The 57671-nt window shown below is 59.8% G+C and carries 53 protein-coding genes, 1 tRNA gene and 1 pseudogene (2 of these 55 cut by a window edge); 15 read left to right on the top strand and 40 right to left on the bottom strand.

The annotated features are described in order from the left end of the window. The 6 genes from J5M57_RS07900 to tpx all read right to left on the bottom strand — a co-directional run. On the bottom strand, positions 1-332 hold the 5' portion of the coding sequence (locus tag J5M57_RS07900; RefSeq protein ID WP_207849489.1) for an EAL domain-containing protein. 1750 nt of this gene lie to the left of the window's left edge; only the first 332 of its 2082 coding nucleotides appear in the window; it begins with the start codon at positions 330-332; its stop codon lies off the left edge, out of view. A gap of 301 nt (positions 333-633) precedes the next feature. Then, positions 634-2103, bottom strand: a complete 1470-nt coding sequence (locus J5M57_RS07895) for an efflux transporter outer membrane subunit (protein WP_207849490.1) — start codon at positions 2101-2103, stop codon at positions 634-636. Next, positions 2100-5207, bottom strand: a complete 3108-nt coding sequence (locus J5M57_RS07890) for an efflux RND transporter permease subunit (protein WP_207849491.1) — start codon at positions 5205-5207, stop codon at positions 2100-2102. The genes J5M57_RS07895 and J5M57_RS07890 overlap by 4 nt, the downstream gene beginning before the upstream one ends. 142 nt (positions 5208-5349) lie before the next feature. Beyond that, entirely contained in the window at positions 5350-8451 is a 3102-nt protein-coding gene (locus J5M57_RS07885; protein WP_207849492.1) for an MdtB/MuxB family multidrug efflux RND transporter permease subunit, read from the bottom strand. Next, positions 8448-9755, bottom strand: a complete 1308-nt coding sequence (locus J5M57_RS07880) for an MdtA/MuxA family multidrug efflux RND transporter periplasmic adaptor subunit (RefSeq protein WP_207849493.1) — start codon at positions 9753-9755, stop codon at positions 8448-8450. Before J5M57_RS07880 ends, J5M57_RS07885 begins: the two co-directional genes overlap by 4 nt. Positions 9756-9930: 175 nt before the next feature. Beyond that, on the bottom strand, positions 9931-10431 hold the full coding sequence (gene tpx / locus J5M57_RS07875; protein WP_064587381.1) for a thiol peroxidase: 501 nt from the start codon (positions 10429-10431) through the stop codon (positions 9931-9933). A gap of 367 nt (positions 10432-10798) precedes the next feature. Here tpx and J5M57_RS07870 point away from each other — a divergent pair, with 367 nt between their 5' ends. Further along, the gene (locus J5M57_RS07870; RefSeq protein ID WP_064587380.1) at positions 10799-11224 is read left to right on the top strand and encodes a YciI family protein; all 426 of its coding nucleotides are present in this window, start codon (positions 10799-10801) and stop codon (positions 11222-11224) included. A gap of 64 nt (positions 11225-11288) precedes the next feature. On the opposite strand, the gene J5M57_RS07865 is transcribed toward J5M57_RS07870, so the two are convergent. From J5M57_RS07865 to J5M57_RS07850, 4 genes are all read right to left on the bottom strand, one after another. Then, positions 11289-11960, bottom strand: a complete 672-nt coding sequence (locus tag J5M57_RS07865) for a DUF3313 domain-containing protein (RefSeq protein WP_169841828.1) — start codon at positions 11958-11960, stop codon at positions 11289-11291. A gap of 181 nt (positions 11961-12141) precedes the next feature. After that, positions 12142-13116 (bottom strand): hypothetical protein, encoded by a 975-nt coding sequence (locus J5M57_RS07860; protein ID WP_207849494.1) that lies wholly within the window; start codon positions 13114-13116, stop codon positions 12142-12144. Positions 13117-13401: 285 nt separating this feature from the next. Beyond that, the gene (locus J5M57_RS07855) at positions 13402-13881 is read right to left on the bottom strand and encodes a DUF934 domain-containing protein (protein ID WP_207849495.1); all 480 of its coding nucleotides are present in this window, start codon (positions 13879-13881) and stop codon (positions 13402-13404) included. Continuing rightward, positions 13878-15551: a nitrite/sulfite reductase gene (locus tag J5M57_RS07850; protein WP_207849496.1), complete on the bottom strand. Its 1674-nt coding sequence runs from the start codon at positions 15549-15551 to the stop codon at positions 13878-13880. The genes J5M57_RS07855 and J5M57_RS07850 overlap by 4 nt, the downstream gene beginning before the upstream one ends. Positions 15552-15901: 350 nt before the next feature. Between J5M57_RS07850 and ccoN the strand changes: the two genes are divergently transcribed. Beyond that, entirely contained in the window at positions 15902-17329 is a 1428-nt protein-coding gene (gene ccoN / locus J5M57_RS07845; protein WP_064589990.1) for a cytochrome-c oxidase, cbb3-type subunit I, read from the top strand. Between the two features lie 15 nt (positions 17330-17344). After that, positions 17345-17566 carry a hypothetical protein gene (locus J5M57_RS07840; protein WP_083369236.1) on the top strand — a complete coding sequence of 74 codons (222 nt, stop codon included), beginning with the start codon at positions 17345-17347 and terminating at the stop codon, positions 17564-17566. Positions 17567-17757: 191 nt separating this feature from the next. Here the strand turns inward: J5M57_RS07840 and J5M57_RS07835 are convergent, their stop codons facing one another. Continuing rightward, the gene (locus J5M57_RS07835; RefSeq protein WP_207849497.1) at positions 17758-18249 is read right to left on the bottom strand and encodes a hypothetical protein; all 492 of its coding nucleotides are present in this window, start codon (positions 18247-18249) and stop codon (positions 17758-17760) included. 204 nt (positions 18250-18453) lie between these two features. Here J5M57_RS07835 and J5M57_RS07830 point away from each other — a divergent pair, with 204 nt between their 5' ends. Next, complete coding sequence (locus J5M57_RS07830) at positions 18454-19146, top strand: aspartate/glutamate racemase family protein (protein WP_064587371.1); 693 nt, start codon at positions 18454-18456, stop codon at positions 19144-19146. A 1-nt stretch (position 19147) separates the two neighbouring features. Here J5M57_RS07830 and J5M57_RS07825 read toward each other — a convergent pair whose 3' ends face one another. From J5M57_RS07825 to J5M57_RS07760, 14 genes and pseudogenes are all read right to left on the bottom strand, one after another. Continuing rightward, positions 19148-19666, bottom strand: a complete 519-nt coding sequence (locus J5M57_RS07825; RefSeq protein WP_207849498.1) for a GNAT family N-acetyltransferase — start codon at positions 19664-19666, stop codon at positions 19148-19150. A 155-nt stretch (positions 19667-19821) separates the two neighbouring features. After that, positions 19822-20802: a LysR family transcriptional regulator gene (locus J5M57_RS07820; RefSeq protein ID WP_207849499.1), complete on the bottom strand. Its 981-nt coding sequence runs from the start codon at positions 20800-20802 to the stop codon at positions 19822-19824. 158 nt (positions 20803-20960) lie between these two features. Continuing rightward, positions 20961-21908, bottom strand: coding sequence for a peptidylprolyl isomerase (locus tag J5M57_RS07815; RefSeq protein ID WP_207849500.1), 948 nt, complete (start codon positions 21906-21908; stop codon positions 20961-20963). Further along, positions 21905-22375 (bottom strand): YbjN domain-containing protein, encoded by a 471-nt coding sequence (locus J5M57_RS07810; protein WP_083369242.1) that lies wholly within the window; start codon positions 22373-22375, stop codon positions 21905-21907. Before J5M57_RS07810 ends, J5M57_RS07815 begins: the two co-directional genes overlap by 4 nt. Before the next feature lie 17 nt (positions 22376-22392). Then, complete coding sequence (locus J5M57_RS07805) at positions 22393-23022, bottom strand: DNA repair protein (protein WP_083369243.1); 630 nt, start codon at positions 23020-23022, stop codon at positions 22393-22395. An 18-nt stretch (positions 23023-23040) separates the two neighbouring features. After that, the gene (locus tag J5M57_RS07800) at positions 23041-24738 is read right to left on the bottom strand and encodes a putative porin (protein ID WP_207849501.1); all 1698 of its coding nucleotides are present in this window, start codon (positions 24736-24738) and stop codon (positions 23041-23043) included. 54 nt (positions 24739-24792) lie between these two features. After that, on the bottom strand, positions 24793-25497 hold the full coding sequence (locus J5M57_RS07795) for an energy transducer TonB (protein WP_207849502.1): 705 nt from the start codon (positions 25495-25497) through the stop codon (positions 24793-24795). Positions 25498-25500: 3 nt separating this feature from the next. Beyond that, a complete protein-coding gene (locus tag J5M57_RS07790) occupies positions 25501-25926 on the bottom strand; it encodes a biopolymer transporter ExbD (RefSeq protein WP_064587363.1) in 426 nt (141 codons plus the stop codon). An 11-nt stretch (positions 25927-25937) separates the two neighbouring features. Next, positions 25938-27737: a MotA/TolQ/ExbB proton channel family protein gene (locus tag J5M57_RS07785; RefSeq protein WP_207849503.1), complete on the bottom strand. Its 1800-nt coding sequence runs from the start codon at positions 27735-27737 to the stop codon at positions 25938-25940. A 12-nt stretch (positions 27738-27749) separates the two neighbouring features. Continuing rightward, positions 27750-29348, bottom strand: coding sequence for a ShlB/FhaC/HecB family hemolysin secretion/activation protein (locus J5M57_RS07780; RefSeq protein WP_064587361.1), 1599 nt, complete (start codon positions 29346-29348; stop codon positions 27750-27752). 74 nt (positions 29349-29422) lie between these two features. Further along, entirely contained in the window at positions 29423-30034 is a 612-nt protein-coding gene (locus J5M57_RS07775; protein WP_083369248.1) for a transposase, read from the bottom strand. A 282-nt stretch (positions 30035-30316) separates the two neighbouring features. After that, positions 30317-30562 (bottom strand): annotated as a pseudogene (locus J5M57_RS07770) (DSD1 family PLP-dependent enzyme); the annotation flags it as partial. 69 nt (positions 30563-30631) lie between these two features. Then, positions 30632-31414 (bottom strand): hypothetical protein, encoded by a 783-nt coding sequence (locus J5M57_RS07765; RefSeq protein ID WP_207849504.1) that lies wholly within the window; start codon positions 31412-31414, stop codon positions 30632-30634. Between the two features lie 55 nt (positions 31415-31469). Then, positions 31470-32222, bottom strand: a complete 753-nt coding sequence (locus tag J5M57_RS07760) for a DUF4145 domain-containing protein (RefSeq protein WP_207849505.1) — start codon at positions 32220-32222, stop codon at positions 31470-31472. Between the two features lie 553 nt (positions 32223-32775). Here J5M57_RS07760 and J5M57_RS07755 point away from each other — a divergent pair. Beyond that, positions 32776-33153 (top strand): DUF6124 family protein, encoded by a 378-nt coding sequence (locus J5M57_RS07755; protein WP_207849506.1) that lies wholly within the window; start codon positions 32776-32778, stop codon positions 33151-33153. A 116-nt stretch (positions 33154-33269) separates the two neighbouring features. Here the strand turns inward: J5M57_RS07755 and J5M57_RS07750 are convergent, their stop codons facing one another. From J5M57_RS07750 to J5M57_RS07740, 3 genes are all read right to left on the bottom strand, one after another. Then, positions 33270-34478: a DSD1 family PLP-dependent enzyme gene (locus J5M57_RS07750; RefSeq protein ID WP_207849559.1), complete on the bottom strand. Its 1209-nt coding sequence runs from the start codon at positions 34476-34478 to the stop codon at positions 33270-33272. Between the two features lie 74 nt (positions 34479-34552). Beyond that, positions 34553-35881 carry a D-arabinono-1,4-lactone oxidase gene (locus J5M57_RS07745; protein WP_207849560.1) on the bottom strand — a complete coding sequence of 443 codons (1329 nt, stop codon included), beginning with the start codon at positions 35879-35881 and terminating at the stop codon, positions 34553-34555. A 76-nt stretch (positions 35882-35957) separates the two neighbouring features. Then, positions 35958-36311: a c-type cytochrome gene (locus J5M57_RS07740; protein ID WP_207849507.1), complete on the bottom strand. Its 354-nt coding sequence runs from the start codon at positions 36309-36311 to the stop codon at positions 35958-35960. Between the two features lie 349 nt (positions 36312-36660). On the opposite strand from J5M57_RS07740, the gene J5M57_RS07735 reads away from it, so the two are divergent. From J5M57_RS07735 to J5M57_RS07725, 3 genes are all read left to right on the top strand, one after another. Further along, on the top strand, positions 36661-38286 hold the full coding sequence (locus J5M57_RS07735) for an NADP-dependent glyceraldehyde-3-phosphate dehydrogenase (RefSeq protein WP_207849508.1): 1626 nt from the start codon (positions 36661-36663) through the stop codon (positions 38284-38286). A gap of 46 nt (positions 38287-38332) precedes the next feature. Beyond that, a complete protein-coding gene (locus J5M57_RS07730; RefSeq protein ID WP_207849561.1) occupies positions 38333-39373 on the top strand; it encodes an FUSC family protein in 1041 nt (346 codons plus the stop codon). A 79-nt stretch (positions 39374-39452) separates the two neighbouring features. Further along, positions 39453-41342 carry an acyltransferase family protein gene (locus tag J5M57_RS07725; protein WP_207849509.1) on the top strand — a complete coding sequence of 630 codons (1890 nt, stop codon included), beginning with the start codon at positions 39453-39455 and terminating at the stop codon, positions 41340-41342. Here the strand turns inward: J5M57_RS07725 and J5M57_RS07720 are convergent. Continuing rightward, positions 41329-42225 carry a DMT family transporter gene (locus J5M57_RS07720; protein ID WP_207849510.1) on the bottom strand — a complete coding sequence of 299 codons (897 nt, stop codon included), beginning with the start codon at positions 42223-42225 and terminating at the stop codon, positions 41329-41331. The two genes, J5M57_RS07725 and J5M57_RS07720, sit on opposite strands and share 14 nt — an antisense overlap. 150 nt (positions 42226-42375) lie before the next feature. Between J5M57_RS07720 and J5M57_RS07715 the strand changes: the two genes are divergently transcribed. Both J5M57_RS07715 and J5M57_RS07710 read left to right on the top strand, forming a co-directional pair. Continuing rightward, complete coding sequence (locus J5M57_RS07715; RefSeq protein ID WP_207849511.1) at positions 42376-42813, top strand: Lrp/AsnC family transcriptional regulator; 438 nt, start codon at positions 42376-42378, stop codon at positions 42811-42813. 58 nt (positions 42814-42871) lie between these two features. Next, positions 42872-43198, top strand: coding sequence for a YceK/YidQ family lipoprotein (locus J5M57_RS07710; RefSeq protein WP_207849512.1), 327 nt, complete (start codon positions 42872-42874; stop codon positions 43196-43198). A gap of 70 nt (positions 43199-43268) precedes the next feature. On the opposite strand, the gene J5M57_RS07705 is transcribed toward J5M57_RS07710, so the two are convergent. After that, the gene (locus tag J5M57_RS07705; RefSeq protein ID WP_027613775.1) at positions 43269-43940 is read right to left on the bottom strand and encodes a Bax inhibitor-1/YccA family protein; all 672 of its coding nucleotides are present in this window, start codon (positions 43938-43940) and stop codon (positions 43269-43271) included. 122 nt (positions 43941-44062) lie between these two features. Between J5M57_RS07705 and J5M57_RS07700 the strand changes: the two genes are divergently transcribed. The 3 genes from J5M57_RS07700 (at position 44063) to J5M57_RS07690 (ending at position 46227) form a co-directional block, all read left to right on the top strand. Continuing rightward, positions 44063-44150 (top strand) — tRNA-Ser (locus J5M57_RS07700). A 136-nt stretch (positions 44151-44286) separates the two neighbouring features. Then, positions 44287-44466 (top strand): hypothetical protein, encoded by a 180-nt coding sequence (locus J5M57_RS07695; RefSeq protein WP_207849562.1) that lies wholly within the window; start codon positions 44287-44289, stop codon positions 44464-44466. A gap of 1008 nt (positions 44467-45474) precedes the next feature. After that, positions 45475-46227, top strand: coding sequence for a hypothetical protein (locus tag J5M57_RS07690; RefSeq protein ID WP_207849513.1), 753 nt, complete (start codon positions 45475-45477; stop codon positions 46225-46227). A 225-nt stretch (positions 46228-46452) separates the two neighbouring features. On the opposite strand, the gene J5M57_RS07685 is transcribed toward J5M57_RS07690, so the two are convergent. From J5M57_RS07685 to J5M57_RS07650, 8 genes are all read right to left on the bottom strand, one after another. Further along, entirely contained in the window at positions 46453-47145 is a 693-nt protein-coding gene (locus tag J5M57_RS07685; protein ID WP_207849514.1) for a M24 family metallopeptidase, read from the bottom strand. Positions 47146-47335: 190 nt separating this feature from the next. Beyond that, positions 47336-47674: a hypothetical protein gene (locus J5M57_RS07680; RefSeq protein WP_083369258.1), complete on the bottom strand. Its 339-nt coding sequence runs from the start codon at positions 47672-47674 to the stop codon at positions 47336-47338. A gap of 134 nt (positions 47675-47808) precedes the next feature. Beyond that, positions 47809-48171 (bottom strand): hypothetical protein, encoded by a 363-nt coding sequence (locus tag J5M57_RS07675; protein WP_169841865.1) that lies wholly within the window; start codon positions 48169-48171, stop codon positions 47809-47811. A gap of 173 nt (positions 48172-48344) precedes the next feature. Further along, positions 48345-48584: a hypothetical protein gene (locus tag J5M57_RS07670; protein ID WP_083369260.1), complete on the bottom strand. Its 240-nt coding sequence runs from the start codon at positions 48582-48584 to the stop codon at positions 48345-48347. Between the two features lie 623 nt (positions 48585-49207). After that, complete coding sequence (locus J5M57_RS07665) at positions 49208-50308, bottom strand: fimbrial protein (RefSeq protein WP_083369261.1); 1101 nt, start codon at positions 50306-50308, stop codon at positions 49208-49210. After that, positions 50305-52902 (bottom strand): fimbria/pilus outer membrane usher protein, encoded by a 2598-nt coding sequence (locus J5M57_RS07660; protein WP_207849515.1) that lies wholly within the window; start codon positions 52900-52902, stop codon positions 50305-50307. Before J5M57_RS07660 ends, J5M57_RS07665 begins: the two co-directional genes overlap by 4 nt. A gap of 40 nt (positions 52903-52942) precedes the next feature. Then, complete coding sequence (locus tag J5M57_RS07655; protein ID WP_207849516.1) at positions 52943-53683, bottom strand: fimbria/pilus periplasmic chaperone; 741 nt, start codon at positions 53681-53683, stop codon at positions 52943-52945. 70 nt (positions 53684-53753) lie between these two features. Beyond that, positions 53754-54299 (bottom strand): fimbrial protein, encoded by a 546-nt coding sequence (locus J5M57_RS07650; RefSeq protein WP_207849517.1) that lies wholly within the window; start codon positions 54297-54299, stop codon positions 53754-53756. Between the two features lie 417 nt (positions 54300-54716). On the opposite strand from J5M57_RS07650, the gene J5M57_RS07645 reads away from it, so the two are divergent. Then, the gene (locus J5M57_RS07645; protein WP_207849518.1) at positions 54717-55256 is read left to right on the top strand and encodes a GAF domain-containing protein; all 540 of its coding nucleotides are present in this window, start codon (positions 54717-54719) and stop codon (positions 55254-55256) included. Positions 55257-55376: 120 nt separating this feature from the next. On the opposite strand, the gene J5M57_RS07640 is transcribed toward J5M57_RS07645, so the two are convergent. After that, the gene (locus J5M57_RS07640; protein ID WP_169841869.1) at positions 55377-55598 is read right to left on the bottom strand and encodes a hypothetical protein; all 222 of its coding nucleotides are present in this window, start codon (positions 55596-55598) and stop codon (positions 55377-55379) included. A 96-nt stretch (positions 55599-55694) separates the two neighbouring features. Then, entirely contained in the window at positions 55695-56891 is a 1197-nt protein-coding gene (locus J5M57_RS07635) for an MFS transporter (protein WP_169841870.1), read from the bottom strand. 308 nt (positions 56892-57199) lie between these two features. Between J5M57_RS07635 and J5M57_RS07630 the strand changes: the two genes are divergently transcribed. After that, on the top strand, positions 57200-57671 hold the 5' portion of the coding sequence (locus J5M57_RS07630; RefSeq protein WP_207849519.1) for an AraC family transcriptional regulator. The gene runs 461 nt beyond the window's last position; the window shows 472 of its 933 coding nt (coding positions 1-472); the start codon lies at positions 57200-57202; its stop codon lies off the right edge, out of view.

Below are 57671 nucleotides of genomic sequence, written 5' to 3'. Positions count from 1 at the left end.
GCGCCGAACGCCAGTTGCAGGACCGGCAATTTCGGCTGGCTGACCAGCCACAAGGCAAAACCGCAGGACAGCACCGCGATCAGCAGCGACAGCGCGGTGAGGGTGAAGTCATAACCGAGCTCGATCGGCAGTTTGAAGGCGAGCATGCCGATGAAGTGCATCGACCAGACGCCCACCCCCATGGCAAACGCGCCGCCGGCAGTCCAGAAATGCACGGCCCGGCCTTTGGCGGTGGCGATGCGCCCGGTGAGATCGAGAGCGGTGTAGGAAGCGAGGATCGCCACACACAACGAAATGAAAACCAGCGTGGAGGAATAACTACCGATGAGCATGAAAATTCTCGCGAACACCCGCGCCGTACTGCGTCCATTCTCGGTCGGGCAAATGCGGCGATTGTACTGATTGCGCAGAAGAACGCACTGACAAAGTAACCATTTTGCCATCAAGCCGATGAAACGCTTGTTCGACCGTCCTGCGAGGCTCTGGCCCGCGACTCACATACTGAAATACTTGCACGTGTGGCGAGGGAGCGTGCTCCCGCTGGAACACGCAGCGCTCCCCGACCTCTTGGGGTCGCTGCGCAACCCAGCGGGAGCAAGCGCCCTCGCCACAGTGGCAAATTTGTTGCCTGGATCAGTGGTTGTCGCTTACTTCCAGATCGCCATCCCAGCCACCGCCCAGCGCAGCAATCAGCTGCACACTGGCAATCAGGCGGCTCTGCAGAATGTTGAGAACGGTGCGCTCGTTGCTCAGTGCAGTGGCCTGCACCACGACCACGTCGATGTAGGCAATCAACCCGGCCTTGTACTGGTTTTGAGTCAGGCGCAACGAATCGCGCGCAGCATCCAGCGCTTCCTGGCGCACGGCGGCTTCGTCTTCATACACCTTCAATTGCACCAGATAGTTTTCCACCTCGCGGAAACCGTCGAGCACGGTCTGGCGGTATTTGGCAACGGTCTGGTCATACGCCGCTTCGGTGCGATCGACTTCGGCCGAACGAATGCCGCCATCGAAGATCGGCAAGTCCAGTTTCGGGCCGACCGACCAGAAGCGATTGGGCAGGGTCAGGAGATTTTTTGACGTACTGCTGCTGTAACCGCCACTCATGCTCAGGGTCAGGTCCGGGTAGTACGCCGCTTTCGCCACACCAATATTGGCGTTGGCGGCGATCACCGAACGCTCCGCCGAAGCGATGTCCGGACGACGCTCCAGCAACTGCGACGGCAGGCTCAACGGAATCTGCGGCAGGTTTGGAATGTTCTGGCTCTCGGCGATGCTGAACTCGGCCGGAGCCTGCCCGGTGAGCACCGCGATAGCGTTTTCGAACTGCGCGCGCTGCCAGATCAGATCCACCAGATCGCCCTGGGTGCTTTTCAGCTGAGTCTGCGCCTGGGCCACCGCATCGCGGCCGGAGATTCCGGCGCGGTACTGGTTCTGGGTCATTTGCAGCGACTTTTCGTAGGCCGCCACCGTCGATTCCAGCAAGCGCTTCTGTTGGTCGATCACGCGCAATTGCAGGTAGTTCTGCACCAGCTCCGACTGCTGGCTCAGGCGCATCGCCGCCAGATCGGCAAAACTGGCCTGGGCACTGGCTTCGTTCGCCTGCAGGCTGCGGCGCAACTTGCCCCAGATATCCGCTTCCCAACTCACGCCCAATTGCGCGTTGTAGGTGTCCCGAATACCACTGGCGGAACTGCTCAGGCTGGAACTGCTGCTGCCGGTGCCCTGGCTGGAGCGGGTCTTGCCCACGCTCAGGTCGACACTCGGGTAAAACGCCCCGCGGGCGCTGCGCACCAAGGCCTGGGCCTGACGGTACTGGGCTTCGGACTGGGCAACGGTCTGGTTGGCGCTGTTGAGTTTTTCGACCAGGGCGTTGAGTTGCTGATCGCCATACAGCTCCCACCAGGCGCCACGGGCCAGCGAGTCGCTGGGGTTGGCCTGACGCCAGCCCTTGGCCTCTTTGTATTGCGCGATTTCGGCGGTTTGCGGGCGCTGATAGTCCGGGCCGACGGCGCAGGCACTGAGCATCGCCACGCACAGCGACAGGCTCAACAGACGCGAGCCCCGAGCAGTGGCCAGATTGAGAAGCGAACGGTCGGTCATAGCGGAGTTTCCAGAGCAGCGTCAGTACGCACGCCACGCCACTTGTTGAAGCGGTGGCGCAGCTTGTCGAGATAGAGGTAAACCACCGGGGTGGTGTAAAGGGTCAGCACCTGACTGAAGATCAGCCCGCCGATGATGGTCAGGCCCAGCGGCTGGCGCATTTCCGCGCCCTCGGCACGGCCGAGCAACAACGGCAAGGCGCCGAGGATCGCCGCCAGGGTGGTCATCAGAATCGGCCGCAGACGTTGCAGGCAGGCGCTGCGGATCGACTCCAGCGGCGACAGGCCCTGATGGCGCTCCAGTTGCAGCGCCAGGTCGATCATCAGGATCGCGTTCTTCTTCACCACACCGATCAGCAGGAACAGCCCGAGCAACGAGATCAGGCTGAACTCGCCGCCCAGTGCATAGATCGACAGCAACGCGCCAACCCCGGCCGATGGCAACGTCGAAAGAATTGTCAGCGGGTGAATGTAGCTTTCATACAGCACACCGAGCACCAGATACACCGCCAGCAGCGCACCAAGGATCATGAACGGCTGGCTTTTCTGGGTCGCGGCAAAGGCATCGGCGGTGCCGGCCATTTTCGCGATCACGTCTTCGGGCAAACCGACTTTGGCAATCGCCCGCTCGATGGCGGCACTGCCCTGCTCCACCGTCACCCCTTCGGCCATGTCGAAGGCAATGCTTTCGGAAGCGAACTGGCCTTCGTGGCTGACCCGGTCGTCTTCCAGGCTGTTTTCGTAATGGGCGATGGTCGACAACGGAATCCGTGCGCCGTCAGCCGTGATCACCTGCACCTGCTGGAGCGTCACCGGGTCCTGTGCATACTTCGGATTGACCTCCATCACCACCTGATACTGGTTGAGGCTGTCGTAGATGGTCGAGATCTGCCGCTGGCTGTAGGCATTGTTCAACACCGCCGTGACCATGTTCATGTCGACCCCGAGGCGCTTGGCCTGATCGCGGTCGACAATCAGCGTCACCTGCTGCGCACCGCGGCCTTCGCGGGCGTCAATCGCGGTCAGCTCCGGCAGTGCGCGCAGCGCGGTGACCACTTTCGGATACCACTCGCGCAATGCGCCGAGATCTCCGCTTTGCAGGATGTAGCTGTATTGCGAGGTGGTCTGCTCGCGGCCACCGCCGAATTGCAGGTCCTGGTCGGCCATCAGCATCAACTGGGCACCGGGCACCTTAGGCATTTCCTTGCGCAGGCGTTCGATGACCTTCTGCGCCGACAGGTTGCGTTCCTTGATCGGTTTCAGGCGCACCAGCATGAAGGCGTTGTTGGTGCCGTTGGTGCCGCCGATGAACCCGGCCACACTTTCCACCGCTTCGTCCTTGAGCACGGCGCGGCGGAAGGTTTCCATTTTCGGCTGCATCACGCTGAACGACAGGCCGTCGTCACCGCGTACGAAACCGATCAACTGGCCGGTGTCCTGTTGCGGCATGAACGTTTTCGGCACCACCACGTAAAGAGCGACGTTGACCCCCACCGTGACGATCAGGCTGAGCAAGGTCAGGCGCCGATGGCGCAGCACCCAGTCGAGGCTGGTGGCGTACTTGCCGACCATCCAGTCGTTGGTTTTGCGGCTCCAGCGTTGCAGGCGGTTTTCCTGGCCAGGCGTGTGCGGCTTGAGCCAGCGTGCGCAGAGCATCGGCGTGAGGGTCAGCGAAACCACCAGCGACACCACGATCGCCGCCGCCAGGGTGATGGAAAATTCGCGGAACAGGCTCTCGACAATCCCGCCCATGAACAGGATCGACAGGAACACCGCCACCAGCGACACGTTCATCGAGAGCAAGGTGAAGCCGACTTCCTTGGCCCCGAGGTAGGCGGCCTTCATCGGTTTGACGCCTTCGTCGATGTGCCGGGAAATGTTCTCCAGCACCACGATGGCATCGTCCACCACCAACCCGGTCGCGAGAATCAGCGCCATCAGCGACAGGTTGTTCAGCGAGAATCCATACAGGTACATCACTGCGAAGGTGCCGACCAGCGACACCGGCACCGCCAGCGTCGGGATCAGCGAAGCGCGGAAGTTACCGAGAAACAGGAACACCACCAGAATCACCAGCGCCACGGCGATCAGCAGAGTCATTTCCGCTTCGTGCAGCGTGGCCTTGATCACTGGCGAACGGTCCATCGCCAGGTTCAGCTTGACGCTGGCCGGCAGCACCGCTTGCAACGCGGGCAGTTGCGCCTTGATTTCGTTGACCGTCTCGATGATGTTGGCGCCGGCCTGGCGGTTGATCACCAGCAGCACTGCCGCGTCATCGTTGAAGAAGCCGCTGTTGTAACGGTCTTCGACGCCGTCGCTGACCTTGGCCACGTCCTTCAGGCGCAGGGCTGCGCCGTTGTTGTAGTGGATGATCAGCGATTCGTAATCCTTGGCCTTCTCCAACTGGTCGTTGGCCTGGATCTGCCACAGGCGCTCACTGTCTTCGACCGAGCCCTTGGGCCGGCGCACATTGGCCCCGGCGATGGTCTTGCGCACATCGTCGAGCGCTACGCCGTACTGGTTCAGCGCCTGTGGTTCGAGTTCGATGCGCACCGCCGGCAACGAGCTGCCGCCGATCTGCACTTCACCCACGCCCTGCACCTGGGACAGGCTCTGCGACAGGATGGTCGAGGCCAGGTCGTAGAGCTGGCCTTTTTCCAGTACGTCCGAGGTCAGCGACAGCACCATGATCGGCGCCTGCGACGGGTTGACCTTCTTGTAGGTCGGCATGCTGCGCATCCCGCTCGGCAACAGGTTGCGCGACGCATTGATCGCCGCCTGCACCTCGCGCGCCGCGCCGTTGATGTCGCGGTCGAGGTCAAATTGCAGAATGACTCGGGTCGAACCCTGACTGGAGCGGCTGCTCATGGTGTTGACGCCGGCAATCGCGCCAAACGAGCGCTCCAGCGGCGTGGCGACGGTGGACGCCATCACCTCGGGACTGGCGCCGGGCAAACTGGCCTGGACCACGATCACCGGGAAATCCATTTGCGGCAGCGGCGACACCGGCAGCAGACCGAAGCTGACACCGCCCAGCAGCATGATCGCCAGGCTCAAGAGCATCGTCGCCACGGGGCGTTTGATGAAAGGACCGGAGAGGTTCATTGACCGCGAACCCCGTCTTCACCGCACGCCCCTGTAGGAGTGAGCCTGCTCGCGATAGCGGTGTGTCTGCCCACACTGATATTGAATGTGCCGGCCTCATCGCGAGCAGGCTCACTCCTACAGGGGTTATGTGTCAGGGCAGTCATACCACCACCTCATCGCGGTCGGCATTGGTCTTGCCAAAGCGCCGTCCCAGGCGATCGAAGTACAGGTAAATCACCGGCGTGGTGAACAGGGTCAACACCTGGCTCACCAGCAACCCGCCGACCATCACCAGACCCAGCGGCTGACGCAGTTCAGCCCCGGAACCGGTGGCGAGCATCAACGGCACCGCACCGAACAACGCCGCCAGCGTAGTCATCAGGATCGGTCGGAAACGCAGCAGCGCCGCCTGATAGATCGCCTGCTCCGGGGCCATGCCCTGGGTGCGTTCGGCGTCGAGGGCGAAGTCGATCATCATGATCGCGTTCTTCTTGACGATACCGATCAGCAGGATGATGCCGATGATCGCGATCATCCCCAGGTCGTTGCCGCTGAGCAGCAAGGCCAGCAACGCACCCACGGCCGCCGAGGGCAAGGTCGAGAGGATGGTGATCGGATGAATGTAGCTCTCGTAGAGCACGCCGAGCACGATGTACATGGTCACCACCGCCGCCAGAATCAGCAGCAAGGTGCTCGACAGCGAGGCCTGGAATGCTTCGGCCGCGCCCTGGAACTGGGTCTGCACGCCAATCGGCATGCCGATGTCCTTCTGCACCTGATCGATGATGTCCACCGCGTGCCCCAGCGCCACGCCGGGTGCGAGGTTGAACGACATCATCACCGCCGGGAACTGGCCGATGTGGGTGATCGCCAGTTGCGCCTGACGTTCTTCGACGTGGGCCAGACTCGACAGACGCACTTGCGCGCCATCCGTGGTCTTGACGTGAATCTGGTCCAGCGCCGCCGGCCCGATCTTCTCCCCGGCCTGCGCCTGCAGCACCACGCGGTACTGGCTGGCCTGGGTGTAGATGGTGGAAATCTGCCGCTGACCAAAGGCGTCATACAGCGCATCGGTGATGTTCTGCACCGAAACACCGAGGCGCGAAGCCGCATCGCGGTCGATCACCAGATAGACCTGCAAGCCCTTGTCCTGCAAATCGCTGGCAACGTCGGTCAGTTCCGGCCGCTGGGCCAGCGCCTCGACCAGCCGTCCGCTCCACTGGCTGAGCAGTTCGGCGTCCGGCGAGGACATGCTGAACTGGTACTGGGTACGGCTGACCCGATCTTCGATGGTCAAGTCCTGCACCGGTTGCATGAACAGGCGGATGCCGACCAGTTTGTCCAATTGCGGTTGCAGCCGCGCGATCACCTCGGTGGCGCTCAGGTCGCGCTGACCGTGCGGCTTGAGGTTGATCAGCAGGCGGCCGCTGTTGAGCGTGGCGTTGTCACCATCGACGCCGATGTAGGACGACAGGCTCTCCACCGCCGGATCCTGCAGAATCACTTTCGCCAGTGCTTGCTGACGCTCGCCCATGGCGGCAAAGGAAATCGACTGCGGCGCCTCGGAAATGCCCTGGATCACCCCGGTGTCCTGCACCGGGAAGAAACCCTTGGGCACCACCATGTACAGGAACACGGTCAGCGCCAATGTACCGATGGCGACCAGCAAGGTCAGGGGCTGGTGCTTGAGCACCCACTGCAACTTGCGCCCGTAGGCGGCGATCATCCAGTCGATGCAGGCACCGCTGGCCCGATAGAAACGGCCCTGTTCATGTTCTTCCGGCTCACGCTTGAGCAGGCGCGCGCACATCATCGGGGTCAACGTCAGCGAGACCACCAGGGAAATCAGGATCGCCACCGCCAGAGTGATGGCGAACTCACGGAACAGCCGCCCGACCACATCGGCCATGAACAGCAGCGGAATCAGTACGGCGATCAGCGACAGGGTCAGGGAAATCAGGGTGAAGCCGATCTGTTTGGCGCCCTTGAGCGCGGCCTGCATCGGGCTGTCGCCTTCCTCGATGAACCGCGCGATGTTCTCCAGCATCACGATCGCATCGTCGACCACGAAACCGGTGGCGATGGTCAGTGCCATCAGGGTCAGGTTGTTGACCGAGAATCCGGCCAGGTACATCACGCCAAACGTACCGATCAGCGACAACGGCACCGCAACCGACGGGATGATGGTCGCGCTGGCCCGGCGCAGAAAGAGGAACGTGACCATCACCACCAGGGCGATGGCGATCAGCAGTTCGTGCTGCACGTCGGTGACCGAGGCGCGGATGGTCTGGGTGCGGTCGGTGAGCACGGTGACGTCGAGGCCGGCCGGCAGGTTATCGGTGATGCTCGGCAGCAACGCCTTGATCCGGTCCACCACCTCAATCACGTTAGCCCCGGGCTGGCGCTGGATGTTCAGCAGCACGGCCTGATTCTGGTTGGCCCACGCGGCGAGACGTTCGTTCTCCGCGCCGTCGACGATTTCCGCCACATCCTTCAGGCGCAGCGGCGCGCCGTTCTTGTAGGCGAGGATCAGGTTGGCGTAGTCCTTGGGCGAGGTCAGCTGGTCGTTGGCATCGAGCATCGACACCCGGGTCGGGCCGTCGAAGTTACCCTTGGGCTGGTTGACGTTGGACGCGCCGATCAGGGTGCGCACGTCTTCCAGGTTCAGGCTGTTGGCCGCCAGTGCCTCCGGGTTGACCTTGATCCGCACCGCCTGACGCTGACCGCCGGCAATGCTGACCATGCCGACGCCGCTGATCTGGGCGATCTTCTGCGCCATGCGCGTGTCGACCAGGTCATTGAGCTTGGGCAGCAGCATGGTTTTCGAAGTGATCGCCAGGGTCAGCACCGGGGTGTCCGCCGGGTTGACCTTGTTGTACACCGGCGGCGCCGGCAGATCGGTCGGCAGCAGGTTGGTCGCGGCGTTGATCGCGGCCTGCACCTGCTGTTCGGCGACGTCCATGTTGATGTCGAGGCTGAAGCGCAGGGTCAGCACCGAAGCGCCGCCGGAGCTGGTCGACGCCATTTGGGTCAGGCCCGGCATCTGCCCGAACTGGCGTTCGAGCGGCGCGGTCACGGCGCTGGTCATTACGTCCGGGCTGGCGCCGGGATACAGGGTCATGACGCGAATGGTCGGGTAATCGACCTGCGGCAATGCCGAGACCGGCAGCAGGCGATAGGCGATCAGGCCGGCCAGGACAATGGCCAGCATGCTCAGGGTAGTGGCTACCGGACGGAGGATGAACAGCCGCGAAATGTTCATGCGCCCTTCTTGGCCTTGTCAGTCACAGCGGCGTCCGGCGCACTGGCGGCGGGTTTGCCCTGCAGGTGGCCGGTCGGCGTGGTCGGCACGTCATTGCTGTCGTTGACCACTTCCACCTCACTGCCCTCTTTCAGACGGTCGGTGCCTTCCAGCACCACGCGATCGCCTGCGGCGAGGCCTTCGGTGACCACGGTGTTGGTGCCGTCGCTGGCGCCGATCTTCAACTGGCGGATGGTGACTTTCTTGTCGCCGTCCAGCGCGTAGACGAAGGTGCCGTTGGTGCCGAACTGAATCGCCGCCGACGGTGCCAGCACCACGCCTTTGAGCGTGTCGGCCAGCAGGTGGACGTTGACGAACTGATTGGGAAACAGCGATTGATCGCGGTTGTCGTAACGGGCCTTGAATTTCAGGGTGCCGGTGGCGACGTCGATCTGGTTGTCGAGGCTTTGCAGCACGCCATTGGCCTGGATTCTGGTATCGCCGCGGTCCCATGCCTCGGCCGGCAGTTTGGCGCCGCTGTGGTAGCGGGCGAGCACGGTTTCAAGGCTGTTTTCCGGCAGCGTGAACACCACGCTGATGGGCTGGGTCTGGGTGATGACCGCAAGGAACGTGGTGTCGTTGGCCGCCACCAGGTTGCCGACATCGACCTGCCGCAGGCCGACGCGACCGGCAATCGGTGCGCGGATCTTGGTGAATTCGAGATTGAGCTTGGCGTCGTTGACCGCCGCCTGATTGGTCTTGACCGTGCCCAGATACTGGCCGACCAGCGCTTCGGCGGTGTCCAGGGTCTGCTTGGCGATGCTGTCTTCCTTGTACAGGCCGCGATAACGCTCGACATCGACCTGAGCATTTTTCAGCTGCGCCTGATTCTGCAGCAAGGTGCCCTCAGCCTGGAGCAAGGCGTTCTGGTACGGACGCGGATCGATCTCTGCCAGCAGGTCGCCAGCCTTGACCATCTGCCCTTCCTCGAAATTGATTTTCACCAGCTCGCCGCCCACCCGGCTGCGCACATTGATGGTGTTGAGCGCGGTCACCGTGCCCAGCGCCTTGTAATACAGCGGGAAATCACCGGTGACGGCCGGCGCCACGCGCACCGGAATCGGTCCGGCCGCGCCACCGAAGCCCGGTCGCATCATCCCCGAACGCCCGGTATGACCGGCGGCGGCCTTGTCACCGCCCTCCTTGTGGGCCGAACCGGCGGGCCAGAATTTCCAGCACAGTACGGCGATGACCAACAGGACGAGCAGGCTGATCAGCCAGCGACGGGAGTTGCGAGGGGACGATTGCATGGATTGATTAACCATTGGGCGCGTGGGCTTCTTTTACGGGAGGCTGAACGATAAGCACTGGCAGGATTTAAGCAAAGCAGCTTTACCGGCAATTTACCTTCAACTTACGTTTCAAGGTGTAAGGCAAAACACTGATACACAAATGAAAACGGCCTGGACAGGGCCAGGCCGTTAACAATTGTAAAAGCGCTTACTTCAGAACAGCGAGCGCTGCTTCGTAGTTCGGCTCTTCAGCGATTTCCTTGACCAGCTCGCTGTGCAGCACGTTGTCGTTCTCGTCCAGAACAACCACCGCACGGGCAGTCAGGCCTTTCAGCGGGCCGTCAGCGATGGCTACGCCGTAGTTCTCGATGAATTCGGCACCGCGCAGGGTCGACAGGTTCTGCACGTTTTCCAGGCCTTCGGCGCCGCAGAAACGGGCCTGGGCGAACGGCAGGTCAGCCGAGATGCACAGCACCACGGTGTTGGCGACTTCGTTGGCCTGGGCGTTGAACTTGCGCACGGAAGTCGCGCAGGTCGGGGTGTCGACGCTTGGGAAGATGTTCAGCACTTTGCGCTTGCCGGCGAAGCTCGCCAGGGTGACGTCGGACAGATTGCCGGCAACCAGGGAAAAGGCTGGCGCCTTGGAACCGGCTTGTGGCAACTGGCCGTTGACTTGAACCGGGTTGCCTTTGAGGGTGACTTGAGCCATGACTTTAGTCCTTCTGATGTTTTGATTGGAAAGCATGCAAGAGGCCGAAGTTAACCACGAAATTGTCCGACGACCTATGCCCTGACTGAAATTGTTAGGTGCCTGCGTGAAAAATTGTATACAACCGCGCAACCGATCCTCTGTAGAAGTGAGCCTGCTCGCGATGGCGGTGAATCAGGCAGCTGTTTGTTAACTGACACGACGCCATCGCGAGCAGGCTCACTCCTACAGGAGATCTGTGTGGTCAGCAGTGCTTTTGCTGCTTGTTAAAACGCCGGACTGCATCTTTATTCAGTGGACCTGTCGATTCATGCCCTGCCCGTTCGACCAAGCAGTGAATCCCCCCACACTCCACGGAGCAACCACCATGCGATTCATGATCCTTGTCAAAGCCAGCGCCGACTCCGAAGCCGGCATCATGCCCAGTGAAGAGCTGATCACCGCCATGGGCAACTTCAACGAAGAACTGGTCAAGGCCGGCATCCTCATCGACGCCGATGGCCTGCACCCAAGCAGTAAAGGCGCCCGCGTGCGCTTTTCCGGCGACAAGCGCACGGTCATCGACGGGCCGTTCATCGAGACCAAGGAGCTGGTCGCCGGCTACTGGATCTGGGAAGTGAAATCGAAAGAAGAAGCCATCGAATGGGTCAAGCGCTGCCCGAACCCGATGCCGGGCGAGTCTGAAATCGAGATTCGCCAGATATTCTCCGCCGAGGACTTCGGTGCCGAGTTCACCCCTGAAGCCCGTGCGCAAGAAGAGCGGATTCGCGAGCAAGCCAAAAAAAACCTGTAATGCTCCTGCCCCTGTAGGAGCTGCCGCAGACTCGAGCCTTCGGCAGCTCCTACACGGCGCCTGGTTATTGGGACTTGAGCTTGAGATACATCTGATGCATGTCATTGGCCCAGCCATCAATCACAGGCTTAACGTCGTTGGCGGTCATCGCCTGCTTATCGTTTTGCAGCGGTTTACCGGTGCCTTTGCGCACCGCTTGCGCCACGACCTTGTTGCTCGCGCCATCGAGGAACACCGCTTCGGTGGCCAAGGTGGTTTCCTGATCGCGAATACCGCTGGCGGTGCTGACGGCTGCCGCCACCAGGGCAACCGGGATCACTTCATACGCGTGCAGGCCTTCGGTCTTGCTGCTGACGGCGGTGATCGCTGCTCGCACCACAATCACGCCCGGGCCGGGGCCGTTGGCCAATGGCAGGTCTTTGCTGATTTCACGCTTGAGGGCTTGATCGTAGTAGGAGGTGATGCCGTTGAGGGTCTGTTGGGAAATCTTCGCGGTCGGTTGCGGCTTTGGATAGAGCTGGGTCGGCTCGATGTACACACTGGTGAACTTGCTCATGTCGAGCTTCGGATCAATCCAGCGCATCACTTCGGCGCCGGAAGGCGACTTGGCTTCCTTGAGCTGACTGTAATCCTTGAGAAAGCCGGAATACTCATCGGGAGCGACGGTTTTGCTGGAGCAACCCACCACGCCAAGGGTGGCGATGCAGAGGGTGCCCATCATCACTGCAAGCTTCATGCTGTAACTCCTGTCAGAACGCCGAGATATATTGCCTGGCGGGAAATACAGTTATAGCCAATGCCGGGGAAATTACCTTGTACACACGCAAGATTTCCACGCGGCTGCACAGACACTGATGCTTTGTGGGAGCAAGCAGGCTCGCTCCCACAGGGCCTGTGTCGAGATCAGGTTCCGGGCGTTACCAGGAAGACGTCGCCCCGCTCTTCAACGCCATCTCCCGCCGACTGTTGGCGCGCATCGCCTTGATCAGCGACACCGAACCCACCAGCAGGATCGCCGCGCCAAACAGGAAGTCGATGTTGTACAGCTGAAAGTCCTGCACCGGCCCCACCAGCACCACGCGCACCACGGCAATCGCCACCAGCGTAGCGAGGAAGTCGATCCCCGGCTCGTCGCGATAGAACACGTGCAGCAATGGCAGGCACAGCACCAGCAGCAACAACAGCACCACGACCTTGAACGAGCCTTTGCGCTCGACGCTGAATGCGCACTCGTGCGGACCGTAGGCCTTGTAGTCCTCATCGCGGATCATCGAGTTTTTCTCGTTGATGTATTCGACGCGGTTGTACTTCTGGATCGGCGTGAAGGTGTTGGACAGGTCCATCAGCGTGGTGATGTTCTTGAAGCGCAGATCGACGCGCTCGCTGCCCTTGAGGTAATACAGCACCGGTTTGTAGCCGTAGCGATAGGTGTCGAAGGGGAATTCGGTGACCTGGCCCTGCACGCCGATCGGCCGAGGCTCGAGTTCGGCGTAGGCGCTCTTGGTCGGCGAAGCGAGGTTGCGGCTCAGGGGCTGAACCTTGACCTGCTCCAGGAAGATCGGCGTGACGCCGTACGACCACTGCAACGGTTCCAGGCGCAGACGCAGTTCGTTGCGACCCAGGTCATAGCGGTTAAAGGTGCGTTCGGACACCACCAGCGAGCCACTGAGCATGAACTCGCCGCGCAGGTTGTTGGTCACGCGCAAGGTCAGTTGATCCTTGCCCAACAGCGCTGCTTCCGTGGACGGCGGCGTGCCGCACCACGCGGTGCTTTCACCGGCGCCGCCCAACTGGCCGTCGCGGTTTTCCTTGATCACATAAAAGTAACTGGCCCACAGCGTCAGCATCAACAGCATCGCCGTGAGGCCCAAAATCTTTTTGCCCGCACTCACTACCCAGACTCCCTTCTTCATTCCGTCGTCCAGCCGAAAACCCGCTGGCGACGGGGACTCTACCAAAAGGCCAGCATCGACCCAAGGGAAAATCCGGGAATGGTGCGGGATGTAGGGGTTTCCCCGGTACTGGCAACACCGAACACCGTGGCGAGGGAGCTTGCTCCCGCTGGAGTGCGCAGCACTCCCAAAGAGAGCCAACACCTATCCCCTGACGTATCGCATTGTTTAGCTTTGGGGCGGCTTCGCCACCCAGCGGGAGCAAGCTCCCTCGCCACAGAAGTATCAGCGGCGGCGAAACAGCGGGCGCGGCTCGATCACCGAGCGCCCGTACAGCACGCTCATGCCGGCCAGTCCTTTGAGGGCATCTGCAGCCGATTTGTCCTCACGCACCGCAAAGCTGTCGAACCCGCACTGGCGCATGTGACTGAGTTGATCACGCAACACATCGCCGATCGCGCGCAACTCGCCGGCCCAGCCAAATCGACTGCGCAGCAGATACGCCTGGCTGTAGGCGCGACCGTCGCGAAAGCTCGGGAAGTCCAGGGCAATCAGCGGCAGCGAGGCCAGCCACGGCACCACGCTTTCGACCTCATCGTCCGGCCCCAGCCACACCGCGTGGGTCGAAGGCGATTGCAGCCAGTGCGCCAGCGGCAGGATCTGCAATCCGGGCGGCCGGCCCTGCTCCGGCTCGCGTACCAGCGTCCACGGATCATCCTCGACCTGCCGCGCGACACCCTGCTCCAAGCGCAGCAGATTGTTCATGCCGATACCTCCAGCGCTTTCGGGTAGACCCGCTCCTTGAACGGCTCCAGGCCAATGCGCGCCAGGGTGTCGACGAACAATTCCTCACTTTCGCGGTAGCGCACGAAGGTGCCGATAATCCGCTCGATCACTTGCGGCACTTCAGCCGCGCTGAACGACGGGCCGATGACTTTGCCCAGCGTGCTGTTTTTGCCCTGCGCGCCACCAAGGGTGATCTGGTACCACTCGCTGCCGTTTTTATCGACGCCAAGGATGCCGATATTGCCGATGTGGTGATGGCCGCAGGCGTTGATGCAGCCGGAGATGTTCAGGCTGATGTCACCCAGGTCGTGCAAGTAGTCGAGGTTGTCGAAGCGCGCCTGAATCGCCTGGGCGATCGGGATCGACTTGGCGTTGGCCAGCGCACAGAAATCCCCGCCCGGGCAGGCGATGATGTCGGTCAGTAGGCCGACGTTGGCACTGCCCAGATTACGCTCGCAGGCCAATTGCCAGAGTTCGTACAGGTCAGACTTTTGCACATCGGGCAGGACGATGTTCTGCTCGTGGGCAATGCGAATTTCGCCAAAACCGAAGCGCTCCGACCAGTCGGCCACCGCCAGCATCTGCAACCCGGTGACATCCCCCGGCGGCGCGCTCAGACCCGGTTTGGTCGACAGCACCACGCTGGTGTAGCCCGGTTTCTTGTGCGGCTGCACGTTGCGCGCGACCCAACGGGCAAACGCCGGGCTCTCGGCCAGGCGTGTGCCGAAGTCCAGGTCGGTGTCGGCGAGGCTGTGATAGGTCGGCGGCACGAATGCGCTGGCAACCCGCTGGTATTCAGCGTCGGTCAACTGCGCCGGGCCGTCCTTGAGGTGTTGCCATTCCTCTTCGACTTCCCGGGCGAACACTTCGATGCCCAGCGCCTTGACCAGAATCTTGATCCGCGCCTTGTACTTGTTGTCACGCCGACCGTGCCGGTTGTAGACCCGCAGGATCGCCTCGACGTAGGACAACAGATGCTGCCACGGCAAGCCTTCGCGGATTTGCAGCCCGAGAATCGGCGTACGCCCCAACCCGCCGCCGACGATCACCCGCAGGAGCATTTGTCCGTCACGCCCCGGGTAAAGATACAGGCCGATGTCATGCATCATGATCGCCGCACGATCCTGCTTCGCCGAGCAGATGGCGATCTTGAACTTGCGTGGCAGAAACAGGAATTCCGGGTTGATTGTCGACCACTGCCGGAGGATTTCCGCCAACGGGCGCGGGTCGATCATCTCGTCCGCCGCGACCCCGGCGAACGCCTCGGTGGTGATGTTGCGCACGCAGTTGCCGGAGGTCTGGATCGCATGCATGTTGACCTGCGCCAAGCGCTCGAGGATGTCCGGCACCTGGGCCAGTTCGATCCAGTTGAATTGCAGGTTCTGCCGGGTGGTGAAGTGGCCGTAGCCGCGATCGTAGTCAGCGGCGATGCTCGCCAGGGTGCGCATCTGCGCGGCGCTCAAGGTGCCGTAGGGAATCGCCACCCGCAGCATGTAGGCGTGCTTCTGCAGGTAGAGACCGTTTTGCAAACGCAGCGGCAGGAATTCCTCTTCGCTCAACTCCCCGGCCATGAAGCGCTCGACCTGATCGCGAAATTGCGCAACGCGCTCGAACACCAGTGCGCGGTCGTAATCATCGTATTGATACATGCAGCGGCTACCTCATCAGATTTGTGCGCAATTCCTGTAGGAGTGAGCCTGCTCGCGATAGCGGTGTGTCAGTCAACAAAGCCGTTGCCTGACACACCGCTATCGCGAGCAGGCTCACTCCTACAGTTTTCTTCAGAGCACTATGACGAAGCAGCGCAGTACGCAACAGATTCACCTGAAACGATAAAAACCGTATCAGGACGCGGCAGAGCGCCGCAGGCAGCACTTCAATCTGATCCGTACAAATGAAATATTCCTGAGCCTGTTTTGTTTCCGGCGGTGTTCCTACAGTGCAGCTCGTGCCAGACCGGGTGGCCTGGCAAGACTTTGCAACCGTGGAAGAACTGACCATGAGCACAGCAACAATCGGACAGGCTTACAACTACAAGGTCGTCCGCCAATTCGTTATCGCGACGGTTTTCTGGGGTGTCGTCGGCATGGCGATGGGGGTATGGATCGCCTCGCAACTGGTGTGGCCGGACATGAACCTCGACCTGCCGTGGACCACCTTCGGTCGCTTGCGGCCATTGCACACCAGCCTGGTGATTTTCGGCTTTGCCGGCAGCGCGCAATTCGCCGCCAGTTATTACGCGGTGCAGCGCACCTGCCAGGTAAGACTGTACTCGGACAAGCTCGCGGCCTTCACGTTCTGGGGCTGGCAATCGGTGATCGTGATCATGCTGATCACCCTGCCGATGGGCTACACCACCACCAAGGAATACGCCGAAATCGAATTCTCCGGCGCGGTGTGGATGGCGGTGGTCTGGGTCGCCTACGGCATCGTGTTTTTCACCACCGTGGTGCAGCGCAAGACCAAGCACATCTACGTCGGCAACTGGTTCTTCGGCGCGTTCATTCTGGTGATCGCCATGCTGCACGTGGTCAATCACCTGTCGATTCCGGTGGACTGGTTCAAGTCGTATCCAGTGTATTCCGGCGCCACCGACGCCATGGTGCAGTGGTGGTACGGGCACAACGCGGTGGGGTTCTTCCTGACCACCGGGTTCCTCGGGATGATGTATTACTTCGTGCCGAAGCAGGTCAACCGCCCGGTGTATTCGTACCGGTTGTCGATCGTGCACTTCTGGGCGCTGATCACCCTATACATCTGGGCCGGCCCGCACCATTTGCACTACACCGCGCTGCCGGACTGGGCACAGTCGTTGGGCATGGCGATGTCGCTGATCCTGCTGGCGCCGAGCTGGGGCGGGATGATCAACGGCATGATGACCTTGTCCGGCGCCTGGCATAAGTTGCGCACCGACCCGATCCTGCGCTTTCTGGTGCTGTCGCTGGCGTTCTACGGCATGTCGACCTTCGAAGGGCCGATGATGGCGATCAAGACCGTCAACGCCCTCTCCCACTACACCGACTGGACCATCGGCCACGTCCACGCCGGGGCGTTGGGCTGGGTGGCAATGATCACCTTCGGCGCGACCTATCACATGGTGCCCAAGGTGTTCGGCCGCGAGCAGATGTTCAGCACGCCGCTGATCAACCTGCACTTCTGGCTGGCGACCATCGGCACCGTGCTGTACATCGCCTCGATGTGGGTCAACGGCATCACCCAGGGCCTGATGTGGCGGGCGATCAACGAGGATGGCACGCTTACCTACTCCTTCGTCGAAGCGCTGCAGGCCAGTCACCCGGGGTTCATCGTACGGTTTGCCGGCGGGGTGTTCTTCCTCAGCGGGATGCTGCTGATGGCCTACAACGTCTGGCGCACGGTGCGGGTTGCCGACGTATCGCTGGCGCGCAGCCAGGCGCAGATCGCCTGAGGCAGGGAGCCGAGAATGTTCGAGATGTTCTTGAATGTGCTGGGGGTGGTGTTTCTGTGGCTGGCGGTGGAGTACTGCCTGCGCCACCAGACGGCGGAAAGCCTGGACGATGCGAGCATGGTGCCGTTTGCCGATGACCCGGAGGTGGCGCGGCGGGTGGAGCTGGCGACGGGGAAAACAGTGAAAGCGGTGGCGCCGGAAGAGGCTAAGCCGGGCTGGGTCAACCTGGATATGTGAGGGGTGTCAGGTGGGTTGCCCTCACCCTGGCCCTCTCCCAGAGGGAGAGGGAACTGACCGAGTTGTTTGTTCGGGTTACACCGACCTGAAGTATCGAAAGTGAATGCAATCTCAAATACAGCGAAGATCGGCTCCCTTTCCCCCTCGCCCCCTGGGGGAGAGGGCTGAGGTGAGGGGGTCAGCTCTTGATCTTAACCGCGGTCGCGAGGGATCAAACTCTGCAATTGCTGCGCGAGAAAATCCGCATCAAACACAAACGTGTCCGGGTCCTTCAGGCCGTTGGTCTTGCGCCACTGCCACTCGCCGCTCGGCAGCCCCACCAGCGAAATGCTGCCATAGCGCGCCGCCGTCAGGCCCATCACCGCCAGGGAAATCTGCCCGGCGCTACCCATCACGTCCGGCACGAACTCCACCGGTTTGCCGGCGATCACGATGCTCAGTTTTTCGGTCTTGAAGGTCGAGGTTTCCACCGGTGTGCTCGGCCCGAAGGCGACATAAGCCTCGCGGCTCACCTCCAGCAGATTCGGCGCCTGCACCGGTTCCAGCCATTGCTGAATGTTGCCGAACAGCTCGGTGATCCGGGCAGCCCACACCTGGGACTGGGTTTCGAACAGTTGCTTCTTGTGCGCTTCACTCTCGGCATAGTGGCGAAGCATTTCGCCCAGTTGTTGTACGTCGTTCATCGGTACGTTCCTCGGGAAAGCCTGCGACAGTCGATAGTGACAGATCGAGGCGCTGGCGTACGTTAAACCTCAAGCGTTGGCACCGGGACACTTGGCAAAAGGCTCAACGGTACAGTTGCTTTGCACTGGCATCCGTCCTTGAACCGATGGACACTCGGCCCAAGCCCGACTTTTCCAATACGGGCCACTGCCAGAGGAATTTCAATGCGCACCATCGGCCTGATCGGCGGCATGAGCTGGGAATCCAGCGCCGAATACTATCGCCTCATCAATCAACAGGTCCGCGACCGCCTCGGAGCGCTGCGCTCGGCGCAAATCCTGATGTACAGCGTCGACTTCGGCCCGGTCGAACAGGCCCAGCATGCCGGGCGCTGGGACGATGCGGCGGCGATTCTGGTGGATGCGGCGCGCAGGCTGGAGGCCGGTGGCGCGGAATGCGTGGTGCTGTGTACCAACACCATGCACAAGGTGGCGGAACAGATTCAGGCAGCGATCAGTATTCCATTCCTGCACATCGCCGAACCGGCGGCGCAGGCTGCGCTGGACATTGATGCGCATACGGTCGGCCTGCTCGGCACGGCGTTCACCATGGAGCAGGACTTTCTCAAGCAGCGTCTGCTTGCCAAGGGCTTGACGGTACTGGTGCCGGACGCCGCCGAGCGCAAGGACGTGCACCGGATCATTTACGACGAATTGTGCGTCGGGGTGATCAGTGACGAGTCGCGCAAGCTCTATCAACGGGTGATCGAATCGCTGACCGCGCGCGGCGCCCAGGCGATCATCCTCGGCTGCACGGAAATCGGCCTGCTGGTCAAACCCGAACACAGTGCCCTGCCCCTGCTCGACACCACCGAACTGCATGCGCAGTCGGCGGTGGCGTTCGCCTTGCGCGACTGAGTCAGGTTTTGTTGCGCGTGCGCAGGCGGGCCATGCTCAGGGTGTCGACCCATTGCCCGTCGCGCACGGCGTAGTCACGGAACAGGCCTTCGTTCTCGAAACCGAACTTGCGGTACAACCCGATGGCCGCCTCGTTGTCGGCGTACACCGAGAGTTCGACCCGGTGCAGGTTCATCCAGTTGTCGGCGATGTCCAGCGCCGCCGCCAGCAGTTTCGAACCGACGCCCTTGCCCTGCCACGCCACGGCGACCGGCATGCCGACACTGCCGGCGTGTGCGCGGCGAATCCGCGAGTAGTTTTCCAGCCCAAGATGACCGACCACCGCGCCCTGATGCAGCGCCACCAGTTTGACCATCCGCTCGTTCTCCGCCAGCAACCGCTGACGCCAGATCTCGGTGGATTGAAACGGCATCTGCAACACCTGGCGGGTCACGGCCGGATCGTTGTACAGCGCGGTGACGGCCTCGATGTGCGATTCGTTGAAGCGTTCGAGGCTGATGGCCGGGTTGTGGTCGGGCATGGCGGATCCTTCCTGGATCGAAGTGTGGCCAGACACTCTAAACTGCAAAGTCCGACTCATACAAACGGTAGGAGCTGCCGCAGGCTGCGATCTTTTGACTTGGCTTTTGAAGAGCAAAAGATCGCAGCCTGCGGCAGCTCCTACAGGAGATTGAGTTAATTCTGGAACCATTCCTGGCGTTCGTTGAAGGTGTGGTGGATGAGTTCGACCAGCGTGCGGACTTCTTCTATCGCCTGGGAATCAGCATTGACCGCCAGCCATGCCTGCAACTGCATCGGCTCGTCAAACAGCCCCGGCAGCGCCACCAACCCGCGATCAAAGCGGCTCATGTACGCCGGCAGCAAACCGATGCACGCGCTGCAGCGGATCATTTCCAGCATCAGCTCATAGGACTGCATCTGCACCACGCCGGCCAGACGTTGTTCGACCAACTCATTCCACGGCCGAAAGCTGTCGATCTGCCGGTCGTGCTGCCATTGCACCAGCATGAAATCGCTCAGGTCGTCGGCGCTGGCCGGGCGTGCGGTGACACGGGAATAGCGTTTGGCGATGTGCGGCAGGTAATCCACACGCGCCAGTGCCTGCGGCTGACTGGTGGCGAAGGTCGGGCCGGGGCTGGGGCTTTCACCGTGGGCCAGCCACAGCACCACGTCGGCACTGACTGCACGCAACGACAGTTCGCTGTCCAGCGCAATGATCTCCAGACGCACGCTGGCGTTGCGGCGCAACAGCGCGATCAGGTCCCGACCGAGGATGTCATGCAGGATCGATTCGGCAACGGCCAGGCGGATCAGCGGCTGCTCGACCACCGGCAATTTGCGTTCGTGGGCCAGCGCCACCAGTTGCGCCTGCAGTTGCTGGCCCTCGCGCGTCAGGCTGAGGGCGCTGCCCTGAAAGCTGAACAGCGAATGCTGCAGCTCCTGTTCAAGCTGCGCCAGTTGCTTGCGCAGCAAAGTCGAACGCACATTGAGGCTGCGCGCCGCCTGCATGAAACAGCCACAACGAGCACTGACCAGAAAGTATTGCGCGACCTCGGCATCGATGGTCGCGGCTTGCGCCAGCCACGGCTCGCGCTCGCCCTGTGCCCAAAGGTAGTCGGGACTACCCTGTCGCCCTGCGGGTTCGGTGAATGACATCGATGACTCCCTGTCGATCTTTGTATTTAGACATTGCGCAGATCCCTTGTAGGAGTGAGCCTGCTCGCGATAGCGTCGGCACAGCTGACATCTCTGTGCCTGACACACCGCTATCGCGAGCAGGCTCACTCCTACAGGGATTGTGGTGTGCCAGTGTTCTAATGGTTGGTTTCGAGGACCTTGTTCAGCTCAGCCCCATCGATACTCAGCGTCGCGGTATTGAGCATCCCGTCCAGGTACGCCTGGGCAATTTGCTCCTGGCGCTGGGCCCGCAAGGCCTGGGTCAACTGGTCGCGCAACTCATCCAGTGTCGCGGTGCGCGCCGGTTGCTGTTCGGTGAGTTTGATCACATGGAAGCCGGCGGCGCTCTGCACCGGATCGGACACCGCGCCGACCTTCAACTTCGCTACCGCCCCCCGGACCTCCGGCACCAGTTGCTGCAACGGTTGCAGCCCGGTATCGCCGCCACGTTCGGCGGTGAGGCGATCCTGTGAATACTGCGTCGCCAGCGCGGCAAAATCCCCCGGCGTGCTCTGGGCTTTCTTGCTCAGCTCAGCGGCCTGTTTGCGCACGGCTTCCAGGCTCTGGGCATCCGGCACCGCAAGGAAAATCTGGCTGACGCGATACATCGCCGGCGTCATCCAGTTGGCCTTGCCGGCGTCGTAAGCCTGCTGCAATTCAGCCGCACTCGGGTAGTCCGCCGGCACCTCACTGACCGAGCGCAGATAATCACGGAAGATGATCTGCTCGCTGGCCGCCCGGGTTTGCCGCACCACGTCCGGACGCTGCGCCCAGCCCTGGGCGTCAGCCTGTTCAAGTACGGCTTTCTCCGCCAGACGCGTGCGCAGCCAGCGCTCCAGTGCTTCACGGTTGCCGCGCAATTGCTCGCGGGTCGCCGGCGGCACTGTCGCCAGCAACGCCTGCAATTCCTGCGGCGTCACCTGCTGATTACCCAACCGCGCCACCGCCGGCCCCGCAGCAACCGCCGCCATGGGCGACGATTGCTGAGCGGCAACCGGGTCAGTGCCCGGTCGCAGCACCAGCGCCACGGCTACCACCAACAGCGCTACAGCCGCAGCGCTGATCACCATGGCAGGCTTTTTCACAGCGCGACTTCCTCTTGCTCGGCGACCGCGACGTTGGCTGTCGAAGCTTGCGCGGCCTGGCTGAAATCACGCAGGTAGACGATGAACTCCTGCAGCAGGCGATCCCACAATTCGAGGTTGCCCCGCAGGTGATCATTGCTCACGCCGGCCGCCACCACCACGTCCATCTCCATCACCAGAAACTCGCCCTGCAACGACAGTCGCGCAAAGCGGCGGCTGGCGTTCCACTGTTCGGCCACGCCCTGTGGCAACTCACCTTGCACCCGCAGCGCGCAGCTGAAAGTGAAATCGACGTAGCTGCCCTGCTCCACCGCCGGGTTACCGAAACGCACGGCATAGCCGATGCCCTGGCTGGCGCTGAGCAGTTGCACGATGCCGTTCTGTTCGGTCTGGTTGACGCGATATCCGGCCGCTTGCAGGACTTCGGTCAGCGATTGCGGGGAAACGTGGGTGATCAATTGAGTCATTGTGTCTTCCTTGTTTATCAGTGCGCGAGCGCGGCTTGCGGCGCGTCGAATTGAGTCTTGTAGAGCTCGTCGCCGAACCCCTGGGCCAGTTCATCGAACTTGACCCGGGCGCTGCCCGCAAAGGGCTGGCGGATCTTCATCACCTCGGCCACATCGATGTTTTCGTAGGCAGTGAGGATCTGCTTGGCGACGCCGTACATCTGCTGATTCTTGACTGAACATTGCTGCACTTGTGTGTCACGTTCAGCCAATTGCGCTTGAAGCTTAGACCGTTCTGCCTCTTTGGCACGGGCCATGACCAACAACTCGTCATAGGCCTTTTTGAACTTGCCGACCTGTTCGTTGCTCGCCGCGACTTGCGCCTGCGCCTGGCTGTGCAGGTTCTGCTGCTGGTCGGCCAACTGCTCGGCGACGCCCTTGGCCTTGGCCAGTTCGGCGGTCAATTGCTTGATCTGCGCCTGCGCAGCCTTGGCTTCGTTCTGCGCCGCCAATTGCGCGGCGCTGGCCTGGGCCTGCTGGCTTTGCAACGCCTGCAATTGCTGGGTGGTGCTGCGCAACTGGGTACGCAGGCGCTCCTCCATGCCTTCGGCACTGGCGCCCTGAGCGATGAACAGACTCAGCCCCAACAGTAAAACTCGTGCGTGCATGACCGTACTCCCGGCGCCTTAGAAGCGCGTGTTGATCTCAAGCTGCAAGACGTCGATGTCGAACGGCGCGCCGTACACCGCTTCGGTGCTCATCCAGCGGCCGGTGGCGTAGACGTTCTTCGCCAGACCGTAATTGCCGCCGAGGAAGTAGCCCTTGGCGTTGGTGCCGCCGAGGTGGAATGACGAATCGTTGAAGCCGTCAGGCAAGGCGTCCGGCTGGATGTACTTGTAGCCGGCGAACATGTTCCAGTCGCCCTGCTTCTTCAGGTCCAACGCGTTGCCGAGGGTGAACTGCACCATCCACGCATTGGCACCGCTTTCGATCTCGCCATTGCTGTTGAGGTTGTTGACGATCTGCCCCTCGGAGCGCTTGCGCATGTCGCCTTCGTCGTAACCGAGGTTGTGGATGTAGTTGCCCTGGCTGCGCAATTTGAAGTCTTGCGGCAGATCGGCGTCCCACACCAGGTTGAGGTCCAGCAGATTGAACTCCGACGCCAGACCGACGAATTGCGGCTGCGGCGTGGTGGTCGGGTTGGCCGGGTTGGGCGTGATGTCGCGCAGCAGGAACACGCTATTGCCTTTCTGCATGAACGCCGCGCGGGTACCGTCGGTGTCGCAGCCCGGGGCGCCGGCCCAGGGTGCGCAAGGGCTGGAGCGCTGGCCTTGAATGTCGTCGAAGCGGTAGTAGGCCAGGGCCCCCTTGAGCCGGTTGTTGCTGTTGATCGCCCACTTGGCGCCAAGCTGCGCGCCGTACAGCCATTTGTTGTCGCTTTCTTCCTTGTCGAAACCGTTGCTGGTGGTCGTGTCGTTGGTGTAATCCACCGGGAACGCACCGACGGTGCCGAACACACCCCAGTCGCGGTTGAGCTTGTGGTCGAAAATCGCCGCCACGCCGTCAAAGTTGAGGTCGTTGGAATACAGCATGTCGGTGGACATGAACGGGTTGGCGAAACGCCCGCCGGTCAGGGTCAGCTCGTCGGTGGGTTTCCAGTTCAGGTAGCCCTGATCGAGCCAGATGTCTTTCTTGGCGAAACCGCCGCCGAGGTTCTGCGTGGTCGATACCGGATTGTTGTCCGAGCCGGTGCCGATGCGGATGCCGGCGGTCCATTCCGGCGAGATCACCGCTTTCATGCCCAGCCGTGCGCGCAGGCGGAACAGGTTGGTGCGGTCTTCGCGGGTGTTGAGCAACGGCGGCAGGTTGGTGCTGCTGTTGGGGTTCACGTCGTACGGGCCGTTGTTGTTGAGTTTGGCGAAGTCGACGATTTCGTTACTGTTGCTGCCCGAGTAGTAGCGCGATTCGTCACGCAGGCGAATGTCGCCGTCGAAGCTGATGCGCGACGCCCAGTCCGGGAAGGTGTTGGGCGCGGCCCAGTTTTCCTGCTTGGCAGTGGCCATGACCTCGGCCTTGACCTGATCACGGATCTGGTCACGCACCGCGGCGGGCACGTATTGCACACGCACATCGCCCGGGGCGGCCACCGGACCGGCTGCGACCGCAGTGGATGCAGCGGCCTGCTTGGCCTGAGCCGCTTCGTTCTGCGCCTGGGCGATCAGCGCGTCGGCCTTGTCCTGTTTCAGAATGCCCTGCTCGACCAGCAAGCGGATCAGATTGATCGTGGCGTTCTCCGAGGGCGCAGGCGCTGCCGCGGCCTGACCGACCAGGGTCGCGATGACCATGCCGACCGCCAGGGACAATCGATTCACATTGGAAATCATCTGCACACAACTCCTTTTGGCAAAGCTCAAATGCTTGGCAATAAATAGGTTCGGTTAACCCGGACGCCGCCCTTGCAGGGACAGGCGCACAGGCAAAGTCATGGAGGCCGGGGGCCGTTCGCTCAGGTGCGGCGCATTGCGCAGCGCCGCCAGTACCTGGGTGTCGATTTCGAGGTTGCCGCTGGACTTGATCAGTTCCACGCGCGTGATCTCGCCGACGGCGCTCAGCCAGACATCGGCCTGCAACGAAAACGCGAGGTTGCGCAGGTCCGGGTTCTCGCGCAGCAGCCTCTGAAAGGTGAACGCGAGGAACTGGCTGTAGGTGCCCGTGCCCAAACGCCCGCCGCCAGCACCGGCCATACCGCCACCCTTGCCGGCGCCGATGTTGAAGGCGTCGCTGCCGCTCTGCGCGTCGCCGTCCATTTGCATCGGGTTGGCCAGATCGTCCGCCGGCGATGGCGGTGCTTCCTCCTCGGGCTTGACCTCCTGCGGCTCGGGCGTCGGCTCGGGCTCGACGATTTTTTCTTCCACCGGGGTTTCCGGCTCCGGCGGTTTTTCCGGGGGCGGTGGCGGTGGTGGCGGCAACGGAATAATCGTCGGCACCTTTGGCGCTTCACGGCGGATGCCGCTCATGTCGTTGGCCCACTGCCACAGCAAGTACGCAGCGAGCGCGCCGAGCAGCAGCCCGGCGCCCCACTTCACGTAACGCAGCGGCGAGCGCTTCACCGGCAGTGGCTCGATCGGGAGTTGTGCAGTCATCACTCAGCCCTGCGTCGGTTTGCCGGTCACCAGACCGACCTGGGACAGTTCGAGCCGGCGCAGCAGATCCAGCACTTCAATGACTTTCTGGTACTGCACCGTCGCGTCACCGCGCACGATCACCGGGAAGTCAGGGTTCTGCGCTTTCTCGATGCGCAGGCGTTCCTCCAGTTCAGACAGGGTCACCGGGTAGGCATCGAGGAACACCTGACCGCCGTCATTCACCGAAATCGCCTTGGTCTTGGCCTCCGACAGCGACACCGAGGCGCTGGCCTTGGGCAGGTTGATCTGGATCCCCGAGACCTGCGCGGTGGCGGTGAGGATGAACATCACCAGCACCACCATCAGCACGTCCACCAGCGGAGTGATGTTGATGCTGTCCACCGCTGCATCTTCGTCATCGTCGTGGGAGGCATTTACGGACGCCATGTCAGTGCTCCTCAGGCCGGTACGGAGTGGTTGGCGTGATGGCCGCGCGGGTGCGACGCCTCACTGAACTGGCTCTCGCCGTGCATCTCCGCCAGACGGGTAATGAACTCGTCGACGAAGACGCGCATGTCGGCGCTGACTTCCTTGTTGCGAGTGATCAGGCGGTTGTAGCCAAACAGCGCCGGGATCGCGACGAACAGGCCCATCGCAGTGGCGAGCAAGGCCGCCGCCATACCCGGGGCGATGGCGTTGATGTTGACGTCGCCGGCCATCGCGGTGCCAAGAAACACCACCATGATCCCCAGCACGGTGCCGAGCAGACCAATGTACGGGCCGCCGGCGATGGCGTTGGACAGGGTCGAGAGTTTCGAGCTGAGCGCTTGGTTCTCGCGGGTGCGCACGCCGTCCATCGAGCAGCGAATGGCTTCGATGGTCGCGGCGGAAACCGAGGAGGTATCGGCGCCCTGCTCGCGGCGGGTGCGGATTTCTTTGACCGCCACCGTGTACAGGCGCCACAGCGGCGAATGTTGCAGGCGCTGAGCCAATTGCGTGTCGTCGGCGAACATTTCCAGACGCGTGCCGACCTTGGCGAACTGCTCGCGGAAGTCCTCGTTAGCCTTGCTCACGCGGCTGAGGGTGTGGTTCTTGCGCAGCATGATGATCCACGACTGGAACATCATCAGCACCAGCACAGCGATGATTACCCAAGCGTCCACCGGCACCGCATTGAGCAGGAAACCGAGGCTGCCGAAGCCGAAACCGGACTGTTCTTCGTCGACGCCGTAGGCCACCAGTTTCGACTCGGCGCCTTGCGCGGTGGCATCGGCCAGCAACAACGGCGCCGGACGCGCGACTTTCGACAGACGCAGTTCATCGATGGCGCCCACGAATGGCTGGAAGGCGCTCGGGGAAAGATCCGCACCGATGGCCATGACCGAGTTGAATGCCGGCATCGCCTGAGCGAGCGTGGCGCCTTCACGACCATTGATGAACAGGCTGACTTTCGCGCCTTCGGCGGTCAGTGCGACGTGTTGCCATTGGCCGGGATTCAGCGCCTGAGTGGCGACCGCGCGCTGGCCGTCGATCTCCACGAACGGCACGCCTTGATTGACCCCGACCAGCAGGCTGTTGGCGCCTTCCCGACGGGCCAGAATCAGTTGCTCGCCATTGGCCTGATCCAGTCGCAGCCAGGCGCTGAAGGTGAACGCGCTGCCCGCGTTATGCTGCAGCGACGGACTGGCCGGCAGCAGCAACGGCTGGCCGCTGAACTGCAAGGCGCGCCCGACTACACCGTCAATCGCCGCGCCAGTGGCGCTTTGCGCGGTGTTGCCGTAGGCGGTGGTGTCTTTGGCCGGGGTGCCGGTGGCGCCGTCGAAGTGATACAGCGCGGTGTAATTCGGATCGAACGTCAGTTGGCCGTTGCCGGTGGCCGGGGCCTTCTGATTGCCGTAGTACATCCAGATGTCCTGGCGCTGGCCGCCCTCGACATTCGGCACGTCAACCCAGATCAGCGCCATGCCCATCAGCGCATCGAAGCTTTCGATCTGATGATTGAGCACGGTCTTGTCATCGGCGGCGACAAAGCGCAGGTCCGAACCGTCCTCCTTGACGCCATCGAAGGTGAAGTTGCCGGTGTGCAGGCGCACCAGCAGCGCGGTGCGGCCCAGGGCCTGATTGATCCCGGCGCCCTGCGGCGTGGTATCGACGGCGATCTGTTTACGGTAGTGCCAGTCGTCCTGCCACCAGGCCTGAGCCGTGGCCGGGAGCACGAAGCCCAGGCAGATCAACAACGAAAGAATGAGGCGCTGCATGAACGTGCTCCTTTAGAAAGTGGCTTGAAGGTTGAAGTGCAGGCGCGATTCCTGCTTCGAGGTGTTCGGCCCTTCGAGTAGCGGGTAGCCCCAGTCGAGGCTGCCGGACAGCCATTTGCTGAGGCTGGCGCGGGTGCCGAGGCCGACGCTGGCCAGGGCGTAACTGGCGTCCTGATCCGGCAGTTCGTCGCGCAGGTACAGTTGCGCGCCTTCGGCAAAGGCGTAGAAGCGCCACTCCTGCATCCAGCTGCCGGCGTATTTCGCGAGTGACGGTGTACGCAGTTCCTGACTGAGCAGCACGCCGTCATCGCCGGTACGCTCGGCGGCCAGATAACCGCGTACCGAGGTCGCGCCGCCGGCGGAAAATTGCTCGTTGGAGACCAGTGGCCCCGACGCCAGCTGGAACGCACCTTTGCTCGCGCTCTGCCAGTCGTTGTCGAAGGTCCAGGTGAAATTGCTGTCCCCCTTGACCACGGCGAAACTCGGGTTGGCGCGGTAGCGTTTGTAGTCGAACTCTTCGTCGGAGCTGCCGTAACCGAAGAGGCTGCGCGTGGCCGCCACCAGGCTCAGGCCGAGGCCGAGCTGACTCTTTTCGGTGTAACGGAAGCCGTTGTAGGCGAAGGTGAATGGCGCGTATTTGAGCGGCACCTTGTCGCTCTCGCCGGACAAGGTCAGGCGCTCGTCGAAGTCCTTGAAGTCGATGCCGGCCGACAGCGAGTTCGACCAGCTGCCGCTGGACGGCAGCGTGTAGATCGCCGACACGCCATAGGAATGGCCCTTGCCCAACACGTTGCTGCCGCCGATGGTGGCGACGTTGCTGTCGGACTGGTAACCGGAGAACTGCACGCTCCAGCGCTCGGTCAGTGGCGCGGTGTAGGAGCCCGACCAGACCTTGGCGTTGTCGGTGTCCTGCGGCGCGGTAAAGTACGTCAGGTTGATGCTGTGGCCGAGCTGCCAGAGGTTGTTGTAGCCAAGGCTGGTCACGGCGCGCAGCTTTTCGGTGTCGGCGCTGTAGTCGTTGTTGAGGCCGACACTGGCGCTCCACGGGTTCTGGTCCTCAACCTGCAAATCGACGTCCATGGTCCCCGGGCGCTGACCTTCGCGCACCAGCGGCATGACCTGGCGGCCCGGGGTTTTGTTGAGTTGCGCCAGCTCGCCCTGGACCTTGGCGAAGTCCGGCACCTCGCCCTCTTTCAGCGCCGGGACGTTGTCGCGGATGTCCAGCGGCGAATAGTGTTTGGCGCCGACCACCCGCACCCGGCCGACCTTGGTTTCGCTGACTTGCAGGTAGACGATGCCGTCGGCCACCGCTTGCTCCGGCAGTTCGACGAACACCGATTGGTAGCCGCGTTGCTGATAGGCCTTCTGCAAGGCATCGCGGGCGCCTTCGATGTCGCTCATTGCCTTTTGCGGGCCGAGAAACGGGTACACCGCCTCTTCAATCGCCCGGGCATCGAGCACGGTGTTGCCGCGCACGAAGTATTCGTTGACGTCCACCAGACGCTGCGGCGCTGCGCTGGCGGCGGCCTCGTCGGCGAACGCTGGCTGAGCGCCGGCCGTCACCAGCAGCCAGCCCCACAGCGCCAGCCGTGACGTGAAAATCTGATCCACACTACCCCCTGAATTCGCGATGACCCTGTTGGCGCTGTTGCGCGCCTCGTGTGTTGCGGCAATGGCGGGCGCGGCTAATTGCTGACGTGCGAGGCACCGCTGTGCTTGCCGAGCCAGGTGTGCAACAGCGCGAAGTTCAGAGAGAACTCGGGCATTTGCAGCAAGGCACCGCAGAACACTTCGCCGATGATTTTTTGAATGAGCAGCACCGCACGCGGCTCATTGAGCAGCGTGGCGATGTCGCGACTGAGGACGTTGTAGCTCCAGACTTTCTGGTTCAGGCCGAGGCCGACGAACCAGCGGAACAACAGGTTGTAATTGAGCTGTTCGAACAGCTGCTGTTCGCTGGGCACCGAATACAGCAGTTGCAGGAGCAGGATGTGCATGACCGTTTGCGCGGGGATCAGCATGCCGGGCGCGGCGTTGAGGTCATGCAGCAGGCCTTGGTGGGCGTCAAGCAAGTCGTCGATCTGCGGGCGCAGCAACACCAGCGAGTGGCCCGGCGGAATGTAGCTGGAGACCTCTTTCAAGGCGCCCTGCCAGTCTTCCTGCGACACGATCCAGACCCACGGCGCACCGTAGCGATACACCGAAACCGGCTTCTTGCGCGCCGCTTCGACGATCTTCGACAGGCGCTGATCGAGCTCCTGCATGCCCACTTTCGAGTAGCGTTCCATAGTCCCCATTGCCTCACTCCCGGCGTCCCGCCTCGGCTTGTGAAAAGCGCCCCGTTGGGCCCCTCAAGCGCGTTACATAGGCATGACCGGACTGGCTATGTGCTACCGAACTTTTGTCATAAAAGCTTCATTACAGAAATTGCTGAGGGTTTTGCAAACACCACAAATACTGTGGGAGCTGGCTTGCCAGCGATGGCGCCGGGTCAGCAAGCCATTTCTTTGCTGACAGACTGCAATCGCTGGCAAGCCAGCTCCCACAAGGTTTTGTGTAGTTTTTAAGAAGTCAGCAGATCAGGTGTAGACCGGCCATGTATCGACGATCTTGCCGCCACGCACCGCCAGCAAGTTGCCGAATTGCAAAAGGACGGCTTCGGTCTGGGTCGGCCGCAGAAAGACCTGATCCTCCACAGTCAGCCCCACGGCATTCGAACCGTTGACCATCTCCTGATGAGAGCTGCGCCCGTAAACATTGCTCTGAAGCCCCGGCGGCGATTCGAACTCGATCATCCAGTTGCCGCCATAGATTAGGAAGGATTGGCTATTATTTAGTAAATTAACGAAAGCTTCTGGCTAGGAGCATCAAAAATTTCAAACTCAAAGCTCGGACTATGAAATATTGTTCTCATGAAAAAAAAGCGCTACCTGTTTTGCACTTTCGCTTTGAGAATGATCAGAACTTACTATCAAAATGTACTTATCGACATCCTCCCTTAACTTCTCTAACTCAACTGGAAAGGCAGGCCCAACGAACACCTTAAACCTCAACCCCAAAACATCGAAACCGATGGTCTTTACATCACTATTCGAGATTAGCGCCGGCAACGACAAAATACCGTTCATCTCGACACAAGTATTAACATCAACAACCACAAAAAAATCTGACAATCGGCCGTTACCAGACAATAAAAAATCAACCACTTCATGCATTTGCCGATCTGAAATAGCACCTCTACAACTGGAAACACCGACATTGTCTTGTGGCCACATCACCGCGCGCCAAACAACACTTACAGCAAAATAATACAAAGCATCCACTAAACTTTCCGAAAGCTGGGCAGATGCATAAATTTTTCTTCTAGCGCTGAAAGATACAGGCACGAGCCCATTTGAAAATTTGAGCATCGGAAATCCAAAGTGAGTTCCCCAAGCCTTTGAAACTGAGGCCTCACCAAATCTCGAAAAAGCCCCTTCACAACTACCGCACAAAAAATCAGCTACAATTTGTTTATCTGTCCTCCCAAATCTCCCACCTAAAATATCTATACGCATTGGAGACCCTCCGCCATCAGAGGGATGATCACGAACCTGTTTATAAGCCGACTTGGGTAACAAGTGACTTCTCTTAATCACCCTGCTCTTGCCACATAGTCCACATTTGCCTGTTTTCAATCGCCACTCCCTAGTACTACTTTATAAAAACTTCAGAAGCACGACCACTTAAAAGCTAACGACGGACTGGACCTTTATGCTCATTTATTCGGTCAGCCATAGCTGTTATTCTCGGTCCATGTTGATCATAGACCTTACTTAAAACATACTCCAACATTTCCAAACCGTCTAACGCATCGCTATGTGAAAACATTTGATCGGCATGGCTTCCGCTATTACCAAGCCATTTGACCGCCTTTAGAAAATCCAAATATTTTGAATAATTCTCCGGAAGCAGGCTTAGTCTATTGCCAAGGGGAATATATTTCTCGCCTTCTCCCCTTAACGGAATCCCCCAATCTGTAAGCAAAACTTCGACAGCACACCTAATGCTATTACAGCAGGCTGAAGGGCTAGTAAAATATAGAGAGAACGCGCTATCAATCTGCTTCCGAAATTCGTCTGACACTTGATCCGGACAGTCAATAAGCTTTAAAAAAGGCTGAAAGTATCTGACTGTATGATAGGAAAACAAATCCCGACACGGTCGACCAGTTTCATCTTCATACTCATAAGACTTCGGCTTGCCGGACCCAACTAGAAACACCGCTTCATCGCAACCAGTGCAGCGCAACATTCCACTAAAAACAAAATCAGCATGATCCTCCCAGTCAAACCACTCTTCATCTTTATAAAGCTCAGTCTGAGCTGTGAATTCAGACTGCAATTCACCCTTTAGCTTCAACTGTCCGCGGCCACATGAAGGACAAGGATATTTGGGGACCTGATCCTCGCAGAAACTCACGTTTTCAAAAATTTCCCGTTCCAAGGATCGATCTCTTTTCGGTTTGTGGGTGTTTAGAAAAGCTACCTCAATAATTCAAAATTGACTAGATGAACGACTGACTAGCTAAGCCCCCACTTACCAAGTTATTTTCCGATCGAAACGAGTACCTCATTCACCCGTCGTTTTGCGTATTTCTCCTGCCTGTGAGCTAGCCTCTACGCCATCGGACTCCCTCGGAAGCTTCAGCCGTTTAATAGTGTTTACTGTTTCATCCTGTAAGCCACACTGCCTTGCGCCTTTGCCTACAGCTAGGCCAGAATCCGCCGGCTTGTGTGCCTTGGTCTCGAGATCTATCGTTTGCCGGTCGCTGACGAATCAGCGATCGGGTTTAGCGACCCGAACCTTTGTAGGCGCACCAGCGCTCCAAATTCTTTTTCGGATGCTTTGTCTGCGATCGAATTTATGGCGGCTGTGCGTGGGAGACTTTCGAGTCTGCCGGGCGCCTACACCCGGTTCGCTAACCTGCGTGCAGCCGCCACCCTTACTTGTTTAGCGACTGGTTTTGGTGGCTCCATTTACTGTAGGAGCTTCATTTATGTTCAAACCGACGCCGAACCCACCCGAAACTGATCCAACCTCGCCTTACGAAACTCTCGATTCCAAAAAGCTCAATGAGGCCGCCGAACGCGCACTGGATCACTACCTCAACCCAGAGGCCAACGGAGCAGACAACCCTTCACGCAAACCGAGCACGATTTACCACATAGCTCCCAACATCGGCACAGAAGAGCTGTTGGCGAATGCGTATGAAACCCTCGCCTCGGCGAAAGTCATGGCAAGTGATATTGCTGGCGACCTGCGAGCACCGCAGCGTCACGCGCTTCTTGGAATTGCCCAACTGATAATGCTGGCAGAGCTGGCAGTTGACCGGGCGTTGGATAATCTGGAACTGGCAGCCTATTCCGCTAACTGACTGAAACCGTCGCCCTCACCACAGCTTTTTTCAAGACTGGTTTCAAATGCTGAGTAGGTAGAGCACCGAAATGCAAAAGCAAAAGATCGCAGCTTTCAATGGCTGCGATCTTTTTTTCAGGAATAAACCGGCCAGGTATCGACGATCCTACCGCCACGCACCGCCAGCAAGTCGCCGAATTGCAGGAGGACGGCCTCGGTCTGGGTCGGCCGCAGAAAGACTTGATCCTCCACCGTCAGCCCCACGGCATTCGAACCATTGACCATCTCCTGATTCGAACTGCGGCCGTAAACGCCGTTGCTCTGCAGTCCGGGCGGCGATTCGAACTCGGCCATCCAGTTGCCGCCGTAGATGAAGAAGGTCTGGCGCTGGTTAGCGTCCCACCACGAAAACAGCCTGGATTTGTCGTCCAGCGCCGGAATGTTCACCGCGCCGGTGCTTTTCAGCACGGGGGTGGCGATGTAGGTCGCCGGCAGGTGGTCAACCAGTGACGGCAGGTCATAGTGAGTCGGTTTGAGCATCGCCGTGCCCACCGAAACCTCGGTGCTTAGTTTCTCGTTTTCGTGGATGCGATAGCTCGGGCTGCCGGCGGTGTTCAGGCACAAGTTGTCATGCCACAGCGCCGGAAACTGCTGCCGGGTGAAGTCCACGCAGCGCTGATAAATCAGCATGACCTTGGCGAACAGTTCCTCCGGGGAGCCGAGAATCCCCGGCACGCCCATGCCCACGAACGGGTCGTAGCCCATGAACCCGGCGAACTCCAGATGCTGCGGGTTGGCGCTGATCAGCGTGAGCATCTGCCCCAACACCTTCACATCACTGACCCCGCCGCGATGCAGGCCGACATCCAGTTCGATGTTGATGCGCATCCGAGTGCCGAGTCCCTGCGCCAACGCGAGGTATTGCTGCAAGCGCTCTGGTCCGTCGAGCAGCCATTGCAGTTGCTTCGACGGATCGAACGGGCCTTTGTGGCTCTGATAAAACAATTCGGCTGAACGCACCGGCAGTGGCTTGCCCAGCAATATATCGGACTGGGGAAACGTGACCGCATCGTGATTGAGAAACGGTTGATGAAACGACATCAAGCGCTGCGTCCCGGCCCGTTGCGCGATGTAGCGCAACAACCCCGGTGACGGTAGGGATTTTTCCACCAGCCGCAAGTGCTTGGCGCCGCGCCTGACTGATTGCATCACCACGTCGATGTTGTGGTCGAGGCGATCCAGGTCGATCAGCAGCACTGGACGCATCGGCCCGTTGTCTTTCAGCTCTTCGTTCAGCGCGCGGAAATACTCGCTGTACGGCCCGCCACGATCACCGGGTCGCAGCCAGGCGCCCACGCCCACTAATAAAGCCCCGACGCCCAGCGTGCCGAGGAGAAAATTGCGTCGATTGACCGCCATCAGCTCACCCCCAGAATCGACGACAGATGCGCGTTGAGAAACTTGCCGCTGGGGTCCAGCGCCTGACGCACCTCGACAAACTCGCGCCAGCGCGGGTACAGCGGCTGCAGGGTGCGCGCATTGAGCGTGTGCAACTTGCCCCAGTGCGGACGGCCGTTGTACTTCCAGAAAATCGGCTCGACCGCGGCGAAAAAGTTGTGGTGATCCATCTGGTAATGCTGGTGCACGGAGATCGAACAGCTGTCGCGGCCTTCGAACATGCTCAGCGGAATGTCGTCGGCCTTGACGTAGCGGTACTCGATGGGAAACCAGGTGCGCAGGTCCTTGTCCTGAATCAGCTTGAGGATTTCGCGCAAGCAGGCCGGGCCGTGCTCGGCGGGCACCGAATATTCCATCTCGTTGAAGCGCACGGTGCGCACGTTGGCGTAGATGTCGAACGAGTCGCCCACCCGGTCATCGAAACTCGCCAGATGGCGCAGGCTGTTGAGCAGCGTGCGGCGCAGCTCGGGGAAGTCGCTGCCGTATTTGTCGATCTTCTCGATCAGCGTCACGAATTCGTTGCCGCCCTCCTCTTCGGGCGGAATCGGCGGCGTGGCCGGGTCGTTGGTTTCGTTAAGGGCGATCGACAAGGCGTAGTCGGAATGGGTGACCACCAGCATTTCCCAGTGCTGGTTTTCCCGGGTGTTCTTGTCGAGGTCTTCGAGCAGTTCTTCGGTCTTGGCGATCCACTGGGTTTCCCGCAAGCGATAGGCCGGGCGGTTTTGCAGGCGGATTTTCGTCGCCACGCCGAGCGCGCCGAGCGACACGCGAGCGGCGTTGAACACTTCAGGGTGGCGCTGGCTGTCGCAGTCCAGCACCTCGCCGCTGGCCGTCACCAGTTGCATGCCGCAGACATGCGCCGAGTACGACTGAAAGGTCTTGCCGGTGCCATGGGTCGAGGTGGCAATCGCCCCGGCGAGAGTCTGGTAATCGATGTCGGCCATGTTCTGCAGGGCCTGACCGACATCCTTCAAGGGCACGCCCATGCGCGACATCGGCGTGCCGGCGGCGAACTCGGCCTGCAGGGTGTTCGGGTCGTGATCGAGCAGACCGGTGAAGTAACTCAGCGACAGCAGCGTGCCGTCAGTGGGCACCAGCGCGCTGAAGGAATGCGCCGAGCCGACCGGGCGGATCTTGCCTTGGGCCTGGCGAATCGCCGCGGTCAATTCATCAAGATTTTTCGGCGCCAGCCGCGCCGCCGGCAGGCAACTCTGCCCGCCCGACCAGTTGCGCCAGGGAATCAGGCGCGGTGCGCGCATCAACTGCCCCAGCGCGGGGTTGGCCGCCAGCGCACTGAACGCGCCGACGATGCTTGCCCGTTGCAACAACTGACGCCGTGTCAGATCCATGGTCATGCGCGCGCCCTTATTGTGGGAGGGGCTGGTCGGCCATGAAGCCGATCAGTTGCAGGAATTGTTCTTCCGAGCATTCGACGCACTGGCCCATCGGCGGCATGCCGTTGTAGCCGTTGATGGCGTGGTCGAGCAGCGTGTCGGCGCCCTGCTGAATGCGCGGCTCCCAGGCTTTGCGATCGCCGGTGAGCGGTGCGTTGGCGGCCGGGTTGGCATGGCACAGCTGGCAGCTGTTGGTGTAGATCTGCGCCAGTGCGGAGTCGGAAGGTGTGGCGTTGCGCGTGGTCGCTGGCGGTTGGGCTTTTTCGCCACAGCCGAACAACGTCAGGGACAGCGCCAGCAGTAAGGTGAATCGGATGGCCCGCATAACGATCCTCAAGGGTGGCATCGCTTATTGTTGTGATCCCACCTTAAGGCAGGCACGGCAGCGGGTTGAGGGCATTGCGGGACAACGAGGGGGGCAAACGGGGCCAGCCCATTGCCGTCTGTAGGAGCGGCCGCAGGCTGCGATCTTTTGACTTTGTTTTTCAAGAACAAGATCAAAAGATCGCAGCCTTCGGCAGCTCCTACAGGGATTGGACTGAGCATTGCCGCTCTGTTCCGGGGTTTGGCGTGACATTCGCGTGACATTCACGGGTTTAAATTTCAGCGTATTCAGGCGTATAACCTGTACAGACTTTTTGATCTGTATGCGGACATCAACACGGGGTAGCGACATGACCACAGCAAATATCCTTGGCAACCTGTTCCCTTCTGTCAGCGACATCCCGGAAAAATACCGTCTCGACGGTCAAGTCGAACAACGCGAATACCTCGTCGACGGCGAACTGCGGCGCTGGGACGGCCCGCTTGCCACCGTGCGCAGCCCTGTGTACCTGCACGGCGAAAACGGTGATGAACAAGTCATCCTCGGCAGCACGCCGCTGCTTGACGCCGACACCGCCCTTACCGCGCTCGATGCCGCCGTGCGTGCCTATGATCGCGGTCAGGGCCTGTGGCCAACCATGCGCGTGGCCGAGCGTATCCAGCACGTCGAAGCCTTCCTCGGCCGCATGCGCCAGCAGCGCGAAGCGGTGGTGAAGCTGCTGATGTGGGAGATCGGCAAGAACCTCAAGGACTCGGAAAAAGAGTTCGATCGCACCTGCGACTACATCGTCGACACCATCAACGCACTGAAAGAACTCGACCGCCGCTCCAGCCGTTTCGAACTGGAACAGGACACCCTCGGCCAGATCCGCCGCGTGCCGCTCGGCGTCGCGCTGTGCATGGGGCCTTATAACTATCCGCTGAACGAAACCTTCACCACGCTGATTCCGGCGCTGATCATGGGCAACACCGTGGTGTTCAAACCGGCCAAGCTCGGCGTGCTGCTGATCCGCCCGTTGCTCGAAGCGTTCCGCGACAGCTTCCCGACCGGCGTGATCAACGTGATCTACGGCAGCGGCCGCGAGACCGTCAGTGCGCTGATGGCCAGCGGCAAAATCGACATCTTCGCCTTCATCGGCACCAACAAGGCCGCCAGCGACCTGAAGAAGCTGCACCCGAAACCACACCGCTTGCGCGCCGCGCTGGGCCTGGATGCGAAGAACCCCGGCATCGTCCTGCCGGAAGTCGATCTGGATAACGCCGTCAGCGAAGCGGTGACCGGTTCGCTGTCGTTCAACGGCCAGCGCTGCACCGCGCTGAAGATCCTGTTTGTGCACGAGGAGGTGGTCGACGCCTTCATCGAAAAATTCAACGCCAGACTGGCCACCCTCAAGCCGGGCATGCCGTGGGACAGCGGCGTGGCACTGACGCCGTTGCCGGAGTCGGGCAAGGTCGACTACCTGCACGGTCTGGTGGCCGACGCGCAGACCAAGGGTGCGCAAGTGGTCAACCCGAACGGCGGCGAGAGTCGCGAGTCGTTCTTTTACCCGGCCGTGCTGTACCCGGTGACGCCGCAGATGCGCGTGTACAACGAGGAACAGTTTGGCCCGGTGGTGCCGATCGTGCCGTACCGTCATCTCGATACCGTGATCGACTACGTGCTGGAATCGGATTTCGGTCAGCAACTGAGCCTGTTCGGCACCAATCCGGTGGCGATTGGCCGACTGGTCGATACCTTTGCCAACCAGGTCGGACGGATCAACCTCAACGCCCAGTGCCAGCGCGGGCCGGACACCTACCCGTTCAACGGACGCAAGAACTCCGCCGAGGGTACGCTGTCGGTACACGATGCCTTGCGGGTATTTTCGATCCGCACGCTGGTGGCGACCAAGTTCCAGGACAGCAACAAGGATCTGATCAGCGAAATCATTCGCGGCCGCGATTCGAGCTTCCTGACCACCGACTACATCTTCTGACGAGGACCTTGCACTGAGTACATTCAGCTCCCACCGACTGCCACCGCTGCTGCGGCGAATCCTGCGTCCGTTACTGGACCCCTATCGCCGCTACCGGCACGCCCGGCTGATTCACGCGGTGCGGGTGGCGCTGGGTTTGCTGGCGACCATTCTGCTGACCACCGGCATCAACCTGCCCCACGGTGAGTGGGCGTCGGTGACGATGCGGGTGGTGATCGGCGGCCTGCAACACCACGGCAACATCGGCAAGAAAGCCGCCGAACGCGCCACCGGCACCCTGATCGGTGCCGGTGTCGGTCTGCTGCTGGTGGCGCAACAGGCGTGGCTGGGCCTACCGTGGCTGACGTACTTCGCCATGGCGGTGGTCTGCGGATTTTTCTCCTATCACGCGATCGGCAAGGGTGGTTACACCGCCCTGCTCTCGGCAATCACCGTGTTCATTGTCGCCGGGCATGGCGACAACCCCATTACCGACGGCTTGTGGCGCGGGGTCGACATCCTGATCGGCATCGCCCTGGCCCTAGCGTTTTCCTTCGCCCTGCCGTTGTACGCGGTGTATTCGTGGCGCTACAACCTGGCCGATGCCTTGCGCGACTGCGCCACGTTGTATGGGCGGATCATCAGCGGCCAACCGGTCAGCGCCGATGAACACCTGAAGCTCATGGCCCGGGTGACTACGGTGATGGTGCAACTGCGCTCGCTGATGCCATCGGTGTCCAAGGAAGTGAAGATTTCCATGACCGAACTGGATGCGATCCAGCGCAACCTGCGGATGTGCGTCAGCACCCTGGAAATCCTCGGTAACACCCGACCGGATGCAAACGATCCCGACGCCATGGCCCACCTGCAATCGGCGCTGCGGGCCGAGCACCGGGTGATCCGCGTGCAACTGATCGGCATGGCCCGGGCCTTGAAGACTGGTGCGGCACAACGTCTCGAGCGCCCGCTCGAACTGCCCGACGCCAGCCTCGACACACCGGTCTACAACACCCTCGACGGTTATCGTCTGTTGACCCGGCAACTGGCGGCCAACATCGGCGAACTGCGCCAGCGCCTGGCCGTGACCGCGCCGCGCTGGAACATCTGAGTTCTCGAAAAAACCCATGTAACAAAAACGACATCATCACTACAATGCGCCGCACAACGGATGTGACATGGACGCATAAATGCAATTCAGGAAGAGTATCAACGCCCTGCGGGCACTGGCCGTGCTATCGGTCGTGCTGTTTCATTTCAAGGTGCCCGGATTCGCAGGCGGATTTGTTGGCGTAGACGTGTTCTTCGTCATTTCCGGTTTCCTGATGACCGGCATCATCTTCAAGGGCGTGCAACAACAGAACTTTTCCCTCCTCGGCTTTTACGCCTCACGCGCGCGCCGCATCATTCCCGCCCTGCTGACCTTGTGCGTTGCGCTGTTGATATTCGGCTACCTGTACCTGCCACTGGACGACCTGCGCGAAACGATCCGCACAATCAAGAGCAGCCTGCTGTTCAGCTCGAACTTCAGCTTCGCCCAGAGTGGCAACTATTTTGCCGCCCCCCTGCATGAAAACTGGTTGCTGCACACCTGGTCGCTGTCGGTCGAGTGGCAGTTCTACATGCTCTATCCCGTGTTGATCATGGGCTTGTACAGGTTCTTCGGCGCCGACAGAACTCGCTTGGCACTGGTGGCCCTGGCATTGGTTTCACTTGCAGCATCCATCATCGTGACCCGCCTCAACCCGACGTTCGCGTTCTACATGCTGCCTACCCGCGCGTGGGAAATGATCGCGGGCGGGCTGGTGTTTCTCTTTCCCCTGCGGCTCGGCCAGCGCGGCGGTGCGATCTGCGAAGGACTTGGGTTGCTGGCGATTGCAGTCAGTGTGCAGGGCTTTTCCGAACAGGATCTATGGCCAGGTTATCTGGCTCTGGTGCCGGTGCTGGGGACGATGCTGGTGATTCACGGCAACACCCGGTCGCTGTTCAGCAGCCATTCCGCGCTGCAATTTATCGGGAGTATTTCCTACTCGGTGTACCTGTGGCATTGGCCGCTGGTGGTGTTGCTGTACCTGTGCGGGCTGTTGAGCAGTTGGCCACACGTGGTCGGCGCGATCATCGCGTCGTTCGCCCTCGGTGCCCTTTCTTTCTACTGGGTCGAATCGAAGGTGAAGAACGGTACCACCGCGACACGCACAGTGATCAAGTTCGCTGCGCTGACCGTGGGGGTGGTTGCCGTGTCGGCCACGATGTCTTCACTGGTCAAGCAACACCCCGATTGGCGCCCGGCACTGGTCGAATTCGGCCAGCCGGAATACACCAGCAAACTGTACCCCCAGGAGTGCTACCCCAATGCCTTCGCGGCCGCAGATTGCAAACTGGGCACAGGACAAGTGTCGGTGATTCTCTACGGCGACAGCCATGCGCAATCGACCGCAGCAGCGGTGCAGATGGAAAACCCTCAGGCGGCGTTGTCATGGTCGCGGGGCGGTTGCCCGACCCTTGCGCACTTTGCAATGCACGACAAGACCGTCGAAAGCCAGTGCCGGGGCTTCAATCAGGAAAAGCTGCAACAGCTGAAAACCGCATATGCCGGCGTCCCGGTGGTGCTGTTCAGCCGCGCGGCTTTGTACGCGGATTCGGGCCGGGAAAACAGCTATCGGATTTCCTTTCCCGAGCGGCAGGCCTCGTTTGCCGAGGCTTACACCGAAGAGTACGTCAGCACCGTTTGCTCGATCGCTGAAAACCATCCGGTCTATATCGTCAAGCCGATCCCGGAAATGCCGTTCAGCGTCTACAAGGGCTTGAACCTGAATCAGCGACTGTTTCGACAAACCACGGACATTTCCTTGCCGTTGCAGGCGTACGAAAAGCGCAACCGCGTCGCCATCGCAACCATTGAAGCCGCGGCCAGCCGCTGCAACGCAACGGTGATCGACCCGACGCCGTACCTGTGCCCCAACGGCCATTGCATGGGTTCAAGGAACGGCGTGCCGCTGTACTTTGATGACAATCATCTGGTGGATGCCGGCAACCAGCAGTTGAAAGGACTGTTCCGCGATCTGATCAAACCGATTTGAGCTGACGCCGGGTTTTCAGGCCCCAGCCTTGCTGCATCCCGGCAGCGGCCAGCAGGATCGCCGCCACGCCAAGCCATTGCAGCGGTTCCAGGCGATGGCCGAAGGCAAACCAGTCGACGAAGATCGCCGCAATCGGGTAGATGAAGGACAGCGCACCGGTCAGGGCCGTCGGCAGTTTCTGAATCGCGCCGTACAGCAGCACATACATCAGGCCGGTGTGAACGATGCCCAGCGTCACCAGGCTGGCCCATGCGCCGGTGGTGTGCGGCAGGCCGTTGAAGTGCGCGAACGGAGCGAGCAACAACACCCCGGTGCAGACCTGAATCAGCGCGATCAGATGCGGCGGCGTGCCGGTCAGGCGCTTGATGATCAGCGCCGCTATCGCGTAGAGCAACGCCGCACCCAACGCCAGCGCAATCCCCAGCAGATAGTCGCCACCGCTCTCGCCCTGCCCGCCATGGGCGCTGACGATCGCCAACATGCCGAGAAAGGAAATCGCCAGCCAGAACAGCTTCTGCAGGGTGATCTTCTCGCCGAGAAACAACGCCGCCAGGCCGACCAGCATGAACGGCTGCACGTTATAGACCGCGGTGCCGATGGCAATCGACGCCCGGGAGTACGAGGCGAACAACAACACCCAGTTGCCGACAATCGCGACGCCGCTGAGCACTGCCAACAGGAACGTGGTGCGGGTCAGAATGCCCGGGCGCAGGAAGCCGAACGCGGCACAGATCAGCAGCAAGGTGCCGGCGCCGAACACGCAACGCCAGAACACCACATCCAGCACCGGTTGCCCGGAGACCAATACGAACCAGCCGATGGTTCCGGAAATCAGCATGGCAGCGGTCATTTCGAATGAGCCGCGCCGGATTGTTTTGTCCATCATCGATCTTCCTTAGCGTTTGACGAAAGCGTGGCAAAAGTATGCCAAGCCGCCAGCGCACGCCTCCAGCGTAAAAAGCAGGCTAAACTGGATTTCTGCCTTCTTTATCGCGGGTGGTTTCCTTCAAATGCCTAATTCAGGAGTTGCCCCATGACCGACGATATCGACCAGATCCTCATCAGCGCCCTGATGGAAGACTCGCGCCGCTCGCTCAAGGCGTTGGCGCAGATCAGCGGCCTGTCGTCGCCCAGCGTGGCCGAGCGGTTACGCCGGCTGGAAGAGCGCGGCGTGCTCAAGGGCTATACGGTCGAAATCGATCCCAAATGCTTCGGCTATCAACTGCAGGCGATCGTCCGGGTGCGACCGCTGCCGGGGCAATTGCAGGAAGTGGAACGGCAGATCCTGTCGATCCCGGAGTTCACCGAGTGCGACAAGGTCACCGGCGAAGATTGTTTTGTCGCGCGCCTGCACGTGCGCTCGATGGAGCAACTGGACACCCTGCTCGACCGGCTCAATACACTGGCTGAAACCAACACCGCGATCGTCAAGAAAACCCCGGTCAAACGTCGATTGCCGCCGATGGCGTGAGTGCGTTTTGCGCGTATTCGGCGTAGATTGAGTTTTTTCCGACTAAGGATTGGCGGTGATGAAAATTCAGGCAGTGATGCTGATGGCATTGGTGCTCAGCGGGTGCGGCACGGTGCAGACCGTTTTGAGCAGTGACCAGAAGACCGCTGAACGTCTCAGGAACGAGAAAACCTACTGCGGTGCGGTACCGCGGATCTACAGTGGCGTGACATACGACTTCTGCCTGATGCATGCCGAACTGAAGGATGGCGTTGATGCGTTCGACTACAAGAACGCCAACCCCGGCGTGCTGATCGATGCCGCCGCATCCGGCGTACTCGACACCCTGTTGTTGCCCTACACCCTCTACAAGCAGCAGGCGGACGGCAGCATTGTGATCAACTGATCGCGCTTGTAATTTTCGCAGACAACAAAAAACCCGCCGAGGCGGGTTTTTCGTTATTTCACAACAGCGATCAGTCGTCGCGGCTCATGATGCCGAAGATCTGCAACAGGCTGATGAACAGGTTGTAGATCGATACATACAGGCTGATGGTCGCCATGATGTAGTTGCGCTCGCCACCGTGGATGATCGCGCTGGTCTGGAACAGGATGCACACCGACGAGAACAGTACGAAACCTGCGCTGATCGCCAGTTGCAGGCCGCTGATCTGGAAGAACATGCTCGCCAGCGTCGCACCCAGCAGCACGAAGAAACCCGCGGTGATGAAACCACCGAGGAAGCTCATGTCCTTGCGGGTGATCAGCACATAGGCCGACAGACCACCGAACACCAGCGCGGTCATCGCGAATGCCGAGCTGACCACTTCAGCGCCGCCCTGCATGCCCAGGTAACGGTTGAGGATCGGGCCAAGCAGGAAACCCATGAAACCGGTCAGCGCAAACGCGGACACCAGGCCCCAGGCCGAATCACGGAGTTTGTTGGTGAGGAAGAACAGCCCGTAGAAACCGATCAGCACCACGAAAATATTCGGGTAGCCGACACGCATCTGCTGGGCCACGAACGCCATCACACCGCTGAATGCGAGGGTGAGTGCGAGCAAGCCGTATGTGTTGCGCAGGACGCGGCTAACCTCTAGCTGCTCAGCCTGCACGCTGTTGTGAACTGCGTAATCCTGTTCGCGCATGGCGACACTCCTGTTGGTTTGAAACGTTCAGTCGCAAAGATCATAACAGACGCTCTGTAACAAGCCATGCACAGAGTTTGACAGTGTGTTTCATTCAGGTATTATGGCGCCCGCAACGCAACGGAGGTGTGGCCGAGTGGTTTAAGGCAACGGTCTTGAAAACCGTCGACTGTAACAGGTCCATGAGTTCGAATCCCATCGCCTCCGCCATCTTAAGTACGACAAAGCCCTGATTATTCAGGGCTTTGTCGTTTCTGGGGTTTGAGAAAATCTACGCCCCCACGGATGTGTTCCGTTACTTTCCCCGGCGTTCCGCCACCTGAAAAACTAATCCCCCCCTTCCCTAATCGTCAAGATCAACGAACACCATCTCACCCTCGAAGCCGCCATCATGGAACTGTCCAACTGGGTCGAGGATCGCGGGTCGGCAGATGTCGCTGAGAACGTCCGCGGCGCACTCTGGACGATCGACAGAAATCAGGAATTCATCAAGATGACGCTGGCGGTTTTGATGGCGCCCGAGTGACCGCTATCGGCCAATAGCGGACCCCCCTAGAAATGACCAACAGACAGTGAGTGGGCGATAGTCCGCCTATGGATGGAACGTCGGTGTCGACTGTGGTGTTAGCTCTCACCGTACCCTCACCACCGTGCTCTGACGTCCTAGTGATGGCGTTCCCTTGAAGGGAGGGCAATGCTGGTGCAGGAGGGCCTCAAAGCGTTGGTATTCCGAAACTAAAACGGCGCCGAACACTAGGCGTGCGCCCCTCAGTTCAGCGATGTTCGGCAGGCCGATATTACCGTTCCTGTGCCCTTGAACGTGGGCCTTGATTCGGCTAACTGGTGAGATGTCCTTGCCCCAGTAAACAGGGTACCAGCCAGGAAAGCCCGGCACTTGGGCTAGCCCGGTCCTGGGGGCTGCGGGCATGTGAGCCCAGATCCCGTACACGGCGGCCGCGGATTGCTGAATCGGGAACTCACCCCCAATTTCAATAGCGCCGTACAGGCAGTCGTGAACTTTGAGCCCGTGCTCTGCGGCGAATGATTTCAAGAACTTTGGGACGAGCGCGACTTCTGGCATGTGAAACCTAATCTTGAGTGATGGGTGGCCTTTGACGAGCTAAAGATACAGTTACTACAGCCGCTTTGGTATGGTCGGATTCGTACCCCCACTTGATGGTAATACTGGTAGGGTGATCACCAGGCGCACCGTAGGGAGTCTGTTTTCGCCGCCGGCTGCACTTGGCCGTTAGGAGCCCATCCTGACGGGCTGCTATGGATCGAAAGCAGTCTTTCGTAGCTGATGGCGTTCGCCCCATCGCGCCTTCTCAGACTAGGCAGATGCCTACCCTGTGAGATCAAAGGGGAGGGTCAGCATCGGGTCCATACACAGGCAACCGCCCCGGCTAGCACGTGGCAGTTCAATGTGCCACTGTAACGTCTACCTGTGGGCACCTGCATGATCATGCTAGCGCGACGTCACAGCTGTTCCGAAATGGGTACGCAATCAATCAAACAGGGAGTTAAAAGATACATGAAAGAACCGAGCGATCCACAATCATTGTTAGTAACGGTCCACGAGCCTTTGTCGCTTGATTGGAATGAGGACAGATTGATTATCGAAAAAGCCGCGGGACAGCCTACGACGGCTGATGGGTACTATAATCATGCGGCCGCAATTCAGGCGCTGTTCGATACACTTACTTGGGACACGTCAGCGCAGCCGCAACACCCACAGAGGATAGGTCTGCTGCGAGACGTACACGATGAGCTGTACCCCATCGCTCACTTCGCGAAACTGTACTTCACATCTCCAAAAAATGTCGTCATCCAGTGGATCGACGGTAATCAGCAGCACGATGCAACAGTTAAATACACGGGAGAGGGATCAAATCAGTCGGATATATGTTATCTCGAAGTCACTACACTTCAGGGTAAAGAAGATGCTGACCAACTTAAAGAACTTTCGAGGAATCCTGGCGTTGCAATTATGGTCAGCGAGACAGCCCAGGAGAAGCATGATAGAAAGATTGAGCAGCTAAAAATAATTCTGAAGAAAAAAGCAAAAATTGCTTATCCAGAAAAAACCGCTTTACTTGTTTATACCGACGAGGACCGATTTCGTCAGTTTTATTTTGGATTACAACCGCCTCAGATTGATAAAAAATCAGATTACGAAGCAGTGCTTCGTGATTTTGAGCCATCGTTGGGTAATTTTTCCCACGTTTTCATTTTCAGCAAGAGCGAAATCTACTGCGCTTTGATCTCGGATTCTGGAAGTAAATAGGGCCTCAGTTTCGCAGAGATTACCAATTCCTAAGACGGTCTTCCACTGACTGTGAGACCGTTCTCTTTCCGCCATTTTCGGCTACTACGAAGGGCGGCTTTTGGCCGTTTTCTGCCCTTCACGAACGGCACAGATCGGCCAGAAGCAGACATTCGTTATGTGTAATTACCTACCTATAGCCTCAGAAAACAGCCTCATCTGTGGATCGACAGCGGTGGGAGTCTTTTACAACTCACAAGCGACGCCATCGTCGTCGAAGTAGTAAATGTTTTCATGCTTGTAACCCCACTTACCGTCTCTGATTCGAATATGTGGCTCGAATGTGAAGCACGCCACCTCGCCCAGTTTTCGTTTGTTACCCGATTGAATGTAAAGCCTTTGATCACGCTGCTCGCAGATGCTGTGACCAACGTTGCCAAGAAAATCGAGATTTTCGAAACCGATATCGATTATTGACTCATTCGCCAACTCGAACAGTTCATTGAAAGTGGTTTCAGGACTGACCGCTTGTAGCATGAGGGCATGCAGACTGCGCTCTGCTTCATACCCACGAGTGAATTCATCTCCGAGCGGCACAGAACTACACACACCATCCTCGACATAGAATGAGCGTGCGCAATCGCCCCAAGCACTCCCTGATCGGGGGCTGAGGTCGACGGTCACAAGATTATTCAGACCAACTTTTTCGCTGCTTGGTTGATAGTCTCGACCTGACACAGAAATCGAACTGCGCGATCCGAGTAGTACGAATGCCGGACAGTCGTAATACCAGGTATCGGGAAACCCTGCTTTTGTCAATAAATCAGCCGCAATTCTCGCGATTGAAGACTCGGTCAAGTCCGGCTTTATTTGGTCAACAAGCTGCGCGAGGACGGATTTCGCTGCTGTCTGTACAAGTACGTTGCGTGGTGCTGGCATAAAGTGAAGCCTCTATCATCATCCTTGGTTGACGGAGCAGGCGTTTGAGCAAAACGGAACGTCAGCTAATGGCCGGTTCCTGCCCTTCGCGACCAGCTAAAATCGGCCGAAAGCGGCCATACACGAACGCTTATCAACAAAACGCGTAAATGCAGTTTAGTGGACGAGACTCAGTGCGTTTTTGGCCCGCTCACCAAAGTAATGCTTCAACTTCATCATATTTCTCAGCCACCTTGAGGAAGGGTTCCGCCCAACCACTGCTGAGGCTGACTTCTTGCAATGGACCGGTTGGAGCAAACAGGACTGCTAACTTTAGCCTTTCGGGTAACACGCCAGATTTCAGCGTACTGACCAAACCTAGCAACTCGCTTTTTGCCTGTTCTTCGTCCTCCCACCTTGACCAGCAGAAGTCATTGTCCGGAAGAGAGATAAGCTCAATGGCTGCTTCAAGAACATGGATGAGACTTTCAATAGGGAACTCCTGATTTAACTCTCCATGAATCAGCCGCTTTGTACGATCCAAACTCATAGGGTGACTGTCTCTTCCTGTTCGGGGCGGTTCATCGAGGCTGGCGCTTACAGGGATGGAGAAACAAGGGAGAAGATCCCCATTTCCGAACGTCTGCTATTGACCGATTGCTGCCTGCCAGAAGCGTCTTAAGTCTAATCCATCTCAAGCACCAGCACCCAACGGTTAAACGGAGCTGAGCCTGCCAAACCCAGCACGTCAAAAAAAACCCATCTCCGGGTCTTTACCGAAAAAGCCTGAACGGATTGCCCGGGGGTAACGCTTTGTGCGTTGCTGGTCAATATGACCTCACCGGACGTGCTTCCAATGTAAGGCGAATTTCCAGGGTCAAGCATACCGACTTGCAAAGTCCCGCAAGTGTCCGGGAGGTCCAAAGACAATGTTGCACCCGTTTCCAGGCGGCCCACGACCGTTCCATCAAACAAGACTGTCAGCGGAATAGCCTGGCCATAGGCGCTATCAAACAATCCTTTCTTCCGTTGAATCGTGATGTCCATGTGCTGTCCTTAAGGTGCTCACCACGCAAAGTCTAGGTGCATTTTCAAAACGCACCGCGAGAGCGCGGGCTGGAGTCTGAGACGCCCCTGATTTAGTAAGCAGATGGGGTGACCGCTTCAGGCCTAAAGCCGCCGTCCAAACACGCCGAATCCGACGACGGCAATTTGGGTCGTTATCCCTCTACCCCAACCTGCACTTCGATTTCAGTAATTCCAACCAGGCTGGCCTGTTCCAGAATCTCGTCAGCAGTCGAGTCCGCTGTCGGCATGATCAAGCTGTTCTCACCATCTCCGAAATGGAGCTGCAGCAGATGCATAGCGGCATCGTGAACGGCAAGCTCAGACTGCTTCAGTTCAAGATGGTGAGTACGGGGCTCTCCGTTGAACAGGTATTGGATCGTGTAGTTGCGCATTGATTACCCTCGAAGAATAGTGACCTGCAACTCTCCTGACTTATCAGTCAATTTTTAGTTCAAATAGACGGCTGACAAGATCAGCCGCTCAATCAATGCCGCACAGCTGAAGTTGTACCGGGTCACGGCAACGCAGATTTAATGATGCCGCTTTTCTGAGGCAGCTTGAGTCCATAGCGCGCAGCCCCTCATTGCCCTGAATCTTGAATGAAGGGGACAGTCAGGGAGAGCTCTGCGGTGTGGATTGAACAAATCGATCGGGTAGAAAAAATGAATTAGCGGCTTGCCCGCCCGGTCAAGAATTATGAACGCAGAAAATCTGACGAGGTGACAGCAATGACTATCCAAGCAGAGACACTCGTACAACTGACCGAAGCGCTCCAAGAGCGAGGCATGAACCTGGTTTCAGATGTTCACTTCACTCGCGCGCCATACCGGCAAAATCACCGCTGGATTTGCATCGTAGAGTGACCATGCTCATTGCCGGCGGCTCGGACCAAGACTCCACCGCCGGCCCCCTTCCCTGCTACGCCCTTTTCATACCTGAAGAAAATTTGAAATCGCAGCAGTGATATCTCAGTAGAAATTTACGGCTTAAACATCTCCATACGCAAACAGCCTCGTCAGTAATAATTGATGGTAAAAGTGGCGGTCGCATTGGCTGGACCGGCGGTGAGGCTGTCTTCGGTCTGGATGTAGCGGGCCTTCAGCGGGATGGTGTAACTGGCGCCCTCCACGGCACGCGGAGTTATGCCACTGGCGCGCAAAGTGGCCAGCGGTAATGGCGTGCCATGACTGTCGGCCACTTGCAGGCCGACGCCGGTAGCCGCCGGATCTTCACCGGGGGCGCTGGGGTTGAGGCTCATGATCCCGAGGTTGGGTGTGATTGCCGCACGGGTCGGATCCAGGCGAACCTGCAGCACGTTATTCTTGCGCGAGTCGAGGTTGTTGCTGCTGCCGTCGCTTAACCAGCGCGGACCGGTGCCTTGGTAATAGCCGTGGAACGCCGGGCAGTTGTTCAGGGCAATCGAGAAGTCCTTCCACGGCGTGAACGAGTTCTTGCCGGAAAATTCGTTGAGCCTGTACGTGCCCATCGGTACCGACACGTCGGGTGTCGAACAAGTGCGCGAAACGATGTTGATGCTGCCGGAGAAGTTGACGCGCTGAACTTCAACGCTATTGCTGCTGATCCGCGACTGAGCCATTGTCGGTAACGACGCGCCCTGAATGGTGCCCGGTGAGACGTCACCGATCTTGATCAACGACAAGTCGAATGCCAGCGGGGCTTGAATCGACACGATGCAATTGGCCGTCCCGTTACCGCAGTTCGTGGAGTTGAGCGATGAAGGAAAAGGAGTACCGCTGAACCACAATGCAACCCCAATACCCGGAACACCGGTTTGGTACACATGCCCGCCCCAAGGTGAACCAGCCCAACTGGACAATGGCAGCGGTGTGGTCGGAAGCCAGCGCCGGGTTTCTATATTGTAAATACCTGCATTACAGAGGATGCGCACGACCGTTGTCGCATTGAACGTCTGACGATAGATTTCCGCGCCCAGCGGAACATCCCGTCCAACGGTCAGATTGCCACCTAACAAAGGCTGCGTGCGGATCATGTTGGTGGTGCCGTCGGTGTAGTCACACTGAGCCATTGCCGCGCTCGCCATCAATGAAAGTACCGCCACCGCCAAACCGGACTTGATCAAACGCATTGTCTTCATAACTTGTACTCCTGGGCGCTGTTCACAGAAGCAACGCGATTATCTGTTTGAGCGACAGCGCACACTGCATCCACTTGCTGCAGTTGCTTGCCCGCGCTTTTCACCGACGGCAACGGCAATGCGCATTGCTGACCGGCCTGAGTGCCCCAACTGATCAACAGTCGGCGCGCGTTGTCCTTGACCCGGGCGTAGAGCTGCCCGCCCTGCCCGACCACCCCGACCGACACGCCACGGTCATCGACCACGCTGGCGCCGAATGGCAGGCTGCTGCCGTCGGCCAACGTGACGTTGAGCAGCAGCGCTTGACCGTTTTGCGTACCGTATTTGAGCGCCACCACTGCGCCGGCACGCGGCGCGACTTGCTGACTGGTTTCGCTCAACTCGACGTTCATGTCGGTGCCCAACGGATCGATCGCCACTTCGTTCAGCTCATAAGGACGCAAGTACGGCACCACCGCGTTGCCACGCTTATCGAGACGCAGGCCCGGGAAGCCCACCACCTTCGCGCCCTCGGCGCCTTCGGCGGTGATGACCGCCATGGTTTCGCCACGATACGGGGTCAGCGTCACGCCGTTCGGGTGCGCGACCACGCTGCCGCTGGCGTTCAGCGACAGGCTGTCGTAGCCCTCACCACGGCTGACGGTGGCGCCGACGATGGCTTTGGGGCCGATGTACTGACCATTGACCGAGGTGCTGTTGGTGCGAGTTGCGCCGTCATGGCCGGCCGTCACACCATAGTTGTACTGACGGTCTTCACCTGCGGTGCCGCTGAGCGTCGCTTGCTCGCTGTAAGTGCCATGGGTGTCACGCATGACCCGCGCCGACAGTTGCGGGCGATTGAGCGTGGAGCCGAACTCCAGCGGCATGCTCACAGTAAACAGCAAGCTGGTGTCCATCTCGCCCATGCCCATGCGCGCCCGGTTGGCGCTGACGCCATAACTGACCGAACCGTGCTGCTTGTTGTAACTGAACTGGTACTGCACATCGCGCCCCGGCAGGTTCCAGTAGTTTTGGGTGAAACCGTTGAAGGCCACCTGGCCCCAGTCGCCCATGCTTTGGTTGGCGGTCAGCGACAGACGACTGCGCGGGCGGCCGTAAAGGCTGGTGTCGAGGCCATTGCGCTCGGCATCGAGCAACTGCACGGCGTTGCTGAAATCCAGGTAGTTTTCCGTGGAAAAACGGGTGGCTGCCACGGCGAAGTTACTGCCGGTGCTGAGAATGTTTTTGCTGTAGCTCAAACGCGCACTCTGGCCACTGGCGGTGCCGCTCTTGAGGTCGGTCTGCGCATGAGTGACGTCCACCGCCATCGCCCCGACCGGCGTGCTGAAGGCCAGGCCACCGAGCGCTGCACGGTAGTCGTCGCTCAGTTGCGATCCACCGTAACCGGTGAAAATATTGTTCAGACCACGCTGATAGGTGCCCTGAAAAAGCTTCGCCTGGCTGTCGATATAGTTGTTGCGGGTTTCCCCGGCAGTCACGCTGAAACGCGAGGTCCCCGGACGCAGCAATTGCGCAGTCGAGGCAAACGGCACGATGAACGATTGCTCGCTGCCGTCGGCTTCGTAGACGGTCACGTCGAGGTCGCCGCCATAACCGGTCGAATACAGGTCATCGATCACGAAGGCGCCCGGCGCCACCGTGGTTTCATACAGCAGATTGCCGGCCTGACGCACGGCGACTCGCGCACTGGTACGAGCGATGCCGCGGATCACCGGCGCATAGCCGCGCTGGGATTCGGGCAGCATGCGATCGTCGGTACCCAGTTGCACACCGCGATAGGCCAAGGTGTCGAAAATCTCGCCGCTGGTGTTGGCTTCGCCCACCGTCAACTGACTCTTGAGCGAAGTGATATCGCGCTGGGCGTAGGTGTTGAGCGCCTGATAATTCTGACCGTTGGACTTGTCCCAACTCGCCGAACCGTTGTGGCGCAAACGCCAGTCACCGATGTTCAGCCCGGCATTCAGCCCCAAATAGGCCGAGTCGTAATTGCCGCTGTCGGTCTTGTTGTGGTTGGCGTTGAAGTTGTAGCTCAGCGTCCCCGCGGTCACGCCGCGATCCCATAACTCCGGGCTGACATAACCACGCGCGTCGCGGCGCAACGCAACCTGCGGAATGCTGATGTCGAGTTGCTGATTGGAGGGCGAAAACGTCGCACTCGCGCCTTCGATCAACTGCACGATATCCAGGCATGAGGCGCCGCTCTCAACGCTCGCCATGGCTTCAGCGGACAGGCGCCGAAAATCCACGCCGATCAATTCCAGTAAGCCACGGCTGAAGCACACCGTCGGGTGGCTGCCATCGGCTTGGGCATTGATGCGGATGTCCTGACGCGTCATCAGCTTACCGTTGACCGCGATGTCGGCACGGTATTCGCCGGGCAACACCGGGTTGCCCTGCTGATAAGCCGCCAGATCGAGGCTGCGCGAATCCTCAGGCAGAAACGCGTCGTTGAACTGCACGTCTTCAGCCCATGCCTGGGTGGCGAACGCACCTGATACGCCGGCCAGCGTCTGGAGAACCAGAACGGTCAGCCGATTCAGGGCAAAGCGAGGTCGAGCCTGCGGGCATGCGCCCAGGCATGGAAGAGTCTTCATAGGTTACTCGTGCGGTGCGCTAAAAACGTTCGCGGGAAAGTCAGGGCTTGAGCGGTTGCTTTAATGGCACCAGAGCGCCGTAGTCATTGATGGCGTTGAACTCGACCTGCGCCGCAGCACCGGGCATCGACTTGAGTGTGGGCAAGGCAAATGTCTTGGTTTCACCCGGACCGACCATGCCGTTCTCGCTCTCGAAACGTTGCGCACCCACTGTCAGGGCCAGTTCGACCTGGGACAGGTGGAACGCGCTCGGATTGAATGCCTGCAAGGCAAATCCCTTGTCCGCCGGCACGACTTTCCATTGCACCTGCTGCATCGCCTCGTTGGGATTACCTGGCAGACCGTCGGGGCGATAGAAAATCTTGATCCGTGAACGGAAAGCCATTTGCAGCATGTTCAGATCCGTCGGGCCTTCGGCCTTCGGCGGGATCTCCAGCACGTTGAGCCAGAACACCGACTCCTTGTTGGTTGGTAACGCTGCGCCGGTGAACATCAGGCGCAGGCTTTGGCCCTTGCTCGGGTCAATACGCGACACCGGCGGCGACAGCACAAACGGCGACTTGGAGCTGGTAGGACTCGACTGGATATCACCGCTGTCGACCCACGACTGCACCAGCACGGGACGCGCGCCGTTGTTGTTCAATTTGACGGTGACTTCTTTCTGACTCGCCGGGTACACCAGACGCGTCCCGGTGATCACCACACCGGCCTTGGCTTGCGCATGCATCAGCATGCACAGCAGCAACACTGCACTGACTCGAAACAGACTTGCGTAACGCATGACGCACCTCTTTTGCCGCACTCGGACGCGCCCTTCCCCCTGGTTCAGGGCACGTCAGAGGGCTATCGGCTTACTGGTAGTCGACGTTGTAGGTCACGGAGCTGACCACGGTGCCCGGCGTGGTTGCGCCAGTGGCGATGTATTGCACGGCATACGGCATGTTGGCCGCGCCAGTGCCATCGATGGTGTTGCGCGTGGTTTTGGTGATCTGGTTGGTGTTACCCGCCTGAATCACTGCGCCGCCCTGCTGGTCAACCAGTTGCAGTTGCACGTTGTTTGCGGTGCCGGTCATGTTGTTCAGGTTGCCGCTGACCGGATCAACGGTCGAACCGGCGTTGAAGAACGCTGCCGCGGTCGTCGCGGTACCGACGCAGCTGCTCAACTGGATGTTGAAACCGGTCTGGCCTTCAACTTGCCCAGCGGTCGTCAGCAGACCCGTGGAGATGGTTGGCAGGGTCACGGTTGCGACAGCCGGTGAAACCACGCCGTCAACGGAGATGGTGCAGGTCTGGTTGACCAGCTCGCCATTGAAATTGATGGTGCCGTCAGCGGCGTTGGCGAACTGAGCGCCAGAGGCGGCAATCAGCACAGCGATAGCGAGAGCTTTGCGATTCATGGGACAACTCCAAAAGTAAGATACGAACCCGTCGCGTAAGTCTGGATGGTTGTCCGGCGCGGAATGCGTCGTGATTTACAAGCCATCTGCCTGGGCGACGAGACAATCCTGGTCGTTTGGAGAGAGGATTCCCGTAGGCGCTTTCCCACCGATTTGTAGGAAATTTCACACCACGGGAGGCGCAGAAGGATCGAGGGCTATAGAAAAATTGCCTGACAGCACAGCCAGTCAATCACCCGTGTGATCAAAGATATGGCGCAGCAATTGGCTCTTCGAGCGTCTCGCCAATGATCCTTCACTATGCAAGCCATCAGGAAACGCTCAAGTGAACGAATCCGTTTTGTTTAGAATCAAAGCGACAGTTTCCAGCGCGTTCCGCAGTCGCCTACTCGATCATTCATTACCGGAGAACAATGCATGCCTCTCAGTGACACCATTCACAGAGCGTTGCTAAGCGCGGAGGAACGTTCCTCTATCGCTGAAATAGAAGCCACTACCAATATTCTCCAGCTCGTCACACGCATGACCGGGACACGCTTCGCGGCGATCGCAAAATTCACCGACACGGAATGGATCGTCTGTTCCGCGCACGATCCGATCGAACTGGGGATCAACACCGGCGACACACTGGAACTCGAGACCACGCTTTGCAGCGAGTTTCGAAGAGATCCCCAAGTGCTTTTCGTGCCACAAATCAGTCGAGACGGCAGGTTCTCGACGCGTCCGGTGGTGAAACAATATTTGATTGAAAGCTACGCCGGCGCGCCCATTTTCCTTCCCGATGGACAACTGTGGGGCGCGCTGTGTGCTTTGGACTCCAGGGCCGTCATATTCGACGACCCGGATCTGGCGGACACTTTAGGCCTGTTCGCCAGACTGATCGGCTGCATCTTCTACTCGAATTTGACAGAGCCCGGCAGCGGCTACAGCAAGAACGGTTCACGGGTTACAGAATAACCAAGACAAGGCCCTGAATAGTCGGGGCCTTGTCGTTTGTGTGTACTCAGAACCCGCTCAGAAGCAAAAACCGAGGGCGATGACGCGATACGTTAAGAATGCCCTCCATTCGCAAAGTCTCTACGTCCCCCCCAAAAGCCCCTCTGTCGTCTGGGCGAAATTCGTGCCGGCCTTTCGCACGAGTCGACGCCATTCAGTCGCATTGATCAGCCCTTCCAGTTCCATCGAGTCGGCCATTTTCAGCAACTCGTCGTACTGATCCTCGGCGTCCATGCGGATCTCTGGCGTTTCGAGTAATTTTTGCCAGGCGGCCAACGCCTGCTCTTTCCGACCGTCGCTCATGGTTTATCACCCTGGTGAGTTGTGAGTCGGTAGAGGGCTGCGCGTCTGCAGTGTTCAGTGAAGGCGACTGACGGTGCAACAGAGGGCGTGGCCTGGTCAGGCTGTGGCGTTCGATTCGCCAAGATGAGCTGCAGTGGCATGGCGCCCCGCCAGCCAGGCCAACACAGACGCCAGCACCAATACCGCAGCGCTCAGCTCGAAGGTGGCTTTGTAACCGCTCAGGTCAAATGCCAGGCCACCGACGATTGCCCCTGCGGCGATCGCCAGTTGCACAATGGCCACCAGCAAGCCTCCTCCAGCTTCGGCGTCGTCCGGGAGGGTCTGCGCCAGCCACGTCCACCAGCCCACGGGCGCCGCGGTGGCGACCAACCCCCAGAATCCGAGCAGCACAGCCGTGAGCAGTGGCGAGGCACCGAAGTTCACCAGCGCCAGCGCGATAATCGCCATGATCAGCGGGATCAACGTCAGCGTGCGGTAGAGACCGTTGCCGATGAATCGCTCGATCAGGAAGGTGCCGATAAAACCGGCAAGGCCCAGCCCCAGGAGCATGAACGACAACGTCGTAACGCTGACCCCGGTGACGCCTTCAAGAAACGGGCGCAGGTAAGTGAACAGCATGAACTGGCCCATGAAAAATACGCTGACGGCGATCATGCCCAAGGCAACAGGCCAGCGTGTCATCAACCGCAAGGCGTTGCCACTGTTGCCCCGGCCTTCGGCCTTGAAGGACGGCAGGCTGATCAGCAGCCACACGGCGGCCAGCGCGGCGACGGGCACCACGCAAAAGAATGCGCCGCGCCAGCCGATCAGCGAGCCGAGAAAGCTGCCCGCCGGCGCGGCGATGACTGTCGCCAGCGCGTTCCCGCCATTGACGATGGCCAGCGCCCGGGACACTTGCTCGGGTGGCACCAGACGCATGGCGGTCGCCGCCGACAATGACCAGAAACCGCCGATGGCGATGCCGATCAAGGCACGCCCAAACATGAATGACGGGTAGCCCGGGGCGAACGCGACCACCGTGCCCGAGACGATCATCAGCAAAGTCAGGCACAGCAGCAGCTTCTTGCGCTCGACGCGCGCGGCAACCGCGGCAATCACCAGGCTGGTGAGCAAGGCGAAGGCACCGGATACGGAAATCCCCTGCCCGGCCTGGCCCTCGGTGATGTGCAGTTCTGCGGCAATGGGCGTCAGCAGGCTGACGGGCATGAACTCTGAAGCGACCAGGGCAAATGCGGCCAACGACATGGCCAGCACGGCGCTCCAGCCGCGTTTTTCTGTAGAAAGAGAAGTCATTGGAACTACCTGTATTGCGAGAGGCGTCCGGGCAACGGCTCGGACGCGCGTTTTTTCACTGTGCTTGCGTCGCTTCGTCGATCACGAAAAGGACGTGATTGTCACCCTTGAGTTTGCATAGGGACTTTCTTTGTAAGGGCTACCTTGCAAGGGCTCTCCTGCAACAGTTCGACACATTCTCCCGGTCGATCCACCTCTGCCCTAGTGCATTCCTCTTGAATGCTTGCCTGATCCTCTGAGGATGCAGGGTGATGGATAGGAAACCCCTCGGCAGCGTATTAGAGTTCGATCAACAGGAGTGACCCGACATGATCGATACCCCTCCGCGCCCTGAATCATCCTTGGCGTTGAACATAGACCCGCGCGTGAGCGTGCCGGGTGACTTCCCCACGGCCATACCCGGGCTGTCGCTGTTTCGGCGCGACCGGCCGGCGCCCCCGGTGGTGTGCATGATCGAGCCGAGCCTGATTCTGGTGGGCCGTGGCGAAAAGCGTTTGTGGGTCGGTGGCGAGGGTTACTGCTATGACCCGGCGCGGCTTCTGGTCACGTCGCTGGACCTGCCCGCCAACTCCGAAGTGCTGCGTGCCAGCCCCGAACAGCCCTGCGTCGGGCTGGTGCTCAAGCTGGATGTCGGCATGCTCGCCGAGGTCCTCAGCAAGGGTGGTCTGCCGGCGAAACGGCAGCCGTCGATGAACACCGGCGCAGGCATTGGCAGCCTGTCATCCGCCCTCGAAGACGCCCTCGAGCGCCTGCTGGCATTGCTCGATGAACCCGAGGCGA

The organism is Pseudomonas sp. 86_A, assembly GCF_017491705.1.
Taxonomy (GTDB): domain Bacteria; phylum Pseudomonadota; class Gammaproteobacteria; order Pseudomonadales; family Pseudomonadaceae; genus Aquipseudomonas; species Aquipseudomonas koreensis.
This window is presented reverse-complemented; position numbering and strand designations above follow the sequence as displayed.

Coding starts and splice junctions, on each gene's coding strand:
- J5M57_RS07800 (WP_207849501.1), bottom strand. CDS start 24,738: ATGATTTCCAATGTGAATCGATTGTCCCTGGCGGTCGGCATGGTCATC.
- J5M57_RS07685 (WP_207849514.1), bottom strand. CDS start 47,145: ATGCCAGCACCACGCAACGTACTTGTACAGACAGCAGCGAAATCCGTC.
- J5M57_RS07810 (WP_083369242.1), bottom strand. CDS start 22,375: ATGACTCAATTGATCACCCACGTTTCCCCGCAATCGCTGACCGAAGTC.
- J5M57_RS07840 (WP_083369236.1), top strand. CDS start 17,345: ATGTTCGAGATGTTCTTGAATGTGCTGGGGGTGGTGTTTCTGTGGCTG.
- J5M57_RS07670 (WP_083369260.1), bottom strand. CDS start 48,584: ATGCGCAACTACACGATCCAATACCTGTTCAACGGAGAGCCCCGTACT.
- J5M57_RS07775 (WP_083369248.1), bottom strand. CDS start 30,034: ATGGGGACTATGGAACGCTACTCGAAAGTGGGCATGCAGGAGCTCGAT.
- J5M57_RS07725 (WP_207849509.1), top strand. CDS start 39,453: ATGCAATTCAGGAAGAGTATCAACGCCCTGCGGGCACTGGCCGTGCTA.
- tpx (WP_064587381.1), bottom strand. CDS start 10,431: ATGGCTCAAGTCACCCTCAAAGGCAACCCGGTTCAAGTCAACGGCCAG.
- J5M57_RS07755 (WP_207849506.1), top strand. CDS start 32,776: ATGTTCAAACCGACGCCGAACCCACCCGAAACTGATCCAACCTCGCCT.
- J5M57_RS07885 (WP_207849492.1), bottom strand. CDS start 8,451: ATGAACATTTCGCGGCTGTTCATCCTCCGTCCGGTAGCCACTACCCTG.
- J5M57_RS07805 (WP_083369243.1), bottom strand. CDS start 23,022: ATGCACGCACGAGTTTTACTGTTGGGGCTGAGTCTGTTCATCGCTCAG.
- J5M57_RS07795 (WP_207849502.1), bottom strand. CDS start 25,497: ATGACTGCACAACTCCCGATCGAGCCACTGCCGGTGAAGCGCTCGCCG.
- J5M57_RS07655 (WP_207849516.1), bottom strand. CDS start 53,683: ATGCGTTACGCAAGTCTGTTTCGAGTCAGTGCAGTGTTGCTGCTGTGC.
- J5M57_RS07820 (WP_207849499.1), bottom strand. CDS start 20,802: ATGTCATTCACCGAACCCGCAGGGCGACAGGGTAGTCCCGACTACCTT.
- J5M57_RS07890 (WP_207849491.1), bottom strand. CDS start 5,207: ATGAACCTCTCCGGTCCTTTCATCAAACGCCCCGTGGCGACGATGCTC.
- J5M57_RS07785 (WP_207849503.1), bottom strand. CDS start 27,737: ATGCAGCGCCTCATTCTTTCGTTGTTGATCTGCCTGGGCTTCGTGCTC.
- J5M57_RS07865 (WP_169841828.1), bottom strand. CDS start 11,960: ATGAAGCTTGCAGTGATGATGGGCACCCTCTGCATCGCCACCCTTGGC.
- J5M57_RS07790 (WP_064587363.1), bottom strand. CDS start 25,926: ATGGCGTCCGTAAATGCCTCCCACGACGATGACGAAGATGCAGCGGTG.
- J5M57_RS07855 (WP_207849495.1), bottom strand. CDS start 13,881: ATGAACAATCTGCTGCGCTTGGAGCAGGGTGTCGCGCGGCAGGTCGAG.
- J5M57_RS07690 (WP_207849513.1), top strand. CDS start 45,475: ATGAAAGAACCGAGCGATCCACAATCATTGTTAGTAACGGTCCACGAG.
- J5M57_RS07830 (WP_064587371.1), top strand. CDS start 18,454: ATGCGCACCATCGGCCTGATCGGCGGCATGAGCTGGGAATCCAGCGCC.
- J5M57_RS07715 (WP_207849511.1), top strand. CDS start 42,376: ATGACCGACGATATCGACCAGATCCTCATCAGCGCCCTGATGGAAGAC.
- J5M57_RS07895 (WP_207849490.1), bottom strand. CDS start 2,103: ATGACCGACCGTTCGCTTCTCAATCTGGCCACTGCTCGGGGCTCGCGT.
- J5M57_RS07640 (WP_169841869.1), bottom strand. CDS start 55,598: ATGAGCGACGGTCGGAAAGAGCAGGCGTTGGCCGCCTGGCAAAAATTA.
- J5M57_RS07835 (WP_207849497.1), bottom strand. CDS start 18,249: ATGAACGACGTACAACAACTGGGCGAAATGCTTCGCCACTATGCCGAG.
- J5M57_RS07735 (WP_207849508.1), top strand. CDS start 36,661: ATGACCACAGCAAATATCCTTGGCAACCTGTTCCCTTCTGTCAGCGAC.
- J5M57_RS07680 (WP_083369258.1), bottom strand. CDS start 47,674: ATGAGTTTGGATCGTACAAAGCGGCTGATTCATGGAGAGTTAAATCAG.
- J5M57_RS07880 (WP_207849493.1), bottom strand. CDS start 9,755: ATGGTTAATCAATCCATGCAATCGTCCCCTCGCAACTCCCGTCGCTGG.
- J5M57_RS07710 (WP_207849512.1), top strand. CDS start 42,872: ATGAAAATTCAGGCAGTGATGCTGATGGCATTGGTGCTCAGCGGGTGC.
- J5M57_RS07660 (WP_207849515.1), bottom strand. CDS start 52,902: ATGAAGACTCTTCCATGCCTGGGCGCATGCCCGCAGGCTCGACCTCGC.
- J5M57_RS07850 (WP_207849496.1), bottom strand. CDS start 15,551: ATGTATCAATACGATGATTACGACCGCGCACTGGTGTTCGAGCGCGTT.
- J5M57_RS07825 (WP_207849498.1), bottom strand. CDS start 19,666: ATGCCCGACCACAACCCGGCCATCAGCCTCGAACGCTTCAACGAATCG.
- J5M57_RS07720 (WP_207849510.1), bottom strand. CDS start 42,225: ATGGACAAAACAATCCGGCGCGGCTCATTCGAAATGACCGCTGCCATG.
- J5M57_RS07870 (WP_064587380.1), top strand. CDS start 10,799: ATGCGATTCATGATCCTTGTCAAAGCCAGCGCCGACTCCGAAGCCGGC.
- J5M57_RS07675 (WP_169841865.1), bottom strand. CDS start 48,171: ATGGACATCACGATTCAACGGAAGAAAGGATTGTTTGATAGCGCCTAT.
- ccoN (WP_064589990.1), top strand. CDS start 15,902: ATGAGCACAGCAACAATCGGACAGGCTTACAACTACAAGGTCGTCCGC.
- J5M57_RS07740 (WP_207849507.1), bottom strand. CDS start 36,311: ATGCGGGCCATCCGATTCACCTTACTGCTGGCGCTGTCCCTGACGTTG.
- J5M57_RS07665 (WP_083369261.1), bottom strand. CDS start 50,308: ATGAAGACAATGCGTTTGATCAAGTCCGGTTTGGCGGTGGCGGTACTT.
- J5M57_RS07635 (WP_169841870.1), bottom strand. CDS start 56,891: ATGACTTCTCTTTCTACAGAAAAACGCGGCTGGAGCGCCGTGCTGGCC.
- J5M57_RS07650 (WP_207849517.1), bottom strand. CDS start 54,299: ATGAATCGCAAAGCTCTCGCTATCGCTGTGCTGATTGCCGCCTCTGGC.
- J5M57_RS07645 (WP_207849518.1), top strand. CDS start 54,717: ATGCCTCTCAGTGACACCATTCACAGAGCGTTGCTAAGCGCGGAGGAA.
- J5M57_RS07705 (WP_027613775.1), bottom strand. CDS start 43,940: ATGCGCGAACAGGATTACGCAGTTCACAACAGCGTGCAGGCTGAGCAG.